Origin of the sequence: Leisingera sp. UBA4491, assembly GCF_002388965.1 — a bacterium.
Classification (GTDB): Bacteria; Pseudomonadota; Alphaproteobacteria; order Rhodobacterales; family Rhodobacteraceae; genus Leisingera; species Leisingera aquaemixtae.
This window is the reverse complement of the sequence record NZ_DGNN01000026.1, coordinates 1-55,490: the sequence shown is the minus strand read 5'-3', so window position 1 is coordinate 55,490 and position 55,490 is coordinate 1. Positions and strand designations below refer to the sequence as shown.

Here is a 55,490-nt window from a genome sequence, read left to right as displayed (position 1 = left end):
CTCCTACTCCGACGCCTATGTCGTGATGTGCCGCACCGGCGAGGACGGGCCCAAGGGCATCTCCACTGTGGTGGTCGAGGACGGCAACCCCGGCCTCTCCTTCGGCGCGCTGGAGGACAAGATGGGCTGGAAGGCGCAGCCCACCTCGCAGGTGCAGTTCGACGACTGCGCGATCCCGGCGGACAACCTGATCGGCGAGGAAGGCAAGGGCTTTTCCTACGCCATGGCAGGCCTCGACGGCGGCCGCCTGAACATCTCGGCGGGTGCCCTGGGCGGCGCCCAGGCAGCGCTGGACCAGACCGTGCAATACATGTCCGAGCGCAAGGCCTTCGGCAAATCCATCAACCAGTTCCAGGCGCTGCAGTTCCGGCTGGCTGAATATGAAACCCGCCTGCAGGCCGCCCGAACCTTCCTGCGCCAGGCGGCGTGGAAGCTGGACAACGGCGCCCATGACGCCACCAAGTTCTGCGCCATGGCCAAGCTGATGGTGACCGACACCGCCTTTGACGTGGCCAACGGCTGCCTGCAGCTGCACGGCGGCTACGGCTACCTCGCCGACTACGGCGTCGAGAAGATCGTGCGTGACCTGCGGGTCCACCAGATCCTGGAAGGCACCAACGAGATCATGCGCCTGATCGTCGCGCGCCAGCTGATTGCAGAGTAACCTGCAATCAGCACACTGCCCGCGGCAAGACATACTGACGGAGCACGCCCGATGAGTGATATCCATATCCGCAAGTCCGGCCAGGCCGGCCGCATCACCTTCACCCGCCCCAAGGCGCTGAACGCGATGAGCTACGAGATGTGCATGGCGATCGACGCCGCTATGCGCGATTGGGCTGAGGATGATGCCGTCAAGCTGGTGGTGATCGACGCCGAAGGCGAAAAGGCCTTCTGTGCGGGCGGCGACATTGCCGAGCTCTATGACACCGGCACCAAGGGCGACTACTCCTATGGCCGCACTTTCTGGCGCGATGAATACCGGCTGAACGCGCGCATCTTCGAGTACAAGAAGCCGGTGATCAGCTTCATGCAGGGCTTCACCATGGGCGGCGGCGTCGGCATCGGCTGCCACGGCACCCACCGGGTGGTCGGCGAAAGCAGCCAGATCGCCATGCCGGAGGTCGGCATCGGCCTGGTGCCGGATGTGGGCGGCTCCCTGATGCTGGCCCTGGCGCCGGATCACCTCGGCGAATACCTCGGCATGACGGCGGCGCGGATGGGCGCGGACGACGCCATCCTCGCAGGCTTTGCCGACTACTTCATTCCGCAGGACGGCTGGCCCGCACTGATTGCCGCGCTGGAGGAAACCGGCACCGCCAAACGGGTCGAGGACGCCGCCAAGCCCGCCCCCGAAGGCAAGCTGCGCGGCATCCGCGCGGACGCGGCCAGGCATTTCGGCAAGGACAGCCTCGAAGCCATCCGCCAAAGCCTTGAGGCAGACAGCAGCGGCTTCGCGGCGGCGGCGCTGAAGTCCCTGAACCGCAATTCGCCGCTGTCGATGGCCTGCACGCTGGAAATGCTGCGCCGCCTGCGCGCCGATGGCCCCGCCATCCGCCGCGCGCTGGACCTGGAATACCGCTATACCTACCGGGCGATGGAAAAGGGCGATTTCCTGGAAGGCATCCGGGCCCAGATCATTGACAAGGACCGCAATCCGCAGTGGCAATACGCCAGCCAGGCAGTTCCCGCCTCCGCGGTTGAGGAGATGCTGGCGCCGCTCGGCGCGCAGGCGCTGACATTTGAGGAGGAAAACGCATGAAGATCGGATTTATCGGACTTGGCAACATGGGCGGCCCGATGGCCGCGAACCTGGCCAAGGCCGGCCACGAGGTGACCGGTTTTGACATGGCCGATGTCAGCATCGAGGGCGTGCAGATGGCCGCCTCCGGCCCCGAGGCCGCGGCAGGCGCCGATGCCGTGATCACCATGCTGCCCAACGGCGCCATCCTGCGCCTTGTCGCGGCTGAGGTGATCCCGGCAATGGCCAAGGGCGCGACCCTCATCGACTGCTCCACCGTCGACGTGGACTCCGCCCGCGCGGTTGCCGAACAGGCTGCGGACGCGGGCCTGATGTTCGTGGACGCGCCGGTCTCCGGCGGCATCGGCGGCGCCGCGGGCGGCACGCTCACCTTCATGGCCGGCGGCTCGGCAGAGGCGTTTGCGGCAGCAGAGCCGCTGTTCGGCATCATGGGCCAGAAGGCCGTGCATTGCGGCGAAGCCGGCGCCGGCCAGGCCGCCAAGATCTGCAACAACATGATCCTCGGCGTCACCATGATCGCCACCTGCGAGGCCTTTGCCCTGGCCGACAAGCTGGGCCTCGACCGGCAGAAGATGTTCGACGTCGTCTCCACCTCCTCCGGCTACAGCTGGACCATGAACGCCTATTGCCCTGCCCCCGGCGTTGGCCCGCAGTCGCCCGCGGACAACAACTACCAGCCCGGTTTCGCGTCGGAACTGATGCTCAAGGATCTGGGTCTCAGCCAGCAGGCTGCCGAAAGTGCCGATGCCGACACGCCGATGGGCGAACTGGCCATGGCGCTCTACAAGAAGTTCGTTGAGGAAGAAGACGGCAAGGGCATGGACTTCTCTGCCATGCTGCCCCGGTTCGAAAAGCGCGGCCGCGAAGGCTGAGGCCCGCGCGCATTCCGGCGCATCCGGCACAACCACAGCACCGCTTCAGGCCGGCCCCGCACAGGGCCGGCCTGATGCTTTTCCGCGCCCCGCGAAAACCCGTAGAGTTTTATTAAACATCCGGATTTAGACGCCGCCGCGCCACAGTTCTGTCTAACTTCTCCACCATTCCGGTAAGCGACCGTAAAACCCCGCGCACCCGGAGGCAGACTGGACGCCATGGCAACCGCAACGGAACTGAGCATCGACACCACTGCCAGCGCTTTGCAGATGGCAGAGGAAATCTTCGGCGACGGCGTCACGGTGACCGGCGCCGCCTACAGCGGCGATGCGCTGTCCTCGGGCATCTACTCCGGCGCGGACACCACTACCCCGGGAGTGGCGCCTGCGGATTCCGGGGTGATCCTGTCAACCGGCCACGCCCGCGACTTCACCAACAGCGACGGCAGCACGAACACCAACCAGCGAACCGATACTACCACCAACACCAGCGGTGTGGACGGGGATGCGGATTTCAACACGCTGGCGGGCACCCAGACCTATGATGCCTCCATTCTCGAGGTCGAATTCATCCCCGACGGCGACACGCTGACCATCGATTTCGTGCTGTCTTCCGAGGAATACCCGGAGTTCGTGAATTCGCAGTACAACGACGTGATCGGCGTCTGGGTGAACGGGGTCGAGGCGAAGGTCTCCATCGGCGACGGCACCGCCTCGATCGGCAATATCAACGATGGCACCGAAAACATCTATGTCGACAATACCGGCGACAGCTTCAACACGGAGATGGACGGCTTCACCATCACCCTGACGTTTGTCGCACCGGTGACGGCGGGTGAAGTCAACACCCTGAAAATCGGCGTCGCGGATACCTCCGACATTGCCTATGACACCAACTTGCTGATTGCCGGCGGTTCGGTGCAGACCGCGATTGTTGCCGAAGACGATCAGGAAGACATCGCCATCGGCAAAACCAGGGTCATTGATGTCCTGGAGAACGACAGCACCGCCGCCGGCGGCACGCTGAGCATCACCCATATCAACGACTACGAGGTCTCAGCCGGCGACACCGTCACGCTGACCACTGGCCAGCAGATCACCCTGAACGCCGATGGCACCCTCACCGTGGTCACCGACGGCGACCTGGAAACGGTTTACTTCAACTACACCGCGGACAACGGCCAGGGCAATTCCGACACCGGCCTGGTGGAGATCAACCAGACCGTCCCCTGCTTCCTGCGCGGCACCCTGATCCGGGTGCCCGGCGGCGAGGTTCCGGTCGAGGATCTGCGCCCCGGCATGGAGGTCCTGACCCTGGACAACGGCCCGCAGGTGCTGCAGTGGACCGGCAGCCGCCGCACTGCCTGCACCGCCGCGACCGCCCCGATCCGCTTTGCCGCAGGCAGCTTCGGCAACAGCTGCGACCTCTATGTCTCGCCCCAGCACCGGATGGTTGTCTCCGGCCCGCTGGCCGAGCTGCTGTTCGGCGAACCCGAAGTGCTGGTCAAGGCCAAGGACCTGGTCAACGGCACCACCATCCGCCCGGCGCTGGAGCTGGCGCAGGCGGACTACTTCCACCTCTTGTTCGGCAGCCACCAGATTCTCTGGGCCAACGGCGCCCTCAGCGAAAGCTATCAGCCCGGTCCGGAAACCGCGGCCGGCTTTGACGCGGACACGCAGGCGGAAATCCGCGAGTTGTTCCCGGAACTGTGCGCAAAAAGCGGCCGCGGCTGCGGCGCCGCCGCGCGGCTGTCGCTGCGCGCCTTCGAAGCGCGGGTTATTGCCGCCGCGTAAGCGGCAACCGGCAGCCTGCCGCCACCCCTTTCCGTGCGCTCTTGGAATTGCCGCAGGGGCGGTTATGTGGTGGGCAGCGAAATGAGGATCCGCTTTAAATGGTACGCCGTCACATTGTTCCCTTCACCGTTCTTGCCGCTGCCTGCGCGCTGGCCATTCCGCTGGCGGCCGGCAATGGCCACGACAAGCCTGAGCAGGCCAGCTTCCAATGCCCGGCCGGTCTGACCAGACAAGCCGCGCAATGCGTGCCTCCGTCTCAGGCGAAAAAGTTCTACCGCCGCGGCGATCACATTCTGGATGACTACGTCTGGATCGGCGAGCCAGGCGGCTGGGCGCCGGATCCCTACGGCAGCTATGTCGAGGCTGGCGGCTATGTCTATCAGGTCAACCGCGAAACCCATAAGGTGCTGCGCCTGATCGGCGCCGGGGCGGTGCTGGACAATTAACCGCCAGCGCCGGTTTCCCCGCCCGGCCCGGCCATCGCCTCCAGCCTGCCGCGGGTGGCCTCATCGGCGGGGAACAGCATCTCGATACGCAGGTCCGACATCGCCAGATCGCCGGTGCCGCCGAACTGGGTGATGGTGGAAAAGAACGACAGCACCTGCCCGCCCATCCGGTAGCGCGCCGGGATCACCGCGGGCAGGACCCCGTCGTCCGCGCCCCCAGGCTCTGCCGCGCGGCGCTGCAGCCGCGCGATCGCCTGCTCCAGAACCGGGTCGGCACCGAAACTGGCCAGCTCGGTCCGCAGCCGCGCCAGGCTGTGCCGCTCGACCTCCTCCAGATTGTCCAGCGCCGCCCTGAGCGCGGCATTGCCCAGCAGCGCCTCGATCAGGCTGCTGCCCCGGGTGATGCACGCGCTGCCCAGCATCAGCGCCGCGGCGCGGTTCATGTCCACCAGATGCCAGTGCCGGTCAATCAGCATGGCGGGATAGGGCTCATGCCGCTCCAGCATCCGCTCCGCCGCCTGACGCAACGGCGCCAGCTCCGCATCGTTCAGATCCCGCCGCACATGGGCAGGCGCCAGCCCCGCCGCCGTCAGCAGCTGGTTGCGGGCCGCCGCCGGCACCTGCAGCTCCTCGCTCAGCCGCAGCACCATGCCGCGGCTGGGCTGCGCGCGCCCGGTCTCCAGAAACGACAGATGCCGCGGCGACACCCCGGCGCTCAGCGCCAGCTCCATCTGGCTCAGCCGCCGGATCTGCCGCCATTTCTTCAAAACCCCGCCAAAGCCTGCCATCGCCGCTGCCTCCTGCCTGCGCCTACTCTACCGCAGCCGCGCACAAAAACACTTCCCTCCAAGGTAATTGTTTTCTCTCCCTGCCTGCCCGCAGTCTAGGGCCGGTTCACAACAGGGAGGTTCCGATGACCCATTCCGCTTCCGTCCGCTGGCTCAAAACCGCCGCGGTACTGTCCGCCGCCTTCGGTCTGGCCTTGGTGCTGGCGCTGGCAACGCCGCTTGCACACGGCCTCGGCTTCTTTCTGGATCTGGCCTTTCTGCCGCTGGACGGCGGGCAGCGGCCGCAGCCCGGTCCGGCCGCCCTGATGACCGCTATCAGCGGCGGCCTGATGTGCGGTTTCAGCGTGCTGATCTATCTGGTGACACATCATATCTACAGCACCGGCCCCGCGCTCGGCCGCCGGCTGCTGATTCCGGCGCTGCTGGCCTGGTATATCCCCGACAGCCTCGGCTCCCTCGCCGCGGGCGCCTGGTTCAACGTAGTGATGAACTCGGCCTTCCTGGCCTTGTTCCTGGTGCCGCTGCTGCTGGCCCGCCCCGCCTCCGCCCAAACGGCATAAGAAAAGGGGCGGATCCGCCCCCTTTCATCTTTCCCAAAATACTCCGGGGTGAATTGGCCGCAAGGCCAAGAGGGGCAGCGCCCCTCTCCCTACTCCGCCGCCACCTTCCGCGCCGCCAGAATGTCCTTCAGATAGTGCCCGGTGTGGCTGCGCGGCTCATCGGCCACCGCTTCCGGCGTGCCCGCCGCGACAATCTCACCGCCGCCGTCGCCGCCTTCCGGGCCGATGTCGATGATCCAGTCCGCAGTCTTGATCACATCCAGATTGTGCTCAATCACCACCACCGAATTGCCCTGCTCCACCAGTTCGTGCAGCACCTCCAGCAGCTTCTTCACATCCTCGAAATGCAGTCCCGTGGTTGGCTCGTCCAGAATATACAGCGTCCGCCCGGTGGAGCGTTTCGACAGCTCTTTCGACAGCTTCACCCGCTGCGCTTCGCCGCCCGACAGCGTTGTCGCCTGCTGGCCCACCTTGATATAGCCAAGGCCCACCCGCATCAGCGCGTCCATCTTGTCACGGATCGCCGGCACCGCCTGGAAGAAACCCTGCGCGTCCTCCACCGTCATATCCAGCACATCGGCAATGCTCTTGCCCTTGAACTTGATCTCAAGCGTCTCGCGGTTGTAGCGCGCGCCCTTGCAGGTTTCGCAGGTCACATAGACGTCGGGCAAAAAGTGCATCTCGATCTTGATGACCCCGTCGCCCTGGCACGCCTCGCAGCGGCCGCCCTTGACGTTGAAGGAGAACCGGCCCGGCTTGTAGCCCCGCGCCTTGGCCTCCGGCAGGCCGGCAAACCAGTCGCGGATCGGGGTGAAGGCGCCGGTATAGGTCGCAGGGTTCGACCGCGGCGTGCGGCCGATCGGGCGCTGGTCGATGTCGATCACCTTGTCCAGATGCTCCAGCCCCTTGATGCTCTCGCAGGGGGCCGGCGTCTGGCGCGCGCCGTTCAGGCGCATGGAGGCGGTCTTGAACAGCGTCTCGATGGTCAGCGTCGACTTGCCGCCGCCCGACACACCTGTCACGCAAACGAACTTGCCCAGCGGGAACTCCGCCGTCACCTCTTTCAGGTTGTTGCCGGTGGCCTTCACCACCTTGATCTTCTTCTTGTTGCCCTTGCGCCGCTTGCCCGGCACCGGGATCTCCCGCGTGCCCGCCAGGTACTGGCCGGTAATCGACCCCGCGTCGGAGGCAATCTGCTGAGGCGTGCCTTGGCTCACAACTTCTCCGCCATGCACCCCGGCGCCGGGGCCGATGTCAAAGACGTAATCCGCCTGCCGGATCATGTCCTCGTCATGCTCCACCACGATCACCGTGTTGCCCTGGTCGCGCAGGTTCTTCAGCGTGCCGATCAGCCGGTCGTTGTCGCGCTGGTGCAGCCCGATCGACGGCTCATCCAGCACATAGAGAACGCCCGTCAGGCCAGAGCCGATCTGCGACGCCAGCCGGATCCGCTGGCTCTCGCCGCCGGACAACGTGCCGGAGGACCGCGACAGCGTCAGATACTCCAGCCCCACGTTGTTCAGGAACCCCAACCGCTCGCGGATCTCCTTGACGATGGCGCGGGCGATCTCCTGCTTCTGCTGGCTCAGGTGATTGGGCACATCCTCGATCCAGGCCAGCGCCTCGCGGATCGACAGCTGCACCACCTGCCCCACATGCACGCCCGCGATCTTCACCGCCAGCGCCTCGTCCCGCAGCCGGTAGCCCTCGCAGTGGTGGCAGTGGCGGTTGTTCTGGTAGCGCTCGAACTCCTCGCGGATCCAGTTGGAATCGGTCTCGCGGTAGCGCCGCTCCATGTTCGGAATGACACCCTCAAACGTCCGCTCCACCTGGTAGACCCGCCCGCCCTCATCATAGCGGAACTGGATCTCCTCCTCGCCGGAACCATAGAGGAACACTTTCTGCACCTTCTCGGGCAGGTCCTTCCAGACGGTGTTCTTGTCAAACTGATAGTGCTTGGCGATTGCTTCGATGGTCTGCAGGAAATAGGGCGACTTGCCCTTGCGCCAGGGCGCCAGCGCGCCGTCATAGACCTTCAGGCTCTGGTCCGGCACCACCAGCCGCTCGTCAAAGAACAGCTCCACCCCCAGGCCGTCGCAATGCGGGCAGGCCCCGAAGGGCGCGTTAAAGGAGAACAGCCGCGGCTCGATCTCCGGGATGGTGAAACCGCTGACCGGACAGGCGAAATTCTCGCTGAAGGTGATCCGCTCCGGATCGCCCTCCTTGGGCGCGGTTTCCAGAATGGCAATGCCATCAGCCAGGTCCAGCGCGGTGCGCAAGCTGTCCGCCAGCCGCGTCTCCATACCCTCGCGCACCACCAGACGGTCGACCACCACGTCGATGTCATGGCGGAACTTCTTGTCCAGCACCGGCGGCTCGTCGAGCTCATAGAACTCCCCGTTGACCTTCACCCGCTGGAAGCCCTGCTTGCGCAGCTCCAGGAATTCCTTCTTGTACTCGCCCTTGCGGTCGCGGACGATCGGCGCCAGCAGAAAGCCGCGGGTGCCTTCCTCCATCTCCATGATCCGGTCGACCATGTCCTGCACCTGCTGCGCCTCGATGGGCTTGCCGGTGGCCGGCGAATAGGGCGTGCCCGCGCGGGCAAACAGCAGACGCAGATAGTCATAGATTTCCGTCACCGTGCCGACGGTGGAGCGGGGGTTCTTCGAGGTTGTCTTCTGCTCGATCGAGATCGCGGGAGACAGGCCGCTGATGTGGTCCACATCCGGCTTTTCCATCATGTCGAGGAACTGGCGCGCATAGGCGCTCAAGCTTTCCACATAGCGGCGCTGGCCCTCGGCATAGATTGTGTCGAACGCCAGCGAGGATTTGCCGGAGCCGGACAGGCCGGTGATCACCACCAGCTCATCGCGCGGGATGTCCACGTCGATGCTTTTCAGATTGTGCTCGCGCGCACCGCGCACTTCGATGGATTTCAGCTCAGCCATAATGCCCCCGTACACGCGCCCGCCGACCCCTTGGCGGACGCCAGCCCTACAGATAGGGAATGCGATTGGAAACGCCAAGCCCCCATAAAGAACATATCACGAACAAGAGGAAGTTTGCTGACAGCAGCTGGCAGCAGCCGCACCGCCTGCGTTTGCCGGTCCGGATTTCCCCGAAATCCGGCGCGCCGCGCCCCGCGCGGCGCTAGGCCCAACGGGCGGCGGTCCCCCTTGGGGACCGGCGGCGGGCGGGAGCGCTTGCGTCAGGCCGTCCCGCGGCGCCGGGCGGCCAGCAGCAGATGCACCGCCGCGCCGCTCAGGAACAGCACCAGCAGCGCCGCCATCATGCCGCCGAACCCCGCCGCGGACAGCGACAGCACCATCAGCGGCGTGCCGATGGTGTTGCCCAAATTGCCCATCTGCGCCATCGCGCCGCTGGCCTGCGCCCGCGCCACGGCGGTTTCATTCAGCTGCGGCACCGCGGCAAAGGAGCCGCCCTGCACCAGCCCCATCGCGCCCGCCATCGCGATACAGGCCAGCGGCGCGCCGGGCATGGCCCACAGCCACAGCGCCGCCGCCGCGCAGGCCAGGAACCCCAGCTGCGCCAGCCGCACCCCGGGCAGAAACCGCAGCAGGAAGACGCCGAGCGTCATCGACACCGCGATGCTGGCCAGCGGCATCGTCCCCAGCACCAGCCCGCGCGCGGTGTCCGCGATATAGGGCGGGATCACCGTCAGCACCGCCACAAAGCAGCAAGTGTAAAACAGCCAGCCCGCGGCCGGCGCCGCAATCCAGGGCGAGCGGTAGATCGGCAGATGCAGGCCCGGCAGCTCCGCCAGCCGCGGCAGCGGCGCCCGCGGCGGCACCGGCACCGCGCGCAGGGCAAGGCCCAGCAGCACCGCCAGCCCCGCCATCACCGCCGCATGGGCAGCAAACAGCGCCAGCAGGCCCCAGGCCCGCACCAGCGGCAGGCCGAACCACGCCAGCACGGTAAAGGCCACGGCGAAAAACGTGCTCCACAGGGTCATCGCCAGACCCCGGCCGCGGTCGGAACTCAGCTGCGCAATCAGCACCGGACCGGCCACCACAATGCCCAGATGCGACAGCCCCTCAGCCACCCTCGTGGCCAGGAACAGCCCGAACGGCAGATGCAGCGCCTGCAAGGCCGACACCGCCGCCCCGGCCCCCAAGGCCCAGACCAGCGTGCGCCGGTAGCCGAAGGCCGCCGCATAGGGGCCCGCCACCGCGCCCAGCAGGATGCCCAGCATCCCGACCAGCGACACCGAGAAGCTGAGCGCCGTTCCCGCCTGCGGGTACAGCTCGCCCATGCGGCCGAAGATCACCGAAATCTTGCCGTATTGCGCCGCCGCCCCCAGCCCCGCCGCCCAGACCGCCAGGATCAGCCCCCAGCGGGAGGTTCCGCCATCCGTCAAACTGTCTGCCCTCTAATAGAAAAAGCAGGCACCCGCGCCTGCTTTTCCTGTCCTGCCCGCTAAACCCGGCCGCGGCAAGAGCTGCGGCGCGGGAATGCTGCGTCACATGTGGATGACGCGGCCATAGGCGTCGAGCACCGATTCATGCATCATCTCGCTCAGCGTCGGATGCGGGAAGACGGTGTTCATCAGGTCTTCCTCGGTGGTCTCCAGCTGGCGGCCGACCACATAGCCCTGGATCAGCTCGGTCACCTCGGCGCCGACCATATGCGCCCCCAGCAGCTCGCCGGTCTTGGCGTCAAAGATGGTCTTCACCATGCCCTCGGCCTCTCCCAGCGCAATCGCCTTGCCGTTGCCGATGAAGGGGAAGCGGCCGACCTTGATGTCATAGCCCAGCTCCTTCGCCTTCGCCTCGGTATAGCCGACGGAGGCGACCTGCGGCTGGCAGTAGGTGCAGCCTGCAATGCTTTCCGGCTTGACCGGATGCGCGTGTTTGCCCGCGATCAGCTCGGCCACCATAACGCCCTCGTGGGACGCCTTGTGCGCCAGCCAGGGCGCGCCGGCGATGTCGCCGATGGCATAAAGGCCGTCAACGCCGGTGCGGCAGAATTCGTCCGTGACCACATGGGTGCGGTCGACCTTGACGCCCAGCTCTTCCAGCCCCAGGCCCTCGACGTTGCCGACGATGCCCACGGCGGAGATCACGGTGTCAAAGTCGTGCTTCTCGACCTTGCCGCCCACCTCGATATGGGCGGTCACCTTGCCCTTGCCACGGTCCAGCTGCTTGACCATGGCTTTCTCCATGATCTTCATGCCCTGTTTGACAAAGGCCTTCTTGGCAAAGGCGGAGATTTCGGCGTCTTCCACCGGCAGCACCCGGTCCATTACTTCAACCACCGTCGTTTCGGCGCCGAGCGTGTTGTAGAAGCTTGCAAATTCAATGCCGATCGCGCCGGAGCCGATGACCAGCAGCTTCTTCGGCATCCGGACGGGGTCCAGCGCATGCTTGTAGGTCCAGACCAGATCGCCGTCCGCTTCCAGCCCCGGCAGTTCGCGGGCACGGGCGCCGGTGGCCAGCACGATGTTCTTGGCGGTCAGATCCTGCGTGCCCTTGTCGGTTTTGACCGAGACCTTTCCCTTGGCCGGAATGGACGCCTCGCCCATCACCACGTCGATCTTGTTCTTCTTCATCAGATGGCCGATGCCGGAAGACAGCTGCTTGGCCACCCCGCGCGAGCGTTTCACCACCGCGTCCAGGTCATAGCCGATGTTTTCCGCCTTCAGGCCGAAATCCTTGGCGCGCTCCATCAGGTGGAACACTTCCGAGGAGCGCAGCAGCGCCTTGGTCGGGATACAGCCCCAGTTCAGGCAGATGCCGCCCAGATGCTCGCGCTCGACCACACAGGTCTTCAGCCCCAGCTGCGCTGCGCGGATGGCGGCAACATAGCCCCCCGGCCCGGCGCCGATTACGATCACGTCATAGGATTGTGCGGCCATGCTGTCCCCTCGCCTTGAACAGGATCCATAAAACTAGTTTACCGTTAAACTATTTCTTTCTGCACTGCAATCATCCTCTTCTGCGGCATTGCGGCCCTGCGCGCTCCGGCAGGTTTCCGCTTGGCAGCGAGGCTGGTTCCGGGCCAGCATAAGCTGAAACATGCACAGCAATCCACAGCCGGGAGCGGAAGAATATGAAACGGACGGTTGCCGATCTTGCCAAGGCCCTTCTCAACGCCACCCTGATCCTGCTGGCGCTGTGTCTGTTTCTGGGGTGGAAGCTGATGGCCGCCGCCTCTGCCGTCACCGCCCATGCGGAGCAGATCGCCAGCCAGGTTGCCCCGCTGCACACCGCCGCAACCGGGCTTCGGGAGGATCTGGCCAGCCTGCGCGCCGCCCTTCAGGAAAGACCGGGGCAAGACGGACAGGGGCAGGACGGAGCAGGCCTGGACGGAGCAGACACCGCCTCAGCGGCCCGCCTCGGCCGTATCGAGGAGCGCCTGGACCAGCTGCAGACAAATCTGGCCGGGGTCCGGCAGCTGCCGCTGCAATCGGCGGAACAGGCCGGCCGCGCCGGCGCGGCGGAACTCGCCGGCCGCATCATCCGCGCCGTCCCGCTGCTGCAGGACGGCAGCGCCTGCCCGCCGCCGCCGGGCCAACCCGGCAGCTGACCCGGCATCAGCGCGCCGCGGCAAAGGCCTCCAGCAGCGCGCCGAACTCCTCCATCGAGGGGAACTGCGCAAAACTGTGCTCAGCCGCGACCCCGGCAAAGGGAAGCCGGGCAGCGGTCCAGGTTTCAACGAACGGCCGGAACCAGCTGATATCGCCGAACATCACCGGACGCACGTTCACAAACGCCTCGACGCCGGTGATGCGGGTGAACATCCAGGTCATGCATTCCGGGCAGCAGTAATGCGCCAGCTCCGGCCCCTTGGCGCCGCCAACGGCCGGCGCGCCCTGCACCACCCGGAAGGCCTCCGCCGGAAACATCGCGGTCAGGGAGAACGCGCTGGCGCTCATCTTCTGGCAGCCGCGGCAGTGGCAGGCCGCGGTCAGCACCGGCGCGGCGGAAACCTCAATCACGGTCGCGCCGCAGCGGCAGCTGCCGGTCATCGGAAATTCTGCTGTGGTCATGCGGCGGTCCTCAATGGCGTGTTCGAAATACAGAGCCCCTCCCTGCCGCAGGCCGCCCCTTGGCACAAGGGACCACGCAACAGAAAACGCCGCGCCCGTTTCCAGGCGCGGCGTTAAAATCTTCCAGCAGCGCCGGCGTCAGCCAGCCGCTTGCATCTGCCGCACGGTCTCGCCGTAGCCGCCCGACATGACATAGTCGCGCTCGGGCGCGGTGCTGGCGCGGTGCAGCGCCTCGTTGCGGTAGGGGAAGCGGCCGAACTGGCGGATCACCTCGCGATGGGCGCGGGCGTGCAGCAGGTTGGCGCGGCCGGTCTGCGGCATCCGCTCCATCATCAGCCGGATGCAGCGTTCCTGATCGCACAGGTTCTCCGAATGCATCAGCGGCAGATAGAAGAACTGCCGCGCCGGCTCGTCGATTTTCATGTCCCACTTCTTGTTGATGGCCACCTTGGCCGCCGACAGCGCCGCCGGGTCAGAGGCAAACGCCTTGCCCTTGCCGCGGAACATGTTGCGCGGAAACTGGTCCATCAGGATGACATAGGCCAGCGTCCCGCTCGGGTAGGTCAGCCAGAAGGAGAACTTGCCCTCGCAAGCCTCCTGCCAGGTTTTCTGAAACTTTGTGCGGATCTCCTGATCCAGCGCCTCATCCTGCAGATACCATCCCTTCTCCCCGACCTCGTCGAGCCAGAATGCAAGTATCTCTTTGGGACCAGCCATCGGTCTTAACTCCAAGTTTTTCCTGACCCTGATTTCAGGCCATTTTACGTTGCCATTACAAGTAACCTTGGGTCACAAATTGCGACAGGCAAGACCTGCGAGTGAAATAATCCTCACGAAAACGGCTGGTTAGCGCAATCACTTCTCCGCAGCGGCGGATTCCTGCTCCTCCAGCTCGGTGTCGATTGCGTATTCCTGGGCAAACTCGACCGCCACCGGCGTTGCCGTCGGCGACATAGCGGCATAGCTGCCGGTCTCCTCAACCGGGATCGAAGCGCGTTGGGTCGCACGGTACAGCGCATAGCCGGCCATCACGAACATCAGCGCGGCGATGAAGGTGAAAAAGCCCGGAGGCCCGAACACCGCATCCCCCATCAGCCAGCCGGTGATCAGCGGCCCGGCGATGGCGCCCAGCCCGTTGATGAAGATCAGCCCGCCCGAGGCCGCCGCCATGTCGTCATGCTCCAGGTAGTCGTTGGTATAGGCGATCAGCAGCGAATACAGCGGGTTCGACAGGCCGCCGATAAAGAAGGCCGCCACCAGCAGCATCTTGAAATCCGTGCCGAACAGGAAGCCCGCCACAGCGCCGCCGCCGCCCGCCAGGGCCGCGATCAGGATCAGGAAGCGGCGGTCCATACGGTCCGACAGCCAGCCCAGCGGATACTGCAGCAGCAGCGCGCCGACATAAAAGGCGGAGACAAAGATCGACAGCTGCGTCAGGGTCAGCCCGGCGGCAGAGCCGTACACCGCGCTCATCCCGAACTGGGCCGAGAACACCCCGCCCAGAAGGAACATGCCGACACAGCCCAGGGGCGAGGTCTCAAACAGCTTGCGCAGGGTCATCGGCTTGGTGGTGTCAAAGGCCGGGGTCGGCGAGATCGACAGCAAAATCGGCGCGAAAGAGATCGAAACCAGGATCGACGCGATGATGAAGGCCTCATACCCGGCCGGGTCGCCGACCTGGATCAGCCCCTGCGCCGTGATGATGCCGATGGTCTGCACGATCATGTACAGCGACAGCGCCTTGCCGCGGTTGGTGTTGTCGGCGGCGTTGTTCAGCCAGCTTTCGGCGGTCACATACACGCCCGAGAAGCAGAACCCGATGAGTATGCGCCCCAGCGCCCAGGCGATGGTGTTGGGCAGCAGCGGATAGAGGATCATCACCGCCGAGATAAAGGAGGCCAGCGCCGCAAAGACGCGCACGTGGCCGACCCGCCGGATCATCTCCGGCGCCAGCCGCGAGCCGCCCAGGAAGCCCACGAAATAGGCCGCCATCACCAGGGACATCTCGAACGAGGAGAACCCCTCCAGGTCGCCCCGGACCCCCAGCATGGTGCCCTGCAGGCCGTTGCCCACCATCAGCAGGCAAACGCCCAACAGCAGCGCCCAAGCGCTCGAAAGTACCTGAAGCATTCCGATGCCTCCTTTGAAAGCAAAGCAGCCCTCCACAAGGGACGGGCTGCCATCACATTTGAATGTTATGTCCGGGCGATCAAGGCTCGCGTGGCCGGTATCGCCGATTCTGATTTCGGTTTCATGACCCTGCGCGCGTGCTCAAGGGTCATCATTGCGGCGCTTGTCGGTGATTTCGCGCCTTTTCTCTACGGTGTATCCGCCTTTGCCGGGATCAAAAGCGACGCATCGCCATAGGAAAAGAACCGGTAGCCGCTGCGCACCGCATGGTCATAGATCCGCCGGATCTCCTCCTGCCCCATCAGGGCGGAGACCAGCATCAGCAGGGTCGATTTCGGCAGGTGGAAATTGGTCATCAGCGCGTCCGCCACCTGAAATTCGAACCCCGGGTAGATAAAGATGTCGGTGTCGCCTTCCCAGGCATGGATCTGCCCGTCTTTGGCGGCGCTCTCGATCAGCCGCAGCGCCGTGGTGCCGACCGGAATGACCCGGCCGCCCGCTGCTTTTGTCGCCGCGATGTCCGCCGCCGCGCCTTCGCTGACCTTGCCCCATTCCGCATGCATCCGGTGGGTGGTCACATCCTCCACCTTGACCGGCAGGAAGGTGCCCGCGCCGACATGCAGGGTGACATAGGAAATCTCAACCCCGCGCGCCTTCAGCGCCTCCAGCAGCGGCGTGTCGAAATGCAGCGACGCGGTCGGCGCTGCCACCGCGCCCGAATTCCTGGCCCAGACGGTCTGGTAATCGGTCTTGTCCTGCTCATCCGCGGCGCGCTTGGCGGCGATATAGGGCGGCAGCGGCATCGCGCCCGCCTCGGCCAGCGCGGCGTCGAAATCGGTGCCGCTGAGGTTGAAGCGCAGGTGGCCCTGACCGTCCTCGATGGCTTCCAGGGTCGCGCTCAGGTCATCGGAGAAGACGATCTCCTCGCCCTCGCGGATCTTTTTCAGCGGTTTCAGCAGCGCCGCCCAGCTGCCATCGGCGCGCGGCTCCAGCAGGGTTGCCTCGATCTTGGCCGCCACCGGCCCTTGCGCGCTGTCGCGGTGGCGCAGCCCGCTCAGGCGCGCCGGGATCACCTTGGTGTCGTTCAGCACCAGCCGGTCGCCGGGCTGCAGCCAGTCCACCAGATCGGTCACACGGCCGTCGTGCAGATTGCCGCCCGCAGCCACCAGCAGCCGGGCCGAGCTGCGCGGATTGGCAGGCCGGGTGGCAATCAGAGCGTCGGGCAGGTCAAAGTCGAAATCGCTGAGTTTCATGGCGCGCGCTATAGGATGTGCTGCAGGGAAAATCTATGGCGATTTTCACCCCCAGCCAGTTTACTTGTTGGCCCCTCGCGGGGTTTGGACCTGTTCCTCGCCCTCCTCCAGCACTTCGCCGTCGACAGAGAACGCCCTGTCGTCCCCCGGCACTTTCGGCGGCGGGCCGCGGAAGATCTCGCGCAGGAACCCCGGCGCCAGCCCGGCCAGCGGGTTGACCGAGACCGACGGGTCGTCCGCGGTGCCGCGCAGGGTGAAGGTAAAGCCGAACAGCCCCTCGCCGTCCCGGGGCGACAGCACCCGCCCGATGGCGTTGAGCAGATACACCGGCGAGATCACGCCGCGCATGTTCAGGCGGCTGCTGTTCAGATCGAAATTGCCGTCCAGAGACAGCCCCATCGACGGCCCCACGGCGCTGCTCTGGTGCAGAATCAGATGCGAGCCGCCCAGCCGGAACCGCGCGTCCATGCTGGTGAACAGGATGCCCTGCCCGGTCATTTCGTCCAGCAGCCCGACCAGGCTGATCGCATTCAGGATCGCAGCCATTGACGGCGCGTTGCGCACCCGGATGTTGCGCACGCTGACCCGCCCGTCGTACTCGCCTGGCTTGTCCGCGGGGACCAGCGTCATGTCGAAACTGCCGCCGCGGCCATGCTCGAAAATCCCGGCAGAGCGGAACACGCCGCCGGCATCATTGGCACGGATGCGCGCCGCAGTGCCGTTGTTCTGCGGCACCACGGTGCCCGCCACCGGCGTCTGCCCGTTCAGGCGGGCAGTGAACTCCCCGTTCATGCCGCCCTGGGTCGAGAACCGCCCCTGAAAGCCTTGCAGCCCGATGCTGTCGGTGACCTGCAGGTTCTGCAGGCGCAGGCTGATCGGAACCGGCCCGCCGCTGCTGCCGCCGCCGCCGCCGCTGCCGCTTCCGGAGGCTGCCGAAAACGGCGAGCGGCTCAGGTCCAGCCTGCCGCCGGTCACGTCTATGGCGGGCGGCGCGTTGCTGCCGCGCCCTCGGAAGGTCACCGCGCCCTGGAACCAGTCGCCCGCCCGCGCCGAGGAAAACACCGCCTGATCCAGCCCGCCGCCCTCGCGGGTGGTCACCCGGCCCGCGGCCGCCAGCCCGGGCGCTTCCAGTTCCAGCCGCTCCACCGTTGCGGTCCGTCCCAGCTCCGCCGACAGCGACAGCCTGCCGGACGCCGCCTCGCTTTTTTGCCAGCCGATTTCCGCAATCCTCAGCCCGACCCCCGCCAGGTCCGACTCCAGCTGCAGCTCAGGCGGCGCGCCGGGCTGCAAATCCACCGTGTAACGGCCCTGTCCCTTGCCAAAGACAGATCCGCGCGGCAGGCCCAGGTTAAAAGCCGACACCGCGTCTGCCGACAGTTCGATGGTGCCCTCGGCCCGGCTGCCCCGGGGGGCGTCCTTGCCGGTCTTTTGCGCCCAGCTGACGGTCACTGGCACGCCCGACAGGCTGCCGCTGCCGCTGATGCGCACCTCGCCCTGGTTGCCTTCGATCTTCAGCAGCGGCGCCGCCGCGGTATGGCCCGCCACCAGCTTGCTGGTCTCCACCGCCCGCGCCTCGCCGCTGTAGTGGTAGAGGATCTCCTCCGGCTGCACGCCCTTGCGCAGCGGCAGCGACAGCGTGCCCGTGGCCTCCACCTGCCCCGCCGCCAGATCGACCGGCAGCGACGCCTTGTCCATCACCTCAAGCGGCTCGCGGTTCAGCAGCGACAGCGCCGCCGTGACGGAGCCGCGCGCAGCAATCCGGGCAATGCCGGGGGTGCCGTCGCGCACCGTGGTGTCCGGGATGATGAAGGAGGTGCCCGTCACATCCACGTCCCCGCCCTGGTCCGGCGTGACCACCCCCTTGGAGGCGGTCACGACAAAGCGGTTGCCGTAGAGGCTGAGCTGACCCGCCGCCTGCCGCACCGGCGGCATGAACTTCTGAAACAGCACCTCAGCCTCTTCAAAGGCCAGATCCAGGCTGATGAAAGGCTTGCCGCTGCCGCGCCCGCGCATGTGAAAGCCCACGTCGCGCACCAGTCCCGCATGCAGGTTGTCGCTCACCCACTCGCGCGGCTTGGACGCCAGCGCCTCGGGCCACAGCTGCTTGATCCGGTCCGCCCCGACCTGATCGACCCGCCCGTTCAGGTCGTAGTCCCAGCCCTCAGGCCCGGCCCCGATCTCACCGTCCAGATGGATCCGGCTGGCTCCGTCGCGCACCAGCATCTCGCCCAGCCGCAGCCGGAAGGGCTTCAGCCGCAGATCGAAATCCGCGTCCACCGCCGGGAATTTCACCGGCGTCTCGAACAGGCGGCGCGGGTTCAGCTCCAGATCGGCAAAGCGCAGCTGGCCGGTCAGCCCGGTCAGCTGCCCGTTCTGGATCCCAGCCAGGCTGGCCTGCCCCTGCATCACCCCGGAGCCCCAGCCGCTTTGCACGCTGAGTTCGGCGAATTCCAGCATCTGGGCCGCCGGGTCATAGGTGAAATAGCTGCGCGCGCCGGTGATCGGCACCGGCCGGGTCTGCGCCTCCGGCTGGATCACCCCTTCGCCGATCCGCAGGCTGGCCTGCACCGGCTCCAGCGTGCCGTCGCTGCGCACCCCGCCGCGCAAGGAGCCGGAAATCGGCGCCCGCAGCACCCCCAGCCAGCCAAGCGCCGGGCTCTGCAGCGCGATGTCCTCGCTGGCGATGTCCGAGACGAGAACCCCGAACTCCGCCTCCGGGCTGCCGATCTCCGAGATATAGCTGGCCTCGACCGTGCCCACGTCGCCGCGCCCGCTCAGCACCGAAAACACCGCCGAGGCCGATACCGCGCTGCCGCTTTTCTGCAGCCGGATCTGGCCGCCGTCCAGGGTCCAGGCGCGGCCCAGGCGGTCATCGGTGTAAGACAGCGTCAGCTCGCTGGTCTCCACCCCCCGCAGCGCCGCCAGCACGGGTTTGTCCAGCTGGCTGTCCCATTGCTTGATCAGCTGCACCAGATTGCCCGCCTGCCGTGCCGGCAGCCCGCCGCTGGCAAAGCTCAGCGCCAGGGTGCCGTCCGGATTGCGCCGCAAAACCGCGAACAAACCGCTGAGCGAGATCTGCTTGGGCTGGATCCTGCCGCGCAGCAGCGGCCGCATCGCCAGGCTGGCCTGGGCATCCGCCAGCTGGGCAAACACCGCGCCGTCCGGATGGCGCAGCACCACGTCCTTGAGGCTGACCCGCGGCCGCCAGCCCTTGCTGACGACCACATGGATGGCGCCGAATTCAATCTGCAGCCCGTTCAGATGCCGCTCGATCCGGGTCTCCACCCGCTGGCGCAGCCAGTCCGGCGCATCCAGCCGGGTGCCGAGGCCGAAATAGATGGCGCCGGCCGCCAGAAAGCTCAGCAGCGCCAGCAGCCAGACCGCACCGCGCAGCAGCCGCCAGCGCCAGCGCCGCCGCGCCGGCGCCGCCAGACTGGCGTCCGGGCCCGGGCCAGGCCCGCGCACGGGCACGGCCTCGGCCGCAGCGCGGTTATTCTCGCCGGCAGGTTTGATCTCAGCTTTCCCTTTGCTGCTCATGGGTTATGGTTGCCGCGCAGTGAGTTGCGCAAATTACCGGAGACAGGCCAATGCCCGACGTTTCAGATCCCGCCCCTTCCTTTACCCTGCCCCGCAGCGGCGGCGGAGAGGTCACTTTGTCCAGCCTCAAGGGCGCGCCCGTGGTGCTGTTTTTCTACCCCCGCGATGATACTCCCGGCTGCACCAAAGAATCCATCGCCTTTTCAGAGGCTTTGCAGGCCTTCGCCGATGCCGGCGCGCAGGTTTTCGGGATCTCCAAGGATACCGTCGCCAAGCACGACAAATTCACCGCCAAACACGGGCTGACGGCACCGCTTTTGTCCGATGCGGACGGCACGGTGTGCGAGGATTACGGCGTCTGGAAAGAGAAGAGCATGTACGGCAAGAAGTTCTGGGGGATCGAACGCTCCACCTTCCTGATTGATGCCGATGGCCGCATCGCGCAGGTCTGGCGCAAGGTCAAGGTCGACGGCCACGCGGACGAGGTGCTGGCAGCCGTCCGGGCGCTGTAAGGCGCTCCGGCGCGCAGGCAAGGCAGCGTGCAGGCAAGGCGGGGCGCTCCCGCCAGCTCTGCCCGCGCCCTGCCGGGCGCAGGCCTTGCTGTTGGGCCCGGCGCCGCCCCTGCGGGCGGCGCGCACCGCGCGGGACGCGCGGTGCCCGGCCCAAGGCCGCCAGGGAGATCAGCCCGCTGATCGCCCGCGGGCGCGGGAGCCCTCCCGTTTCCGCTCTGGACTCCGCCGCCCAAATCAGGTGAACCCGGGCCAGCCGCTGCAACAGGAGACCCGCATGACCGATCAGCCCCAAACGCTCGCCGAACGCGCCGCCGAGGTGCTGACCACCGCGGACGGGCGGCAGAAGACCGCGCTGTCGCGCCGCCACGCCGCGGCGTGGTTTGCCTCCCGCGCCGGCACCGGCCCGGAGATCGCCATCGGCACCGCCTCCCCGCCGACGCACCCGGCCCGGCCCGACAAGCCGGAGCTGCTGCACCCCCGCGACGTGCCCAAGCGCAAGCCGGGATCGGAGGCAGGCCGCATCGCGCTGCTGCACGCCGTCGCCCATATCGAGCTGAACGCCGTCGACCTGCACTGGGACATCATTGCCCGCTTCTCTCACGTGCCGATGCCGATGGGCTTTTTTGATGACTGGGTCAAGGCTGCGGATGAGGAATCCAAGCATTTCAACCTGATGTGCGACTGCCTTGAAGCCCTGGGCAGCCATTACGGCGCCCTGCCGGCCCACGCCGGCATGTGGCGCGCGGCGGAGGACACGGCAGAGGACCTGATGGGCCGCCTGGCGGTGGTGCCGATGGTGCTGGAGGCGCGCGGGCTGGATGTCACCCCCGGCATGATCGAAATCTTCCGCAAGGCGCAGCTCACCCAGGCCGTTGAAGCGCTGGAGGTGATCTATGCCGAGGAGGTCGGCCATGTCGCCTATGGCTCCAAATGGTTCAACTTCCTGTGCGGCCGGGACAACCTCGACCCCAAGGAGGTGTTTCACGCGCTGGTGCGGAAGTATTTCCACGGCGCCCTGAAGCCGCCGTTCAACGAGGAAAAGCGCGCCGATGCCGGCCTGCCGCCGGATTTCTACTGGCCGCTGGCCGATCAGGCGCGGGACCTGCCGGGCAGCTGAGGCCAAGGGCCGGCCGCGCGGGCCGCAGCCATCTTTACCAAACCGCCGCAGCCGCCTAGACTGGGACATCTGGACAGCCGGGTGATCCCATGTTCGAAAACGACTTCCCATTGCTGAGCACGGCCAGCCTCTCGGCCCTGATCCTGCACACGGCACGGTCCGGCCCGGTGACGCTGGACCGCTGCGAACAGGCGCTGGACGCCCTGTTCCGCCAGGCCAACGAAACCCCCGGCCTGCCCCCCGAAGACCTGCGCGAACGGCTGGCCGCCCGCCTGTCGGAGCTGGAGATCGCAGGCATCCTGGTCCCGGGCGAGCCGCTGCCGGGGGAGGATCCCAGCTGGCGGCTGACCAGCCGCGGCCATCAGGCGCTCATGCGGCATCCCGAAGGGCTTGATCAGACCGACCTCGCCCAATACCCCGAGTTCGCCGCCCACCTGCGCGCAACCGCCCATAAGCCCTGCGGCATGGACCCGCGCGCGCAAAGCTATGACGAGGGTTACCGCGCCGGCATGGACGGCCAGCCCTTCACCGGCAATCCCTATGCCTTCGACACCGCCGACCACCAGGCCTGGGAAAGCGGCTGGACCGAAGCGCAGGAGGAACGGCAGAAAAGCCAGCCGGGCTGACCGGCCCCCCGTCTGCCCGGCACGTCCGCCGGCCGGGCCGGGGCATACCCCCGCAAACTCGGCAGATTTCCGCCTATCTGCCCGCCCTGCCGGCACGATCCGGGCCCGATGGGTCAACAGGCTTGCCCAATCGGCCCGCCCTGTCTATTCACTTCGCCCAAGGCACCGGATCCGCCCTGCGGCACCGGCGCACTTCGGGACAGGGACGGAACAGGGAACGGACTTTGCGCACACGGCTCGCGATCAGAATTCACGCCTTTCTGGAACGCCGCTTCCCCGAGCGGCGGGTGTTCCTCAAATCCGACACCGACACGCGTTTCATCCGGCTGCGGTCGGAGACCCAGCTGGCCGCGGTGGCCGGCATCACCCTGCTGGTCTCCTGGACCATTGTTGCCACCGCCATCGTGCTGATGGACAGCATCGGCGCCGGCAATTTCCGCGAGCTGGCCAAACGCGACCAGCAGACCTACCGCGAACGCCTGAATGCAATCTCCGACGAGCGCGACGCCCGCGCCGAGGAAGCCCTGGCGGCGCAGGAGCGGTTCAACGCCGTGCTGGCCCAGATCTCGATGATGCAATCCGAGCTGCTGGCCTCGGAGACCCGCCGGCGCGAGCTGGAAACCGGCATCGAGGTGATCCAGACCACCCTGCGCGACACCATGAGCGACCGCGACGGCGCCCGCCGGGCCCTGGCAGAACTTCAGGAAGAAACCCAGGACGAAAACGCCGCCCCGGCGGTCATGGCCAGCGCCGTGGAGCAGATGGACATGCTGGCGGGGGCCCTGACCGATACCGCGGCGGAGCGCGACCGGATCATGGCCGACGCCCGGGACGCCGTCGGCCAGCGCCAGGAGCTGGAACTGGAACTGCAGCTGATGGAAGAACGCAACGGCCAGATCTTCCGCCAGCTGGAAGAGGCGGTCGCGGTGTCGATTACTCCGCTGGATAAGATGTTCCGCAGCGCCGGCATGCCGCCCGACCGGATTCTTGAGCAGGTCCGGCGCGGCTACGACGGCCAGGGCGGCCCGCTTGCGCCCTTGGCGATGTCGACCCGGGGCGAGGAACCCGCCCCGGAAGAGCTGCGCGCCAACAGGATCCTTGCCCGGCTGGATCAGCTGAATCTGTACCGTCTGGCCGCGGAAAAGGCGCCGTTTGCCACCCCGGTCAATCTGGGCCATGTGCGCCAAAGCTCCGGATTCGGCTACCGCCGCGACCCCAAGACCGGCGGCCGCCGCCTGCATAAGGGCTTTGATTTTGCAGGCAGCACCGGCACCGACATCTTTGCCACCGCCGACGGCGTGGTGACCCACGCGGGCTGGCAATCCGGCTACGGCAAGCTGGTCACCATCCGCCACGCGTTCGGCATCGAGACAAGATACGCCCATAATTCGAAACTCCGCGTTACGGCCGGCCAAAGGGTCTCGCGCGGGGATCACATTGCTGATATGGGTAACACCGGACGGTCCACCGGGACCCACCTCCACTACGAGGTGCGGGTCAACGGGCAACCTGTAAACCCCATGATCTACATCAAGGCTGCGAGAAATGTTTTCTAAGAGCAAAATCAACGAGCCCGGGCCGAAGCAGGCCGACGCAACCCCGGCTGCCCCTGCCTCTGCCGCTCCGGCTGCGCCGGCGCCCAGCGACTACAAGACCAGCGCGCCCAAGGCCAAGCCCGCCGCGTCGCTGCTGAGCTCGGACCTGCACATCACCGGCAACGTCAAGACCACCGGCGACATCCAGGTCGAAGGCACCGTCGAGGGCGACATCCGCGCGCATCTGCTGACCGTTGGCGAGACCGCCACCATCAAGGGTGAGATCACCGCCGATGACGTTGTCATCAACGGCCGCATCGTCGGCCGCGTGCGCGGCCTCAAGGTGCGCCTGACCTCCACCGCACGGGTCGAAGGCGACATCATCCACAAGACCATCGCGATTGAAAGCGGCGCCCATTTCGAAGGCTCCGTGCAGCGCCAGGACGACCCGCTGAACCCGGGCGGCCGCAAATCCGCCCCGGCCGCAGCCCCGGCTGCTCCGTCGGCAGCCGTTCAAGCCGCGACTGCTGCGCACAAGGCCGAAGGCTGAACTGCCGGTCGGCAGGCTTTCAACACTGCCGGGCCACACAGACACGAAAGCTGCGCCGCAAGCCTCCGCTTGCGGCGTTTCTTTTTTGCTTTGCGGGGGAACACTCGTAAAAGCTGCAAAAACGTTACAGTAACGTGACGGTAAAGATTTCCTTGCCTTGAACATTACTCCCCTTCTAGGGCAATAGACCTTTGAATTGAGTTGCCCAACAGGGTTTCAACCAAAGTATTGTCAAGTCCAAGGAGCTGTACCCAATGGCTACGTTTACCGTGAATGATTCCAGCAACAGCTGGGATGTCGGGGATCTTCAAACCTTCCGGGTCCTCAACCCGACACCGGGGACAGTCAACAGCAACCTTGTGGAAATCAACGGCACCACATACAGCGGCGCCAGTTTTTCGGCCAGAGTTACAGGCAGTTTCAGTGCATTTGGCACATCCGTCTATGGAACGATCACAAGCATCACATTCCAGATCAACGGATCAACAGTCTATACCGCCAGCGGTCTGGACGTGTCCTTCACCAAATATTCCAATAGCTACTCAACTTCCTCCTTCGAGGAGGAGGCCACAAAGGGCAACGACCTCTTCAGCATCAACTCGACCCGCAGCAGCACCTGGAAGCTGGGGGATGGCAATGACACAATCAATGCGGGAAGCGGCTGGGACTACATTTACGGTGGCAGCGGAACAGACAGGCTGATTGTCGATGGCGCCTTCTCCAACGCCAGCTTCTCCTCCAGCTTCAGCCGCATCATCCTTGACGGACCGGACGGCCGCGACACCCTGAACTCCATTGAGTTTGTCCAATTCAGCGACCGCACTGTCAGCCTGACGGCCGGGACCTCATATGCCAACACGCTCAATGGAGATAACAGAACGGCAACATCCCACGATGTCCTGCTCGGCGGCAGCGGCAACGATAGCATTAACGGATTCTCCGGACACGACCTGCTTCTGGGGGAAGACGGCAACGACAAGATTTCCGGCCACAGCGGCAGTGACACGCTGCGCGGCGGAAACGGCAACGACACGCTGCTGGGCGGTCTCGACGCCGACAGCCTGTTCGGCGACGGCGGCAACGACAACCTGGCTGGCGGCGACGCGAAGGACACGCTGAGCGGAGAGAGCGGAGACGACACGCTGAATGGCGACGGCGGCAATGACGTGCTCAGCGGCCAAAGCGGCAACGATCTCCTTGACGGCGGCAAGGGCAGAGACAAGCTTCTGGGCGGCACTGGCATCGACACATTGAAGGGCGGCAACGGCGCCGACACCCTGGCCGGCGGCGGCGGCGATGACACCCTGTCCGGCGGCACCGGCGGCGACCGCCTCAGCGGCGGCAGCGGGCGCGATGTGCTGCTGGGCCACAAGGGCGACGACCTGCTGACCGGCGGCGGCCGTGCTGACACCTTCGTATTCCACAAGGGCCACGGCAACGACACCATCACCGACTTCACCGCAGGCCAGGATCACATCCAGATCGGCCGCGGCGCCTCCCGCCTGGGCCAGCTGGATTTTGAGGCACAGGGGGACGATGTGCTGGTCTCTTTCGCCGATGTGACCATCCTGGTGGAGGACATCAGCCTGGCGCAGCTGCAGGACGCGGACAACTTCCTGTTCTGATCTGCCGGTCCGCTGGAAAAAAGCAAGGCGCGCCCGCTGCGGCGCGCCTTTTGTCATTTCAGCATCCACGTGCCGTCCGGCCAGAACGCGTGGAAGGCAAAGGCAAACATCACGTCATGCGGCAGATCGCGCCCCTGGCTGTCGCGCACCCGGACAGAGCCGATATCGCGCCCGCCGGCAATCGTGCCCGTATCCAGCGCCGAGGCCTGGCCCGTCCGCCAACTCAGCACCACACCGGCCTCGCGGATCCCGCCTTCGCGCGCCAGCCGCGCCAGCGGCCAGGCCCGGCTGCCGACCCGCACCACCCGCTCCATCGGTGCCAGCCCGTGCGGCGGCGGGGTGCCATCATACAGGAACGGCCAGTCCGACCTGTCGTAATTCACATAAGGGTTCTGCCCGTACCGCCGGTTCCAGCCCGGCTGTGCCATCACCAGCCCGTCCGGGTTGCGGGCGGTGAACTCCTGCCAGCTTTCCACCCAGCTCGGCAGCGTCTTCAGCCGGGTGCCGGTCATCCGCCCGACGATGCCGGTGCCGGTCGCCTGCTGCCACCAGCTTTGGGTTTCGCGGTCATACATCACCAGATCCGAGTGGCGCAGCTTGCCGGTGACCCCAAAGCGCAGCACCCCGGCACCGGTGCGCCGGTCGAATGTCACCGCCGAATTGCACAGCGGGCAATAGGTCACCGCCACCGGCACCCCTGCCACCACATCGTTCACGATCTCATGCCAGGTCAGATAGCGCAGCGGATAAGCCCGCGGCGTGGCGCCCGCCAGCTCCAGCGTGATCACCGGCTCGCGCGGCTTGATCCTCCGGTCCTTTGCGGCCTCTGTGAACTGCGGCGTATCCAGCGCCGGGATACCATCCTTGGGTACCCCTCCCGAGCGGATTTCCTGCCAATCCTTAACCAGCGACCGGCTGAAGTCGGTCTTCGGCCATTCCCTCTGCCAGACCTGCGGATCGGCTGCTGCAGTCAATGGCAACAGCAGCCCGAAACACAACAACAACCTCCTCAGCATGACCAGCACCTCCCGGTCCCAGTAAACGGCGGCAGAGAGGCGCGGAACAGGGGCGGGCACGGGCTTGTGACCGCCTGTCATCACCCAGCATATAAAAGGCCCGCCCCCGGAGTGCCGGGCGCGGGCCATCGTCTTTCAGAAAGCCGGAAGGCTTTATTCGGTCACGCTCACCTTGGCCATGGTGTCGGGCTGGCCGATCACCGCGCCATTGGGGCCGGCGCCACGCTTGATCGCATCGACCACATCCATGCCCTCGGTCACCTTGCCGACAACCGTGTACTGGCCGTCCAGGAACGGGCCCGGGGCAAACATGATGAAGAACTGCGAATTGGCGCTGTCCGGGCTCTGCGACCGGGCCATGCCGACCACGCCGCGGTCATAGGTGATGTCGGAGAACTCAGCCGCCAGATCCGGGCGGTCAGAGCCGCCCTGCCCGGCCCGGCGCATGTCGCCGCCGGCCTTGCCGAACTCAACATCGCCGGTCTGCGCCATGAAGCCCTCGATCACGCGGTGGAACACCACGCCGTCATACTGGCCCGCTTCGGCCAGCGCGGTGATCTGCTCCACATGCTTGGGCGCCACATCCTCGAACAGGTCGATCTTGATGGTGCCGTTGGCTTCGCCCGCGACCTGGATTTCCAGACCAGAAGCAAAGGCAGGCCCTGCCGCCAGCAGGGCCACCAGCGAAAGCGCCTTATGCATCCGCAGCCACCTTGACAGAGATCATCCGGTCCGGGTTCGCAGGCGGCTCGCCGCGTGTGATCGCATCCACGTGCTCCATGCCGTCGATGACACGGCCATAAACGGTGTACTGACCATTCAGGAAGTGGTTGTCCTTGAAGTTGATGAAGAACTGCGAGTTTGCGCTGTCCGGGTTGGCCGAACGGGCCGCGCCCAGGGTGCCGCGGTCATGCGGCAGCTTGGAGAACTCGGCCGGAACATTCGGCAGGCTGGAGCCGCCGGTGCCCGCCATGCGCAAGTTGAAGCCGTCTTCCATGTCGCCATTGGCCACATCACCGGTCTGCGCCATGAAGCCGTCGATCACCCGGTGGAAGCAGACGTTGTCATACTCGCCGGCACGGGCCAGTTCCTTCATCCGCTCGGAATGCTTCGGCGCCACGTCGGGCAGCAGCTCGATCACCACATTGCCGTCTTTCAGCTCGATGATGATGGTGTTTTCGGGATCTTTGATCTCGGCCATGTGGCCCTCCTGTCGTCGAAATTTGCAACGATAGTTAAGGGCAGCGCCCGGAAATGCCAAGGGAGCATTGACTGATGCGCAAAAACCCCCGAAACAGCCCGCGGATTTGACTGCACTTTCACCATAAGGGGTCTCTTGAGATGGGCTGGAAAACACTCGACGACATGGATCTGAACGGCAAGCGCGTGCTGGTGCGTGTGGACATCAACGTGCCGATCGTCGAAGGCGTGGTGACCGACTCCACCCGCATCCGCCGTATCGCCCCCACCGTGCGCGACATTCTGGCGGCGGGCGGCAAGCCGATCTTGCTGGCCCACTTCGGCCGCCCCGGCGGCGAGCGCCGCGAGAACCTGTCCCTGAACCAGCTGGTGCCGACACTGGAGCGCGCCTTTGACACCCGCGTGCTGTTTGCCGCCGATTGCGTCGGCGCCGGCGCCGAGGCCGCTGCCGACGCGCTGCAGCCGGGTGAGGTCCTCCTGCTGGAAAACACCCGCTTCCACGCCGCGGAAACCAAGAACGACCCCGATCTGGCGGCCGGCATGGCGCGGCTGGGCGAGGTTTACTGCAACGACGCCTTCTCCGCCGCCCACCGCGCCCACAGCTCCACCGAGGCAATCGCCCGCCTGCTGCCCGCCTGTGCGGGCCGCCTGATGCAGGCAGAGCTGCAGGCGCTGGAAAGCGCCCTGGGCAAGCCGAAGCGCCCGGTGACCGCAGTGGTCGGCGGCGCCAAGGTCTCCACCAAGCTGGAACTCTTGGGCAACCTGATCGAAAAGGTCGACCACCTGGTGATCGGCGGCGGCATGGCCAACACCTTCCTGGTGGCCAAGGGGCTGCCGGTCGGCATTTCGCTGGCCGAACGCATCATGAAGGACACCGCAGCCGAGATCCTCGCCAAGGCCGAGGCCGCGGGCTGCGAGATCATCCTGCCCACCGACGTCGTGGTCGCCAAGAAATTCGAATCCAACGCGCCGCATGAAATCCTGCCCGCCGATCAATGCCCCGAGGACGGCATGATCCTGGACGCAGGCCCGGAAAGCCTCGCCCGCATCATCGAGGTCTTCTCGAAAAGCAAGACGCTGATCTGGAACGGCCCCCTCGGCGCGTTTGAGCTGGAACCGTTCGACGCCGCCACCAACGCCGCCGCGCTGAAAGCCGCAGCGATGACCCGCTCCGGCCAGCTGATCTCGGTTGCCGGCGGCGGCGACACCGTTGCGGCGCTGAACGCCTCCGGCGCGGCGGGCGACTTCACCTACATCTCCACCGCCGGCGGCGCCTTCCTGGAATGGATGGAAGGCAAGACCCTGCCCGGCGTCGCGGCGCTCGAGCAGTAAACTCCAAGCTGCAAACACTCATAGGCCCGGCTGCAAAGCTGGGCCTTTTTCTTGTCCGGCGGCGGACCTATGCGCCGCGGAACCGCGCCAGGATCGCGGTCACATCCAGCCCCGCCACCGATCCCGGCAGCGATCCGCGCTCCCCGGCAATCCGGCTGGTGACATAACCCTCCGCCACCGCAGCAGGCGCCGCGTCCATCAGGCAGGCCGCCGTCATCAGCGTGGCCAGGCTTTCGGCGAACCAGCGCGCCTCCGCCTCATCCGGCAGCCCGGGCCAGCGCGCCCGGTGCGCCGCCAGCCCCGCGTCATAGCGCCGGTCGCCGCCCCTGGCCCCGTCCAGCAGCGCGTTCAGCGCCGACGCGGCCCGCGGCTCCCTGGCCAGCGTGCGCAGGATATCGAGGCAGATCACATTGCCCGACCCTTCCCAGATCCCGTTCAAGGGCGCCTCGCGATACAGCATCGGCATCGGCGTCTCCTCGACATAGCCCATGCCGCCCAGCACCTCCATCGCCTCGCCGATCACCGGGATGCAGCGCTTGTTGCCCAGGTATTTTGCCAGGGCCACCCCGATCCGCGCCAGTGCCCGGCTGTCCGGATCCGGCCGGTCAAACGCCGCCGCCATCGCCATGCCCGCGGCCAGCGCGCCCTCGGCCTCCAGCACCAGATCGGCCAGCACCGCGCGCATCAGCGGCTGGCCGATCAGCGTCTTCTGAAACGCCGCGCGCTCCTCGGCCCACCAGAAGGCCTCCGCCAGCGCCGCCCGCATCAGCCCGGCAGGCGCCAGCGCGGTGTCCAGCCTTGTGTGATGCACCATCTCGATGATGGTGCGCACGCCCGCGCCCTCTTCGCCCACCCGGTAGGCCAGCGCCTCCGCATATTCGATCTCGGAACTGGCGTTGGCGCGATTGCCCAGCTTGTCCTTCAGCCGCTGCAGCCGGATGCCGTTGCGCTCCTCCTCCAGCCAGCGCGGCACCAGAAAGCACGTCAGCCCGCCCTCCGCATAGGCCAGCGTCAGGAACCCGTCCGACATCGGCGCGGAGCAGAACCACTTGTGCCCGGTCAGCCGGTAATGCGCCCCGTCCCGCACCGCCCGGGTGGTATTGGCCCGCACGTCAGAGCCGCCCTGCTTCTCGGTCATCGCCATGCCCAGCGTCGCGCCGCGCTTGTGCGCGACGGGCCGCACCGCCGGGTCATACTCCGCGCTCAGCAGTTTCGGCTGCCACAGCGCCACCAGATCCGGCGCATGGCGCAGCGCGGGAACGGCGGCATAAGTCATCGTCATCGGGCAGCACACGCCCGGCTCCACCTGGTTCAGCATATAGACATGCGCCGCATGGGTGACATGGCCGCCCGGCGCGCCGTCCCAGGCGGCATGGGCATAGCCCAGCCGCTGCGCCGCCGCCATCACCTGATGATAGCCCGCATTGAACCGCACCTCGTCCAGCCGGCGTCCGGAGCGGCTGAACAGCTCCAGCCGCGGCGGATCGCGCCGCGCCTCCGCAGCGGCCTCCAGCAGCGTTTCGCTGCCGTACTCCGCCCCCGCGCGGGCCAGCGCATCCGTGCGGCCGCCGTGATGCGCCGCATAAGACCGCAGCGCCGCGTCCTCAGCCCACAGATCGCGCCCGCCGCGCGGCTGCGGCTGGTTCTGCACCTCATGAGTTCCCAAATCGCCGCGCCCGGCGCAGGCTGCCCTGTCTTGCATCGCTGATCCTCCCTGGCCCCAGCCTGCGCAAGCCGCCGCGCCGTGGCCAGCACAGCGCCGCGTCACCGCCGGTCTGCCGTTGCGGCAGCGCCGGGGCCAAAGCGCAAAAAATTCCCCCAGTGGACAGTTTTGGGATTCACAAGCCGATTCGGTTGTGGCATACATAAGACAGACGCCGGGAAACGGCGCAAAATCAAAACACTACAGCAGTAACATACAGGCACTCCCAACGTGACCCGAAGCCCCCGGCCGTCTTTTGGCGCCATCGCCTTCTTTGCCATCGCCTTCGCGCTCAGCGCGTATTTCACTTTTGCGGCGGTGCAAGGCGACTTCGGTCTATTCCGGAGGGTCGAGATCCAGGCCGAAGCAGAAGAACTGCGGCTGGATCTCGGCCGTCTCCACTCCCACATCGGCGACATGGAAAACCTGACCCGGCGGCTCTCCGACGATTACCTCGATCTCGACCTGCTGGATGAGCAGGCCCGCTCGGTGCTGGGCCTGGTCCGTGCCGACGAGATCGTGATCCGCTGACCCCCGCCTTGACGCCCCCGGCGTAACGCGTCCGCCAGCCCGTCAGCCCCGCGCCCCCGCAACCGCCTCTCAGACAATCAGCAGCCCCGGAATACCGGCAATGCCCCCGCCGCGCGGTGGGCCGAACCGCCCGCCTGCCGCCGCGCCGCTGCAAAAGGGCCTTCCCCTTGCGGGCGCAAGCGGCCATGATGCGGCACCTGCCGCGGCCCCGCCGGCGTGGCATTTTTGTGCGCTTTCGGCGGTTTTTTACGCGGCGGAAACCCCGCGGCAGAATAACACTATTCAGCCGCGTCAAAACCGGTTATGAATTTGTTTAATGCTAAACTATCTAGCCTGCAGGGGGAGCCGACCACCATGGCCGCTAGAAAAACCACAAAGAAACCAAACGTTTCTGCCGAAGAACTCACCCACTACTACCGCGAGATGCTGCTGATCCGCCGATTCGAAGAGAAATCGGGCCAGCTCTACGGCATGGGTCTTATCGGGGGCTTTTGCCACCTCTACATCGGCCAGGAAGCCGTTGTCGTGGGCCTCGAGGCCGCCGCCGAGGAAGGCGACAAACGCATCACCTCCTACCGCGACCACGGCCATATGCTGGCCTGCGGCATGGACCCCGACGGCGTCATGGCTGAGCTGACGGGCCGCGAAGGCGGCTACTCCAAGGGCAAGGGCGGCTCGATGCACATGTTCTCGAAAGAGAAGCATTTCTATGGCGGCCACGGCATCGTCGGCGCCCAGGTGCCGCTGGGCGCGGGCCTCGCCTTTGCCGACAAGTACAAGGGCAACGGCCGCGTCACCTTCACCTATTTCGGTGATGGCGCCGCCAACCAGGGCCAGGTCTACGAGACCTTCAACATGGCCGCCCTGTGGAAACTGCCGGTGATCTTTGTGATCGAGAACAACCAGTACGCCATGGGCACCTCGCAGCAGCGCTCCACCTCCAGCGCGGAGATCTGGGAACGCGGCAAGGCCTTCGGCATCCCGGGCGAAGCGGTGGACGGCATGAACGTCCTCTCCGTCAAGGAAGCCGGCGAACGCGCCGTGGCCCACTGCCGCAGCGGCGACGGCCCCTATATCCTTGAGGTCAAGACCTACCGCTACCGCGGCCACTCGATGTCGGACCCGGCCAAGTACCGCACCCGCGAAGAGGTCCAGAAGATGCGCGAGGAGCGCGACCCGATCGAGCAGGTCCGCGACATGCTCTTGACCGGCAAGCACGCCACCGAGGAAGACCTCAAGGCGATCGACAAGGAAATCAAGGACATCGTTTCCAAGTCCGCCGACTTCGCCAAGGAAAGCCCGGAACCCGCCCTGGACGAGCTCTGGACCGACATCTACGCGGATGAAGTGCCGCAGGAAAACGCCTGAGAGGGAAGAACAAGACATGGCAACTGAAATTCTGATGCCCGCCCTGTCGCCGACCATGGAGGAAGGCACCCTGGCCAAATGGCTGGTCAAGGAGGGCGATACCGTAAGCTCCGGCGACATCCTGGCGGAAATCGAAACCGACAAGGCGACGATGGAGTTTGAAGCCGTCGACGAAGGCACCGTCGGCAAGATCCTGATCGGTGAAGGCACCGAAGGCGTCAAGGTGAACACCCCCATCGCGGTGCTGCTGGAAGACGGCGAAAGCTATGACGCCTCCGCAGCCCCTGCCCCGGCTGCTGAAGCCCCGGCACCCGCAGCTGAGGCGCCCGCAGCCCCCGCTGCTGCCGCCGCGCCTGCACCGGTCGAAAGCCGTGTGCTGGAACCCGACTACCCGGAAGGCACTGAGATGGTGCAGACCACCGTGCGCGAAGCGCTACGCGACGCCATGGCCGAGGAAATGCGCCGCGACGAGGACGTGTTCCTGATGGGCGAGGAAGTCGCCGAGTATCAGGGCGCCTACAAGGTCTCCCAGGGCCTGCTGGACGAATTCGGCTCCAAGCGGGTGATCGACACCCCGATCACCGAGCACGGCTTTGCCGGCATCGCCACCGGCGCCGCCTTCGGCGGCCTGCGCCCGATTGTCGAGTTCATGACCTTCAACTTCGCCATGCAGGCGATTGACCACATCATCAACTCGGCAGCCAAGACGCTCTATATGTCCGGCGGCCAGATGGGCGCCCCGATGGTGTTCCGCGGCCCCAATGGTGCGGCCGCCCGCGTCGGTGCCCAGCACTCGCAGGACTACGCCGCCTGGTACATGCAGATCCCCGGCCTCAAGGTGGTGATGCCCTACTCCGCCGCCGACGCCAAGGGTCTGATGAAGACCGCGATCCGCGATCCCAACCCGGTGATCTTCCTGGAGAACGAAATCCTCTACGGCCGCGCCTTCGACGTGCCGAAACTGGATGATTTCACCATCCCCTTCGGCAAGGCCCGGATCTGGCGCGAAGGCTCCGACGCCACCATCGTCTCCTTCGGCATCGGCATGCAGTACGCGCTGGAAGCCGCCGAGAAGCTGGCCCAGGACGGCATCAGCGCCGAGGTCATCGACCTGCGCACGCTGCGCCCGATGGACCTGCCCACGGTGATTGAATCGGTCAAGAAGACCAACCGCCTGGTCACGGTCGAGGAAGGCTGGCCGCAGGGTTCCGTCGGCAGCTACATCGCCTCCGAGGTGATGCAGCAGGCGTTCGACTATCTGGACGCGCCGGTCATCACCTGCACCGGCAAGGACGTGCCCATGCCCTATGCCGCCAACCTGGAACGCCACGCGCTGATCACCACGGATGAGGTGGTGGAAGCCGTGAAGCAAGTGACCTACCGCTAAGGACGAAGATGGAAATCAGGGGCCGCGATCCCGAAACCGAATGCTACCGCGTCACGCTGACCGTCGACGGGCGCACAGTCACCGCACTGGTTCCCGAACGGCTGGCAGCAGACACACGGCTGATCGGCTCGCGGCCCTCCCATCAGGAGGCCTACGTCTGGATGGCCGAATACAAAGACAAGATCGAAGCCGCGATCACCCAGCTTGCCCGCGGCACCGGGCGCCCCAAGGCGCCCTATGACCAAATTGTTCTGATTGAGGAGCGCTGACATGCCCACCGAAATCCTGATGCCCGCGCTTTCTCCCACCATGGAGGAAGGCACCCTTGCCAAATGGCTGGTCAAGGAGGGCGACACCGTCTCCTCCGGCGACCTGATCGCCGAGATCGAAACCGACAAGGCCACCATGGAATTTGAAGCCGTGGACGAAGGCGTGATCGGCAAGATCCTGATCGCCGAAGGCTCCGAGGGCGTGAAGGTCAACACCCCCATCGCGGTGCTGCTGGAAGACGGCGAAAGCGCCGACGACATCCAGTCCTCCGGCGGCGGCGCATCCGCCCCGGCCAAGGAAGAGGCGCCGGCTGAAGCCAAGTCCGAAGCCAAAGCCGAGGCCCCCAAGGAAGAGGCCAAAGCTGCCCCCGCCGCCCCGCAGGGCGCGGACGGCAACCGCATCTTCGCCTCGCCGCTGGCCCGCCGCATCGCCGCGGACAAGGGCCTGGACCTAGCCCAGATCAAGGGCTCCGGCCCCAAGGGCCGCATCGTCAAGGCCGACGTTATGGATGCGAAACCGCAGGCCGCAGCCGCCGCAGCACCCAAGGCAGAGGCCGCCGCTGCCGCTCCTGCCGCTGCCGCCGCCCCTGCCGGCCCCTCCGCCGACATGGTCGCCCGCATGTACGAGGGCCGCGAGTTCGAAGAGGTCAAGCTCGACGGCATGCGCAAGACCATCGCCGCCCGCCTTACCGAGGCCAAGCAAACCATCCCGCATTTCTACCTGCGCCGCGACATCCAGCTCGACGCGCTGTTGAAATTCCGGGGCGAGCTGAACAAGCAGCTCGAAGGCCGCGGCGTCAAGCTCTCGGTCAACGACTTCATCATCAAGGCGGTGGCGCTGGCGCTGCAAGCGGTGCCGGACGCCAACGCGGTCTGGGCTGGCGACCGGGTGCTCAAGATGAAAGCCTCCGACGTGGCGGTTGCCGTCGCCATCGAGGGCGGGTTGTTCACCCCCGTGCTGCAGGACGCCGACGTGAAATCGCTCTCCGCCCTGTCCGCGCAGATGAAGGACCTCGCCAAGCGCGCCCGCGACCGCAAGCTGGCACCGCATGAATACCAGGGCGGCAGCTTCGCAATCTCCAACCTTGGCATGTTCGGCATCGACAATTTCGACGCCATCGTGAACCCGCCGCACGCGGGCATTCTGGCGGTCGGCTCCGGCGTCAAGAAACCGGTTGTCGGCGCTGACGGCGAACTGAAGGTCGCCACGGTAATGAGCGTCACCATGTCGGTCGACCACCGCGTCATCGACGGCGCCCTCGGCGCGGACCTCTTGAAGGCGATCGTCGGCAACTTGGAAAACCCGATGGTGATGCTGGCCTAAGAGGCTGCCTCCTTTAGACAAAAACAAAGCCCCGGTCCACGACCGGGGCTTTGCATTTGTAATGCTGCTACCGGCCTCAATCGGCCGCTTCAAGCCCTTCGCGGCCCTTGCGCAGCAGTCCTGCCGCTGCATCTGCACCGGACAGCTTTCAAGCACAGCAAACCTGTGGCGGCTTCAGGAAATACGTGAACTGCATTCTATTTTTCGGCGTAAGCAGATGATTTGGTTCGATTGGCAGATCTCAATCCGCAATTCATGCCCCAATTCTGCTGTGTTTATGCCACCGTGATCCCATACTGCGCGTTCATAGCACCCTAATGTGTTTTCAAGACCGCCAAATGCTGCCGGCATGGCAATCTAACTTGGTTCGGCCGCATCCATTCGAAAGAGGCTATAGTCATGCCTGCGATTGATATTGTTCGGCTTGATGAAGACCCGCATGAAAGTGCCTATAACGTCCGACCCGACACATCCTCTCGCGGGGTAGATCTGGAAGGCGCCCGTATCACGGCAACCTACGCCGATGGCACCACGGAAACCCTGACGTGGCAGGCCTTGGATCCCTATACCAATGGCGGGGCGGCAGGCGCAGACATCGATATGTTCTTCGGCTACAGCTGGCACGAGCTATCGACGACGAAACTGCTGACCTCGCTTGAGATCGATCTTGCACCGGCCAGCTCGGTGTTTGATACGACCTTTGCCATGGACGATGATCCTCTCGGGGGGTCCACGCCAACCTCCAAGAACGGCTTTCCGTTCAAAGTTGCTCCCGAATATGAAGACCTGTCCGGGACTATCACGGCGACATATACCGGGATTGTGAATTTGTCCGGAAGCGAGGCTGCCGGAGACCTCTATACCACAATGATCCTCGACTTCTCAGGTCTGCCGGAAGGCGGTTTGCTCGGGGATCTGGTCTGGAATTCGGACATCGACACGATGACGGGTCCGTTTGAGCCGGATCTGGTTGCAAAAAGCGATGTCTTCCAAATCTCAGGCGATGGCTCCGAGATCCTGAACGTTCTGGAAAACGACCTCCACAGCGACGGCAGCAGCCTGACGATCACCCATATTGCGGGCCAGGCTGTTTCCTCCGGTCAGTCCGTAACGCTGAGCAGCGGTGAAGTCGTGACCCTGAATGCGGACGGCACGCTCTCGATCACAAATGACAGCACTGTGTCTGAAACCAGCACGTTTTCCTATACGGTTGTGGATGATCGAGGAAACAGCGATGTCGGATCGGTAAAGGTCGAAACCGTTACAGGTGCTCCGCCGTGTTTCGTGGCAGGCACACAGATCGATACAAGGTACGGCTCAGTCGCTGTCGAAGACCTGGAAGTGGGAGCCGAGGTCATGACCCGGGATCACGGTCTGCAGCCACTGCGCTGGATCGGGTACAGCACCCGCCACGCAACAGGCCGCCATGCACCGGTGGTCTTTGCTGCTCATGCGCTTGGCGATCATGGCCCAATCGCCGTGTCGCAAAACCACCGGGTGCTGATTTCTTCTGAGCTGGCAGAGCTGCTATTTGGACAGTCCGAAGTCTTGGTCAAGGCGAAGCATCTTGTGAACGGCACAACAATCCAAGTGCGGGCAGATGGCCAGCCGGTGACCTATGTCCACTTGCTGTTTGATGAGCATGAAATTCTCTGCGGCAACGGTCTTGCAAGTGAGAGCTATCATCCGGGAGCTGAAACTCTAGGGTCCTTTGATGCTGAAACGCGGGAGGAGGTTCTGGAGCTTTTCGGGGATTTCGAACGCTACGGCCCGACAGCGCGCCTCGCGCTGAAGTCTCATGAAGGCCAATTACTGCTCTCTCATTTGCCGAAATCAGCAAATCAGGATTCTGATTTCCGCCCATTAAATGGCTGAGGAGCGATAGCTGCGCTGCAGTGTTGCAACGTGTGGGCTGATGCGCCTCAGCGACTTTTCATAGCCTGCTCTTGCGCTTAGCTGCGGTACGCTAGGGTCTCGGGCCGCACCTGCGGAAAACGGCAGCAAACCCCCGCTTCGTGGACATTGAGACAGGCGGGCTACACGTCCCCCAAGAACCATCGAAACTTAGAAAGGGAACGCCCCCGCCCCCTTTCATCTTTCCCCAAATACTCACCTGCGCAACCGCCGCCGCCAGCACCACGCCAGCGGCGGCGCGCAGATCAGTACTGATACCCGGGGGTCGAGGCCGACAGCGCCTGCTCCGCCTCATCCATCTCCGCAGCAATTCCGTCAAACAGCGGCGTCGAGAGATAGCGCTCGCCGGTATCCGGCAGCATCGCCAGAAGGACTGCCCCCTCCGGCGCCCGCACCGCCACCTTGACCGCCGCCGCCAGGCTGCCGCCGCCTGAAATCCCGGTCAGAATGCCCTCTTCCGCCGCCAGCCGCTTCGACCAGGCAATGCTCTCCTCACCGCTCACAGGCTCCAGCGCATCGAAATAGCCCTCGTCCAGCGCCTCCTGCAGCACCAGCGGGATGAAATCCGGGGTCCAGCCCTGGATTGGATGCGGGTTGAAGGCCGGATGGGTCGCCGCAGGCTCGCCCTCATCGTTACGCGCCTGCGCCTCACCGGACTGCACCAGCGCCGCGTTGGACGGCTCGCTCAGGGTGATCTTCAGATCGGGCCGCGCGCCCTTCAGCACCCGCCCGAGACCCGCAACCGTGCCGCCGGTGCCATAGCCCAGCACCACGTGATCCAGCCGCTCGCCCGCGAAATCCCCCAGGATCTCCCGCGCGGTGGTGCTCTCATGAATGTCGGCGTTGTCCTTGGTCTCGAACTGATGCGCCAGGAACCAGCCGTTGGCCTCCGCCAGCTCCTTGGCCTTCACCACCATGCCCACCGCCTTGTCCTCCTTGCGGGTCAGCACCACCTTGGCACCCAGCATCCGCATCAGCCGCCGCCGCTCGACGGAGAACCCGTCGTGCATGGTGATCACCAGCGGATACCCCTTGGCGGCACAGACCATGGCGAGGCCGATGCCGGTGTTGCCGCTGGTCGCCTCCACCACTGTCTGGCCGGGCTTCAGCCGCCCCTCCCGCTCCGCCGCCTCGATGATGTTCAGCGCCAGCCGGTCCTTCACCGACCCCGCCGGGTTGAACGCCTCGAATTTCACGTAGATGGTCACATGATCCGGCGCGATGCGGTTCAGCCGGATCGCGGGCGTGTTCCCCACCGTCTCCAGGATCGAGCCATAGAGCCGCCCGCGGCCTTCGGTCGTGTAAATCATGGTCTGTCCCCCAAATAGAAACTGCAGAAAAGAAGCTGTTGCCCCGGACTATGCGCCCCGGCGCAACCGGGTTCAAGCCAGCCCGCCGAGGTTGCCGTCAAATAAGACCGCCCTCCGCCCGTCGCGCCGGTTTGCGGAACCGCAGGCTGCCCCGCCCCCGGGCAAAGGATCAACAGCCTCCCGCAACCCTCTATACAGAAACATTATTTCCTGCCGGAGAAGGCAGTAAAAAAGGGCGCATTCCGCGCCCCTTTCATCTTCCAAAAATACTCAAATTGCGGCGCGGCCTGCGGCGCTCCCCTCAGTCGGAACCGTTCGGAAACCGCTGGTCCATGCTGACCGAGGGCTGGTCGCAGCCCGCCTCGCCGACGATGCGCGCCGGAATGCCCGCCACGGTCTTGCACGGCGGCACCTCCGACAGCACCACCGACCCGGCAGCAATGCGGCTGCAATGGCCGACCTTAATGTTGCCCAGCACCTTGGCGCCGGCGCCGATCAGCACCCCGTCGCCGATCTTCGGATGCCGGTCCTCTTCCTCCTTGCCGGTGCCGCCCAGCGTCACCGAATGCAGCATCGACACATTGTCGCCCACCACCGCGGTCTCGCCGATGACGATGGAATGGGCATGGTCGATCATGATCCCCTTGCCGATCACCGCCGCCGGATGGATATCGACGCCGAAGATCTCGGAAATCCGCATCTGGAAGAAATACGCCAGATCCCAGTCGCCCTGCTGCCACAGCCAATGGCCGATCCGGTAGGCCTGCACCGCCTGATACCCCTTGAAATAGAGGATCGGCTGCAGCAACCGGTGGCAGGCCGGATCGCGCTCATAAACCGCCATCAGGTCGGCGCGCGAGGCTTCCACGATGCCGGGGTCGGCCTCATAGGCGGCATCGACGATCTCCCGCAGGATGGTCATCGACATCTCGTTCGAGCACAGCTTGGCGGAAATCCGGTAGGACAGCGCCTTCTGCAGCGATTTATGGTGCAGGATACAGGCATGGATCAGCCCGCCCATCAGCGGCTGCGAGTCGACAGCGTCCTGGGCTTCCTTGGTGATCCGGTCCCAGACGGGATCCAGCGAGGCGACGGCGTGCTGCGTTTTGAACATGGCGATGCATCCTTTCTCCGCTCAAGATAGCCATCTAAGGGCTTTTTCGGCAAACGCAAACCCGTGATGGGGTACATTTTCGTTATCGATGGAACGCCGCCGCAGGCAGGCGGCGCCACGCCCAACGGCTGGCCGGGCAGGTTTCCTGCCGGGTTCAGCGGGCGGGAGGCTCCCCTTCCGCGTCTAGCACCCCCGCCAGTTCCCGCAGCACCAGCCGGGTGCAGCTGAGATACGCCGCGTCATCCAGAAACGGTTCCTCTGCCAGCGCGAACCGCCGGGCCGCCGCATTCAGCGAGCCGTCGCCCCAGCGCGGATGCAGGCGCCTGAGCATCCGGCAATGCGCCGCCGCCTCTGCCGCGCCGCCGAAAATGCGGCGGCACAGGCGCAGGCGGCCGCTCTCCGGCACCGCCAGCAGCGCCCGCGCCACCGCAGAGACATCGCCGGGCAGCACCGGGCGGATCATTCCAGAACGGCCCGCACCGCGGGCCCGGCGCCATACCGCGCCGACCGCTGCGCCACCTCCAGCACATCGCCCGCCTGCACCCCGTCCGCCGCCTGCGCCGCTGCCGGATAGGCCCAGCCCGGCGCGGCCACCGTCTCCTCCCGCAGCACCGCGGTCCCGCGCATCACCCGGATGCGGTAGGATTCCGTCTCTTCGCCCAGCGGCACCTCGTCCAGCTCCCAGCTGTCGCCCTCGATCCGGGTGCGGCGCACCCAGACGGCGGCAATGTCTTCGCCCAGCGCGCCGCTCAGCCGCAGATGCACCGGCGCATAAGGCCGCAGGCCAATGCCCTCAAAGCTCTCCTGCCGGTGCACATATGACGGATCCTCCAGCGCCCGGCGCGCAGGCCCGATCCGGTAATGCCGCACCCGGCGGCGCTGTTCCGGCGCCAGCTCCAGCTGCACCGGCGTGCCGTCCAGCAGCACGACGTAAGACCCGGCAGGCCAGACCTCCGGCATCACGGCATCGGTCCCCTGCTGGCCGCGCAAGCGCCCGCGCAGCAGGTAGGTCTGCGGCGCAATCAGCTCTGCCGCGCGGAACTGGAACAGTTCCCAGCTGCCGGGCGTGCCATCGCCGATGGCGGCCGCATTGGCGCCGTTCAGCACCGCCTCAACGGTGCGGCTTTCCAGCGAACCGGAGATCAGCTTCACCTGCAGATCCGCCCCCAGATCCCAGCGCCCGGCGCCTGCGGCCAACAGCGGTGTCTCCGTGACCCCGATCACCTGCCGCGCCGCAATCACCTGCTCCAGCGCGTAATTTTCATCCGCCTCCGAGCCATAGACCGCCACACTGCCGGGCCAGGCCCGCGCCGTCAGCGCCAGATGCGGCGCGTGCGGCACCTCATCGCCGCGCATCAACGGCAGGTCCAGGAACAGGGGCAGCACCGGCCCCGGCGCTGCAAAGGCGTTGACCCCCGGCAACTCCTCCGCCACCGCGGCCAGGTCATAGGTACCGGGCTCGATCCGCACCGCCTCCGCCAGCTGCGCCTCAGCCTGCTCCAGCCGGTCGATGCGGTAGAGCTGTTCACCCCCCTCCAGCGGCAGCGAGACCACATCCCCCGCGCCCAGATGCAGCATCGAGGGCGGCAGCTGGAACCGCAGCGTATCGCGCGAGATCCGCGCCTCGGCCAGCCAGCGCCCGGCCACCTGGCGCGCCTCGGCCCCGGTCAGCGCCAGCGGCAGCTCGGTCTGGCTGACGGAATGGGTGGCCTCATCGGGCAAGACCGCCTCCACCGACCCGGCGGCATGGTCGCCGCCCCATTCGGTAAACCGCAGCCGCACCCGCCCCGCCAGCTCCGCTTCACTGGCGCGGGAGAGCTCCAGCGTGCCCTCCAGCTCGCCGCTTTCGGCCAGATGCTCCAGCGCCAGCGCCTCGGCCCCGCTGCCGCTGCGCATCCGGAACTGCAGCGTCCCGCCGCGCTCCACCGCGTCGAACCCGAAGCGCAGCATCAAGGGCTGCAGCACCGCGCGCGCATCGCTCACATCCGGGTTCACATAGCCATGCACCACGCCGTAAAGCCGCGAGACGTCAAAATCCTCCAGCCCCGCGCAGCGGCACACCTCCGCCACCACCGAGGCCAGCGTGCGCTGCCCGGCCCGCCCGTTCAGCCAATGGCCGCGCAGGTAGTTTTCGCCGTCGGTCCAGATGTCCGCCCGGCTGGGAAAGGCCGGAAACGGCCGCGCGTCCCAGGCCCAGACATAGGCGTTGGACATATCCAGCATGCGATCGCCGTATTCCTCGGAAACCGGATTGTTGGCGTCCTCGCCCCAATAGCCAAGGATCGCGCGCAGGTAGTGGATCTGCATCAGATCGTCGCGCAACCCGTTGGAATATTTAGGCAGTTTGGATTCAGAGCTTTTCGGATCCAGGAACTTGTTCGGCTGGTTGGTGCCCTTGTCGATGGCGGCGCAGCCCAGTTCGGTGAACCAGATGGGTTTGCTCTGCGGCACCCAGGCGGTGGGCGCGGCCTGGCGCACCCCTCCGACCCGCTCGTGATGCTCCTGCATCCACCAGTTGCGGATATCCTTGTAGCGCCAGATCCAAGGTTCATCATGCGCGCCGTCAGTGATCGGCGTGCGGATCTGCGCCGCTGCAGCCTCGGGCGAGTGGTAATACCAGTCAAACCCCTCGCCGCCCTCCACATTGCTGCGCAGGTAGCCGAGGTCATAGACCGCGGGCACGCCGGAGCGCGCGTCCAGGTGATCCTCGCCTTCGCGCCAGTCGCTGAGCGGCATGTAGTTGTCGATGCCGATGAAGTCGATGGTGTCATCCGCCCACAGCGGGTCGAGATGGAAATACCGGTCGCCCTCCGGCGACTGATAGCCCCAGTATTCCGACCAGTCGGCGGCATAGCCGATTTTGGTCTCCGCCCCCAGCAGCAGCCGCACCTCTGCCGCCAGGGCGCGCAGGGCTGCCACCGCCGGAAAGCCCGCGGCACCGCGGATCTGCGTCAGCGCCCGCATTTCGGAGCTGATGCAAAAGGCTTCCACCCCGCCCGCCGCTGCGCACAGCGCGGCATTGTGCAGGATGAAGCGGCTGAGGCTCCATTCCTGCGGCCCGTTGTAGGCAACCGTGCCGTCCCCCACGGTGAAATCCGCCGCCGTGACGGTGCCAAAGAACGCCGCCACTTCAGCCTCCGCCGCCGCGGTGCCATCGGGCGAGCCGGGCTGCCCCGGCGCGGCGGACAGTGTGATCCGCCCCCGCCACGGCAGATGCGGCTGGCTGGCGCCGCCGGTCCAGGGATCGGGCAATTCGTTGCCCTCGGCCTGGTCCATCAGGATGAAGGGGTAAAACATCACCCTGAGGCCCCGATCCTGCAGCTCCCGGATCGCCTCGATCACCGAGGCGTCGGCGGGGGTGCCGCCATACACCGGCTTGCCCTCCTGCGTCAGCACCTGCGCCGCCGTCCCGCGGGTCAGGCCGCTGACGCTCCAGGGCAGACTGCCCTCAGCCTCCTTATGCTCCACCTTGGGTGTCAGGGTGCAGCTGCCGCAGCGCAGGTCATCGCCGAACCACGACACGATCAGCGAGGCCGCGCCGCAGGACGGCAGCTCCGCCTCCAGCGCGGTCAGCGAGGTCTTGAGGTCGCTCATCCCCGAGGGCGTATGCTCATTGGCCGCCTTCGCATCGCCCGGCCCGCCGGAATACTGCACCGTCTCGGCGGCCAGCGCGTATTCGCCGGTGCCCGGCATCAGCGCCACGCCTTGCACCAGCTGGCCCAGATCCTGCGCATAGGTGCCGCTGTCCACCTGCTCCGGCCGCAGCACATCAAAGGAAAACTGCGGCACCCGGTTGCCGAAGCGCGACAGCTCCAGGTTCTCGAACACCACATAGGCCGTACCGCGGTAGGCAGGCACCTGGCCCGCGCCCTCGACCGCCTCCATCACCGGGTCGGGCAGCTGGTCTTTTGTGCCCCGGTAGACGGTCATGTTCAGATCCTTGGGCGCCACCTCCTCCCCATCGGCCCAGATGCGGGAGACATGGGCGATTTCCCCCTCGCAGAGCGCAATCGCCAGCGACACCGAATAGCTGTAGCTGGTGACCTGCGGCTGGCTGGGCCGGCCCTTGCCGCCGCCGCCGCTGGTGGTGGAGGTTTCCAGGAACCGCGAGGACCAGATCACCTGCCCGCCCAGCCGCATCCGGCCATAGACCTGCGCGACAGGGCTGCCCTCGCTGGACTGGGTCAGGCGGAAGCGGTCGACCTTGCCGGTCTCCACCGGGGCCGAGCCTGAGCCCAGCAGGCGTTCGTCGATCATGCGGCCCAGTGTGGCGCCCACCGCCCGGCCGACCACCGCGGACGAGAGGCCCGCGACAGTGCCGCCGATTGCGCCGCCAACCGCCGCGCCTGCGGCAGAGAGAAGAATGGTTGCCATCAGTTCAGCTCCTTCGGGAAGTGAAACCGCGCCACGATGCGGCGCTGCCAGGGCGGGCTCAGCGGGCTTTCGACAACCCCGTGGCCGGCGTATGCGTGGATGAAGGCGGGGCCTGAATTGACAACTTCCGCCTGGCCGATAGGCCGGGCAGTGCCCGTCCGCCCCCCCGGGCGGGCACTTCGTTTCCGCCCGCGGCCAGGCATTGCCCTCGTCTCATTGCTGCCAGCCTGAGACTGCACCCCCAGATGCTTGGCCACCGATCCTTCGCGCATGCGGAACAGGATCACGTCGCCGGGGGCAGCGTCTCGCAACGGCTTTGCCGTCAGATGCCGCGCCGCCGCCTGCCACAGCGCCTCGGTGCCCTGCGGCTCGGACCAGTCCATCGTGTAGGCGGGCGGAAGCTCCGGCTCGGCCCCGCACAGCTCGCGCCACAGGCCCCGGATCAGGCCCAGGCAATCGCAGCCCGCCCCCTTGCAGGAGGCCTGATGTACATAGGGCGTGCCGATCCAGCCGCGGGCAGCCTGCACCACCCGGCTCATCGCCTGCTGCCCCCGGTGTTCACGCCCGACTGGCGCGGCACCGCCATCACCCAGTCCTCCCCCGGAATGTCGGGGAAACCCTGAAAGTTCAGCAGGTTGTTGAACTTCAGGCGGCAGCTCTCCAGCCGCTTGTCGCAGCCCGCCTCCAGCCGGACCGTATCACCAGGCTGCACCGCAGCGCGGATGGGTTCCCACAGGCCGATTTTCCGGCCGTCAGCCGTGGACTGGTCGGCCTTGACCGCCGCCCACAGCCCCTCAGCCGTGCCGCTGAGGACCGTCAGCCGCCCGCCGGTGAACCAGTCCGGCTCAAACCCCGGCAAAGCGTCCCAGCGGAACACCTCGTTGCGCTCCACCTCTGCGGCGGCCAGCTCCGCGGCATAGCCGGGCGTCCCGAGGTCAAACCCGCAGGCGGCATCGCCCAGCACCGCGGTGCAGGGTTTCTGATAGATCCGCCCCAGCGGCTGATTCAGCGCCTCCGTCAGCCCGCGCAGTTCCGCCTGAAAGGCGCCGCCGGCCCGGCGGATCTCGCCAATCGAGCTGCGGAACTGCAGCCAGCGCATCGAGACATCCTGCCAGTTCACCAGCCAGCAGCGCACCTCGGCGCCGTCGAAGCGGCCCGCCTCGATGTCCGCCTCGCGCACTGCGGCATCGCTCAGCACCCCCAGCGCCTCGGTGTTGTCGACCGACAGGCCGGTGGCCTGGCTCACCGCCCGCGCCGTCAGGCCGCTGCCGGGCTGAAACGCCAGCCCGTCAAAGCGCAGCACGCAGTCATGGTCGGTAAAGCCCAGCACCGCACCGTCGCGCCGCGCCAGCGCCCAGCAGCGGCACAGGGTGGTGATGCCGGACTGCACATGGGCCCGGAAGACTTCGGACAGCCCGCTCATACCCGCACCTCCACCACCGGCACCGCCGGCGCCTCGCCCGCCTGGAACGAGGCGACGCTGGTCTGGATGCTGCCGGTGTCGAACCGCACCGGCACGTCGAACTCGAACCCCGCCCGGATGCTCAGGCCCTTCTCCGGCGGATGCGCCAGGGTGATCAGGCCGGTGGCGGTGTCCAGCTCGTAATCGACGCTCTCGCGCAGCTCGTCCTGGCCGATCCCGACCCGCACCGTGCCCGCCACCGGTTTGGCAATCGGGCGCTGGTAGGTGAAGGCGCCGGAGCGGTAGGTCTTGGCCAGCTGAAAGGTCACCGTGGCGCCGTCGCCGGTCGCAACCACCTGATCGTCAAAGGCAACGTCCGCGCTGGCACTGGCGGATTTGTAATCGCTCCAGTCTTTCCAGCGGAAGCCGTAGAGCTGGCCCTGGCGGGCCTCGAAAAAGGCGATCAGCGTCTCGATATCCTCCAGCGCGCGCAGGCCCAGCCCCGCGTCATAGCGGCGGCGGGAGTGCGCCCAGGGGGTGTTGCGCTCCTCGAACCCGTTGGCCAGCGTCACCACATCGGTGCGCCGCTCCGGGCCGCCGACGGAGCCGAAGCTGAGCGAGGCGGGAAAGCGGACTTCGTGGAAATTCATTGTGTTACCCTCCATCCTTAACGGTTGCGTCCGCCGCGGCTGAGCGCGCGCGACAGCTGCGCGGCGATCTGGCTGCGGCTGCGTTCAAAGCCTTTGACGTCCGGGGTGGTCACATTCATCACCACGCTGACCGAACCGCCGCCCTGGCTGCGCACGCCCAGCGAGCCGTCAGCGCCGCGGGTGAGCGGCAGGATCGCCTCCGGCCCGGCCTCGCCCATCAGCCCGGTGGCGCCGCGCATCGGGAATGCTGTGGGGCTGGTGACAACACCGCCCTTGGCAAAGGGCATCACCTTGCCCTGGCTGAAGGCCGCACCATTGGCGAAGGGCAGAATGTTTCCGATCAGGGAGGTCAGCCCCTCGGTCATCATGCCGCTGAGATGATTGGTCACCGGCTTCATCGCCGCGTTGTAGGTAGTTCGGATCATTGAGCGCGCGAGGGTGTCCATCGCCTCCGACAGGCTGTCGCCGTCAAAGGCCAGCCCCTCAAAAGCGCGCCGTAAGCCCTTGGAAAGACTTCGGTCCAGGATCTGCGCATCGCGCCCGGTTTCGGAGAACCCCTCCTTGACCCGCCCCAGCACTTCTGCAAAGGCCGCGGCCATTCCAGAGGCACCGTCCAGCGCTTCGCCCAAAGCTTCGCCCTGCAGTTCCAGTTCCGCCATCGACGATGAGTCAGTCATCTTTTGTCTCCTTGTTTGCCGGGCTGGGCGCGTCCGGGAAATCGTGCATCAAGGCCGCCAGCCGGTGGCGGCTGAGCGGCTGCGGTGCCGCAGCCTCGCCCAGCATCAGCCGCAGTTCCGCCGGCGTCAGCTGCCAGAAGTCGCGCGGCAGCAGCTTCAGCCCCGCCATCCCGGCGCGCATCAGCGCGGGCCAGTCCAGTCCGCTCATGGCTCTTCCGGCACGGCAAAGCTGCGCACCAACAGCTCCGCCGCCACCCGCGCCGCCTGCATCGGGCCGCCGGTGATGGTGGCGGCAGCGAGGTCTTCGCGGCTGAGATCATGGCCGCCGCCCTGCAGGCCGGCCGCCAGGAGCGCCAGCACATCGCGGGCAGAAAACCGGCCCTGTTCGAACCGCTGCACCAGATCGACCAGCGTGCCTTCCTCCAGCGCGGCCTCCAGCCCCGCCAGCGCGCCCAGCGTCAGCTTCAGCACGTAAGGGTTTCCATTCACGAGCAATTCCGCCTCGCCAGCGTGGGGGTTCATCATCGCTTAGACCGCCGAGAAGCTGAGCTGGCCGGCGCTGGCGAGCGACAGCTCATAAGTCGCCTCGCCGTTGTGGCTGCCCGCGTATTCAAGTGCTGTGACCTGGAACGGCCCCTGCACGATGCCGAAATCGGGGATGATCACCTGGAACTCCGGCGTGAGGCCTTCGAAGAACAGCTGCCGGGCGCGCTCATCCGTTGCCTCGTCCCGGAAGATGCCGGAGCCGGAGATGCTGGCGGAGCGCACACCGGCGCCTGCCAGCAATTCGCGCCAGCCGCCCTGGCTTTCGAGGCTGGTCACATCTACGCTTTCGGCGTTGAAGCTGATACGGGTGGCGCGCAGGCCGGCGATGGTTTCAAACAGGTCAGCGCCGTTCATGTCCACTTTGACCAACAGGTCCTTGCCGTTTTGAACTGTCATGGGGGTTCTCCATGTATTTCAATTGGTTTCATCAGGTTTCTGAGGTTCAGACGTCATCCACCCGCGCCCTGAAGCGCAGGGTGATCTGCCTGCCGCCGGTGGTCAGCCGCTCGGCCTTGGCGCGGTCGAACCAGAGGCCGGTCAGCTGGCCGCGCGGCAGCGGCACGGAGGCGCCGACCAGCGCGTCGCAGACGGCTGCGGCGGCAGCCTTGGCGCCGGCAAACCCGGCAGTGTCAGTGGTGACGGTGACGAAGAACCGGTGCTCCGCCCCGCCTGCGGTCTTGTCGGAGCGGTCCAGCACCTCCTCCGATCCCAGCGCCACATAGGTCTGCGGCAAGGGGCCTGCGGGGATCGCGTCATAGATCGCATTGCCGACCAGCGCGGAGAGGCCCGCGTCGCCGGTCAGGTGGGTGTAGACGGCGGATTGCAGCCCGCCTGCGATGGCATAGGTCATCCGCTCACCTCCTCAACCGCGAAACAGGTGAGGTAGCGGGCGTCCGGGGCGCTTTCTGCAACCGCATCAATGCGGTAGAGGCGTTCATTGTCGCGGAAGCGCTGGTCCGGGCGCGGACGGGATGCAAAACCCTCCGGCGATGCGCGCAGGGTGATCCGGTATTTCTGCAAAGATACGCTGTCACCGGCCAGGCGGCCCGAGAGGGATTTCACCTCGGCCCAGAGGGTGCCAAGCGCAACCCAAGTCTCGGTGTATCCGCCGGCGCCGTCGGGGGCGCGCTGGGGGTCTTCCAGCACCAGCTTGCGGGTGAGGTTCGGGGGCTGTTTCATGCCAATCCTCCCAATGTCAGCCGCAGGCTGCGGTAGCGTTCGATTAGGCTGGTGACGCCGAAGGGCATGCAGCCGCCATGCAGGCCGGTGTCGGCCCGGTATTCGTAATAATGCGCCGCCAAGAGCATCACCGCCTGGCCCAAATCGGCAGGCAAGCCGCCCCAGTCCGCGGCCATGCCGGCCTGCAGGGTGATCCGCGCCAGACCGCCGGCCGGGATGGCGGGCAGCAGGCTGCCGGCCGGGCACAAACGCAGGCGCTGGCTGTCACGCTCCAGCTGGTAAGCGGAAGGGTTCAGAACCGTCTCAGCTCCTGCGGCGTCACGGATCATCACCTCTGTCACCGCCCGCACCGGGGCGATCGGCAGCACCATCCGGGCGCGGTCGCGCCAGTGGCGGATCTCCAGCTCAAAATCCCGGGTAATCAGTGCCTTGCCGGTCCTTCCTTCCACCGCGGCCAGGGCGGCGCGCAGGAAGCCAAACAGCACCTCGTCCTGCAGGCTGTCCTCGCCAAAGCCGGTGCCCAGACGCAGATGCGCCTTGAAGGGGGCCAGCGGCAGGGCGGCCTCGGGCACGGGGGTCACTTCGCTCAGCATCATCATCTCACTCCTGCGGGCCTCCCCCTGAGCCGGCCCTGATCTGCTGTCCGTTTTTGAAGGTTCGGCCGGCACGCACCGTTCCCTGCCGCTCGGACGGAGGGGGAGCAGCTAGACGGCAAGGAAATATGGGGTGCGTGCCAGCCGGCGGACCGGGCTGCCGGTCCGCCATCAGCGCTGAGCGGTTAGCTCAGGCCGAATTTCATCAGCTTGATCGCGGCAAAGTCGCTGACATCGCCGCCGACGCGCTTGGTCGCGTAGAACAGCACATGCGGCTTAGCGCTGAAGGGGTCGCGCAACACGCGCAGGTCCGGGCGCTCGGCAATGGTATAGCCGGCGCGGAAGTCGCCGAAGGCGATAGAGTAGCTGTTGGAGGCCGGGTCTGGCATGTCCTCGGCGATCAGCACCGGGTAGCCCATGAGGCGCGCAGGCTCGCCTGCGGCCAGGCCGTCAGACCACAGGAAGCGGCCATCAGCGTCCTTCAGTTTCCGCAGCATTCCCGCGGTCTTGGAGTTCAGAATGAAGGTGGCATTGGCGCGGTATTCGGCCCCCAGCGCATAGACCAGGTCGATGATCGCGTCGCCATTGCCGACATCGCCGTCGACGCCGGAAACCCTGTAGCCGATCTCGCCCCAGGTCCAGGTGCCGTTTTCGGTCACCGGGTAGTTGAGGAAGCCGGTGGGCTTGTCGATACCGTCGCCGTTGATAAAGGCGTCGGCCTCGGAGCGCGCGAATTTGTCGGCGATGCGGGTGGCCAGCCAGCCCTCGATATCAAAGGCGCTGTCATCGAGCAGCCGCTGCGACGCCTTGGGCAGCGCGCTGAGTTCATGCAGCGGGATGGTGATGCGGTCGATGGAGCCGGTGGAGGTCTCCGCCGCGGGGCCGGTTTCATTGGCCCAGCCGGCCCCCATTTCGCTGTGGTCGATCAGCACGTCATAAGAGGACGCCTCCACATGCACCACGGAGGCCACGGCGCGGATCGAGGCGGAGGCGTTCAGCACCGATTTCACGGTTTCCGACGTCTGCGGATCGACCAGATAGCCGCCATCGCTGGCCACGGCGGTGGACATCGCCTTGCCTTCCAGCTCAAGCCCGCGCAGGCCGTCGTCGTCGCCGCAGCGCAGGTAGGCGTTGAACGCCTTCTGATGCGGCGCGCCCGCGTCCTGGCTGGCTGCCAGATGGGGGCGGTTCTGAGAGATTGTCTTACGGTCCAGCATGTTCACTCGCTCTTCTGCCTGTTTCAGTCTTGATTGCATGTCGTCCTGAAACCCCTTGAATTCATGAAGAAAGCCGGTCACGGCCTGTTTCACTTCATGCGCCAGGGGCGCTGCGTCCCCGGTGTTTGCCGGGAGGTCTTGGTTGCTCATGTCGGGTGTCCTGTTTTGAGGTCGCGGGTGATCTGGCGCAGGCCATCGGCCAGGGCGCGCAGCGCTTCGGCTTCGGCATCTGCGGCGGCGGATTTGGCCGCCACACGGGCGGCGGGCAGCATCGGGAAGGTGACCAGCGACACCTCCCACAGCTCCACCTGGGTCAGGCGGCGGCTGCCGTCCTGGGCCCGGGTGGCCTTCTGGGTGCGGTAGCCGATGGAGAGGCCATCAATCGCGCCCGCCGCGATCAGCGCGGCGGCCTCGGCGCCCTTGGGGGTGGCGGTCAGGATGCGGCCCTTGACGTAAAGCCCACGCTTGTCCTCGCGCACCTCGTCCCAGACGCCGATTGGCTGGTGCGGGTCGTGCTGCCACAGCATCTTGACCGTGCGGCCCTGATCCCGGAGCGCCTTAAGCGATGCCGCATAGGCGCCGCGCTCGACCACGTCGCCGCCTTGATCGGTCTGGCCGAACAGGCTGGCGTAGCCTTCGATTCCGGTGGCGTCCTTCAGCGAGAGATCCTCGCCGAAGCGTGCGAATTTATGTTCCAGCTGGGGAGTTCCCTGCATCATCTGAGCCTCGCAAGTCATTGGTGTTACGGCAATTGCACCGTCAGGAAGGATTGGAAGGCCTGCGCCAGGATCACCGCGGCGACGCCGTAGACGGTGAGCCAGAGGCGTTTCTCCAGCCGCTCCATCATCTGTTCGATCCGGTCGAGGCGGCGGTTCACCGCCTCATGCTGGATCTGGGCCACCCGCTCATGGGCGGACAGGCGCAATCCCGGTGAACAATCAAATGCGTGCATCGGGTGCTCAGTCATCCTGTCCGCCCTCCGTCTGCGGCGCGGCCGGGGCTTCTGTGGGCAACCCCAGCAGCTGCCGCTTTTCCTCATTGCTGAGGAAATCCGCGGAAGTGATACGCCGCCACTGCGCCTCGCGCTCGGCTGCCAGGGCGGGCAGCTGGTCGAGGTCGGGCTTCAAGCATAGCTCTTCGCCGGTCCAGCCCGCCAGCCAGTCGGCCAATGCGGCAGTGGCCTTGGCCACCAGCGGCAGCACGGTCAGCCGGTAGAAGGCGCGGTTGGCCTCCTGGTAGTTGGCGTAAGTTGCGTCGCCGGGGATGCCGAGCAGCATCGGCGGCACCCCGAAGGCCAGCGCGATTTCGCGGGCGGCGGTGTCCTTGGTCTTCTGGAACTCCATGTCCGACGGCGAGAAGCCCATCGGTTTCCAGTCCAGCCCGCCCTCCAGCACCATCGGGCGGCCGGCATTCTGCGCACCCTGAAAGTTTGATTGAATCTCTTCACTTAGATGGCGGAACTGATCGTCGGACATCTGGCCCTGGCCGTCGGAGCCGGTCCAGACCAGCGCGCCTGAGGGGCGGGCCGCGTTGTCCAGCAGCGCCTTCGACCAGCGGGAGGCGGCATTGTGGACGTCAATCGCCATCGCCGCCGATTGCAGAGGGGACAGGCCGTAGTGGTCGTCCTGCGGGTGAAAGCTCTTGATATGGCAGATCGACGGCTGGCCGGGCTCGTTGGCGAAGCGGTGCTTGCGCCCGCCGGCCACATAGTCAAAGCCCGCGGGCCAGCCATCCGGACCGGGCACGACGTTCATCCGGTCGGAGCGCAGCACATGCAGTTCTGCGGGCGTTGCGTCCTCTGCCGCGACCATCTCGATATAGGCGTTGCCGGACAGCAGCAGGTGGCCATAGAGCGCCTCCAGCAGTTCCGCCTGGGTCTGGGCCGGGTTGGGACGCGCCAGCAGCGCCAGCCAGGGGTGGGTGTCATAGCGCTGGCGGCTGTCCTGCAGCACCAGCGGCACGGCGGCGGCGGCCTCGGCAATCAGGCGGATCACCCGGTGGGCGACCGGATTGCCGGCAAAGCCGCTGCGGGTCAGGGACACGGTGTCGCGCGGGCTCCAGGCGGTGCGGCCGGAACCGTGCCAGGACACCACGCGGGCGGTTTGGCTGGCCTTCTGCTCCAGGCCGGGCTGTGGGGGTTCGGGCTTGTTGCGCCGCAGCAGGTCAAAGACCATGGTCCGCTCCTCAGGTTGTTCATCTCCGGCGCCGGACCCCTTGGGGCTGGTGCGCCTTTGCTGAGGATCATTAGGGACAGAAAGAGCTGAAGATCCGGCAAGCGGAGCGTACGGCGGGTACGCAACACCCTGCGTCAAGACACTGTAATTATTCACTTATGATGAATTTCACCCGGTGTTGCGAAGTGCTTAGGGCGGCGCCCGGCCCGACGGGGAGGAAGCGAAGCGCCCGCTCCGTGGGGGGCGGGACGGGCGCTGCCCGGCCTGGCGGCCGGGCGGTCAGTTTTGAGAAGAGGCTATAAGACCCGCACCTGCGGCCTCCTAAGGTTTGCAGCGGGCTGGATGATCAGCTCATGCAGCGCCCAGACCAGCGCATCGACCCGGTCGGGCGAGCCGCTGCCGCGGTAGCCCTGCGGGGTCATCTGGCACATCTGGTCCTCCAGCTCTCCAAGCCCCGGCAGGTGGCGCACCCGGCCCTGCTCATAAAGCGCCGCGACGGGTTCCGCGCGGGCAGATTTGCCCTTCTTCGCGTGCAGGGCGCGGAAGGGCACCAGCGGGTCGGCCTGGCGCAGCACGGTTTCGACCAGGGCACCGCCCTGGTTCACCTCTGCCACCACCCGTTCGGCGTCAAACCTGTCGCGGGCGGCGATCACCGCTTGCGCCCAGGCCAGGGGACCGACCCCCTGCACCGTGCAATCGGCCAGCACATAGGCCTGCCAGTCCTGCGGCGGGCCGTGGGTGACGGCCCCCGCCACCACGATGCCGCAGGCGTCGGAGTCCTTGCCCGCGCTGACCGCCGGGTCGACGGCGACCACCACCCGGTCGAGCGGCGGCGCGTCGGCCACCTGCGCCGCGGCCAGCGCTGCGGTGGTCCAGAGCGCGCCCTGGATGTCCGACAGCATCACCCCGTCCAGTTCCTGCCGGCCAAGGCGGGTGCCTGCATAGCGCGCCCGCACCTCCTCCAGAAAGGACGGCGCAAGGTTGGCGCGGTTGGCTTCGGTCGCGGCGTGGGTCTGGACGGTGCTGGGTGAGGCCAAGAGCCGCTTCAGCACCGGCGCGTTGCGCGGCGTGGTGGTGACGCAGACGCGGGGGTCCTGGCCCAGCCGCAGGGCAAACTGCAGCATGTCCCAGCTCTCCTGCCCCTTCTTCCACTTGGCCAGTTCATCCGCCCAGGCGGCGTCGAACTGGGGGCCGCGGAGCGCCTCGGGGTCATGGGCGGAGAACGCCTGCGCCTCGGCCCCGTTGGGCCAGATCAGCTTGCGCTCCGAGGCTTTCCACTTGGGCCGCCGGTCGGGCGGCGCGCAGGCCAGGATGCCGCTGTCGCCATGGATCATCACGTCGCGCACCTGGTCATAGGTTTCCGCCACCAGCGCGATGCGGCGGGCGGTGCCGGGGTCGTGCGGGCGCGCACCTTCGGCCAGCGAGCGGACCCATTCGGCCCCTGCCCTTGTTTTCCCTGCGCCACGGCCGCCCAGGATCACCCAGGCGCGCCAATCCCCCGGCGGCGGGCGCTGGTGGTCCAGCGCCCAGATGTCAAAGAGATGCGGCAGCGCGCAGAGGGTTTTCCGGTCCAGCTCATCCAAGAAGCAGTTCAGCAGCCAGGGCGGCACGCAGGCGAGAAAGTCCGCATTCGACAGCAGCGCGCGCCGCGCCGAGATCGAGTTCGTGCTCTGATTTGAGCATGCGGGCGAATTCGGTGCTTTGTTCTGCAATGACTTTCTCCACTTTCTGGCAATCGCGGATCAGGCCCTCGAGCCTGCTGATCTGCGCCCTTGCGCCGGTGGCCTCATCGCCGCCGGTGGTTTCAAGCTGCTCCCGAAGCTCCTCCGCCGCGTTGCGCAGGCGGTGTATGCTCTCCTGCAGCGAGCGCAGGAGATCGGCGGTGTAATGCACCTGCCGCTGCAGGACGGCGGCGCCGTCCTGGTCGTGTGTGTTGTCTGTCATGGGTTGCTCTGCCTCATGCGTTTCTTGTCCGCACGAGAGAAAGACAGGACGGCCGCCGGTGGAGGGAATCCGGGGCCGTCCATGTTTCTTCCAGCTGCCTTACAACCTATACGCGATATTGCTGGAAAAGTCAATAGTTATGGGGGGGGGG

The 55,490-nt window shown here is 66.3% G+C and carries 53 protein-coding genes (1 of these 53 running past the window's edge); 20 read left to right on the top strand and 33 right to left on the bottom strand.

Features of this window, described 5'->3' with window-relative positions; translation table 11 throughout:
* From B2P87_RS13840 to B2P87_RS13820, 5 genes are all read left to right on the top strand, one after another.
* A protein-coding gene (locus tag B2P87_RS13840; protein WP_141890403.1) for an acyl-CoA dehydrogenase family protein crosses the window boundary here: on the top strand, positions 1-664 show its 3' portion. 476 nt of this gene lie to the left of the window's left edge; only the last 664 of its 1,140 coding nucleotides appear in the window; its start codon lies beyond the left edge, outside the window; the stop codon is at positions 662-664.
* 51 nt (positions 665-715) lie between these two features.
* Complete coding sequence (locus B2P87_RS13835; RefSeq protein WP_141890404.1) at positions 716-1,762, top strand: enoyl-CoA hydratase/isomerase family protein; 1,047 nt, start codon at positions 716-718, stop codon at positions 1,760-1,762.
* Positions 1,759-2,634, top strand: a complete 876-nt coding sequence (gene mmsB / locus B2P87_RS13830; RefSeq protein ID WP_141890405.1) for a 3-hydroxyisobutyrate dehydrogenase — start codon at positions 1,759-1,761, stop codon at positions 2,632-2,634. The genes B2P87_RS13835 and mmsB overlap by 4 nt, the downstream gene beginning before the upstream one ends.
* A 219-nt stretch (positions 2,635-2,853) precedes the next feature.
* A complete protein-coding gene (locus tag B2P87_RS13825) occupies positions 2,854-4,428 on the top strand; it encodes a choice-of-anchor L domain-containing protein (protein WP_141890406.1) in 1,575 nt (524 codons plus the stop codon).
* Positions 4,429-4,526: 98 nt separating this feature from the next.
* Positions 4,527-4,874: a hypothetical protein gene (locus tag B2P87_RS13820; RefSeq protein ID WP_082649556.1), complete on the top strand. Its 348-nt coding sequence runs from the start codon at positions 4,527-4,529 to the stop codon at positions 4,872-4,874.
* Here B2P87_RS13820 and B2P87_RS13815 read toward each other — a convergent pair.
* A complete protein-coding gene (locus tag B2P87_RS13815) occupies positions 4,871-5,662 on the bottom strand; it encodes a helix-turn-helix domain-containing protein (protein WP_141890407.1) in 792 nt (263 codons plus the stop codon). The genes B2P87_RS13820 and B2P87_RS13815 overlap by 4 nt on opposite strands.
* Positions 5,663-5,787: 125 nt before the next feature.
* On the opposite strand from B2P87_RS13815, the gene B2P87_RS13810 reads away from it, so the two are divergent.
* A complete protein-coding gene (locus tag B2P87_RS13810; protein WP_141890408.1) occupies positions 5,788-6,222 on the top strand; it encodes an excinuclease ABC subunit A in 435 nt (144 codons plus the stop codon).
* An 89-nt stretch (positions 6,223-6,311) separates the two neighbouring features.
* On the opposite strand, the gene uvrA is transcribed toward B2P87_RS13810, so the two are convergent.
* The 3 genes from uvrA to lpdA form a co-directional block, all read right to left on the bottom strand.
* On the bottom strand, positions 6,312-9,170 hold the full coding sequence (gene uvrA / locus B2P87_RS13805) for an excinuclease ABC subunit UvrA (RefSeq protein ID WP_141890409.1): 2,859 nt from the start codon (positions 9,168-9,170) through the stop codon (positions 6,312-6,314).
* A 260-nt stretch (positions 9,171-9,430) separates the two neighbouring features.
* Positions 9,431-10,600, bottom strand: coding sequence for an MFS transporter (locus tag B2P87_RS13800; RefSeq protein ID WP_244940811.1), 1,170 nt, complete (start codon positions 10,598-10,600; stop codon positions 9,431-9,433).
* Between the two features lie 102 nt (positions 10,601-10,702).
* Positions 10,703-12,097 carry a dihydrolipoyl dehydrogenase gene (gene lpdA, locus B2P87_RS13795; protein ID WP_141890410.1) on the bottom strand — a complete coding sequence of 465 codons (1,395 nt, stop codon included), beginning with the start codon at positions 12,095-12,097 and terminating at the stop codon, positions 10,703-10,705.
* A 194-nt stretch (positions 12,098-12,291) separates the two neighbouring features.
* Between lpdA and B2P87_RS13790 the strand changes: the two genes are divergently transcribed.
* On the top strand, positions 12,292-12,768 hold the full coding sequence (locus tag B2P87_RS13790; protein WP_141890411.1) for a hypothetical protein: 477 nt from the start codon (positions 12,292-12,294) through the stop codon (positions 12,766-12,768).
* Positions 12,769-12,775: 7 nt separating this feature from the next.
* On the opposite strand, the gene B2P87_RS13785 is transcribed toward B2P87_RS13790, so the two are convergent.
* From B2P87_RS13785 to B2P87_RS13765, 5 genes are all read right to left on the bottom strand, one after another.
* On the bottom strand, positions 12,776-13,231 hold the full coding sequence (locus B2P87_RS13785; protein ID WP_141890412.1) for a GFA family protein: 456 nt from the start codon (positions 13,229-13,231) through the stop codon (positions 12,776-12,778).
* Positions 13,232-13,369: 138 nt separating this feature from the next.
* Positions 13,370-13,948, bottom strand: a complete 579-nt coding sequence (locus B2P87_RS13780; RefSeq protein WP_058287007.1) for a DUF924 family protein — start codon at positions 13,946-13,948, stop codon at positions 13,370-13,372.
* A 138-nt stretch (positions 13,949-14,086) separates the two neighbouring features.
* Entirely contained in the window at positions 14,087-15,361 is a 1,275-nt protein-coding gene (locus B2P87_RS13775; RefSeq protein ID WP_058287008.1) for an MFS transporter, read from the bottom strand.
* Between the two features lie 188 nt (positions 15,362-15,549).
* Positions 15,550-16,614 (bottom strand): tRNA preQ1(34) S-adenosylmethionine ribosyltransferase-isomerase QueA, encoded by a 1,065-nt coding sequence (gene queA / locus B2P87_RS13770; RefSeq protein ID WP_141890413.1) that lies wholly within the window; start codon positions 16,612-16,614, stop codon positions 15,550-15,552.
* Between the two features lie 60 nt (positions 16,615-16,674).
* A complete protein-coding gene (locus B2P87_RS13765) occupies positions 16,675-20,151 on the bottom strand; it encodes a DUF3971 domain-containing protein (RefSeq protein ID WP_141890414.1) in 3,477 nt (1,158 codons plus the stop codon).
* A 50-nt stretch (positions 20,152-20,201) separates the two neighbouring features.
* On the opposite strand from B2P87_RS13765, the gene B2P87_RS13760 reads away from it, so the two are divergent.
* The 6 genes from B2P87_RS13760 (at position 20,202) to B2P87_RS13735 (ending at position 26,116) form a co-directional block, all read left to right on the top strand.
* The gene (locus B2P87_RS13760; protein WP_141890415.1) at positions 20,202-20,663 is read left to right on the top strand and encodes a peroxiredoxin; all 462 of its coding nucleotides are present in this window, start codon (positions 20,202-20,204) and stop codon (positions 20,661-20,663) included.
* A 274-nt stretch (positions 20,664-20,937) separates the two neighbouring features.
* Entirely contained in the window at positions 20,938-21,780 is an 843-nt protein-coding gene (locus tag B2P87_RS13755) for a ferritin-like domain-containing protein (RefSeq protein WP_141890416.1), read from the top strand.
* 89 nt (positions 21,781-21,869) lie between these two features.
* Positions 21,870-22,406 (top strand): ribosome modulation factor, encoded by a 537-nt coding sequence (locus tag B2P87_RS13750; protein WP_141890417.1) that lies wholly within the window; start codon positions 21,870-21,872, stop codon positions 22,404-22,406.
* A 224-nt stretch (positions 22,407-22,630) separates the two neighbouring features.
* A complete protein-coding gene (locus B2P87_RS13745; protein ID WP_058287013.1) occupies positions 22,631-23,962 on the top strand; it encodes a M23 family metallopeptidase in 1,332 nt (443 codons plus the stop codon).
* Positions 23,952-24,491, top strand: coding sequence for a bactofilin family protein (locus tag B2P87_RS13740; protein WP_141890418.1), 540 nt, complete (start codon positions 23,952-23,954; stop codon positions 24,489-24,491). Before B2P87_RS13745 ends, B2P87_RS13740 begins: the two co-directional genes overlap by 11 nt.
* A 254-nt stretch (positions 24,492-24,745) precedes the next feature.
* A complete protein-coding gene (locus tag B2P87_RS13735) occupies positions 24,746-26,116 on the top strand; it encodes a calcium-binding protein (RefSeq protein ID WP_141890419.1) in 1,371 nt (456 codons plus the stop codon).
* A 53-nt stretch (positions 26,117-26,169) separates the two neighbouring features.
* On the opposite strand, the gene B2P87_RS13730 is transcribed toward B2P87_RS13735, so the two are convergent.
* From B2P87_RS13730 to B2P87_RS13720, 3 genes are all read right to left on the bottom strand, one after another.
* A complete protein-coding gene (locus tag B2P87_RS13730; protein WP_141892075.1) occupies positions 26,170-27,132 on the bottom strand; it encodes a DUF3179 domain-containing protein in 963 nt (320 codons plus the stop codon).
* A gap of 153 nt (positions 27,133-27,285) precedes the next feature.
* Entirely contained in the window at positions 27,286-27,834 is a 549-nt protein-coding gene (locus B2P87_RS13725; RefSeq protein ID WP_058287016.1) for a peptidylprolyl isomerase, read from the bottom strand.
* Complete coding sequence (locus B2P87_RS13720) at positions 27,827-28,333, bottom strand: peptidylprolyl isomerase (RefSeq protein ID WP_058287017.1); 507 nt, start codon at positions 28,331-28,333, stop codon at positions 27,827-27,829. Before B2P87_RS13720 ends, B2P87_RS13725 begins: the two co-directional genes overlap by 8 nt.
* Positions 28,334-28,473: 140 nt before the next feature.
* Between B2P87_RS13720 and B2P87_RS13715 the strand changes: the two genes are divergently transcribed.
* The gene (locus B2P87_RS13715; RefSeq protein WP_141890420.1) at positions 28,474-29,664 is read left to right on the top strand and encodes a phosphoglycerate kinase; all 1,191 of its coding nucleotides are present in this window, start codon (positions 28,474-28,476) and stop codon (positions 29,662-29,664) included.
* A 67-nt stretch (positions 29,665-29,731) separates the two neighbouring features.
* Here B2P87_RS13715 and B2P87_RS13710 read toward each other — a convergent pair whose 3' ends face one another.
* The gene (locus tag B2P87_RS13710) at positions 29,732-31,366 is read right to left on the bottom strand and encodes an acyl-CoA dehydrogenase family protein (protein WP_141890421.1); all 1,635 of its coding nucleotides are present in this window, start codon (positions 31,364-31,366) and stop codon (positions 29,732-29,734) included.
* A 231-nt stretch (positions 31,367-31,597) separates the two neighbouring features.
* Between B2P87_RS13710 and B2P87_RS13705 the strand changes: the two genes are divergently transcribed.
* The 6 genes from B2P87_RS13705 to B2P87_RS13680 all read left to right on the top strand — a co-directional run bounded on the left by B2P87_RS13705 (position 31,598) and on the right by B2P87_RS13680 (position 38,120).
* A complete protein-coding gene (locus B2P87_RS13705) occupies positions 31,598-31,897 on the top strand; it encodes an FtsB family cell division protein (RefSeq protein WP_058287020.1) in 300 nt (99 codons plus the stop codon).
* 354 nt (positions 31,898-32,251) lie between these two features.
* Entirely contained in the window at positions 32,252-33,265 is a 1,014-nt protein-coding gene (gene pdhA / locus B2P87_RS13700; protein ID WP_141890422.1) for a pyruvate dehydrogenase (acetyl-transferring) E1 component subunit alpha, read from the top strand.
* 16 nt (positions 33,266-33,281) lie between these two features.
* Positions 33,282-34,652, top strand: coding sequence for a pyruvate dehydrogenase complex E1 component subunit beta (locus B2P87_RS13695; protein ID WP_141890423.1), 1,371 nt, complete (start codon positions 33,282-33,284; stop codon positions 34,650-34,652).
* An 8-nt stretch (positions 34,653-34,660) separates the two neighbouring features.
* Positions 34,661-34,921 (top strand): hypothetical protein, encoded by a 261-nt coding sequence (locus B2P87_RS13690; RefSeq protein ID WP_058287023.1) that lies wholly within the window; start codon positions 34,661-34,663, stop codon positions 34,919-34,921.
* Position 34,922: 1 nt separating this feature from the next.
* Positions 34,923-36,245 (top strand): pyruvate dehydrogenase complex dihydrolipoamide acetyltransferase, encoded by a 1,323-nt coding sequence (locus B2P87_RS13685; protein ID WP_141890424.1) that lies wholly within the window; start codon positions 34,923-34,925, stop codon positions 36,243-36,245.
* A 399-nt stretch (positions 36,246-36,644) separates the two neighbouring features.
* Entirely contained in the window at positions 36,645-38,120 is a 1,476-nt protein-coding gene (locus B2P87_RS13680; protein ID WP_141890425.1) for a Hint domain-containing protein, read from the top strand.
* A 284-nt stretch (positions 38,121-38,404) separates the two neighbouring features.
* On the opposite strand, the gene B2P87_RS13675 is transcribed toward B2P87_RS13680, so the two are convergent.
* From B2P87_RS13675 to B2P87_RS13580, 20 genes are all read right to left on the bottom strand, one after another.
* Positions 38,405-39,469, bottom strand: coding sequence for a PLP-dependent cysteine synthase family protein (locus tag B2P87_RS13675; protein WP_141890426.1), 1,065 nt, complete (start codon positions 39,467-39,469; stop codon positions 38,405-38,407).
* 301 nt (positions 39,470-39,770) lie between these two features.
* Positions 39,771-40,583 (bottom strand): serine O-acetyltransferase, encoded by an 813-nt coding sequence (cysE, locus tag B2P87_RS13670; RefSeq protein WP_058287027.1) that lies wholly within the window; start codon positions 40,581-40,583, stop codon positions 39,771-39,773.
* A gap of 154 nt (positions 40,584-40,737) precedes the next feature.
* The gene (locus B2P87_RS13665) at positions 40,738-41,046 is read right to left on the bottom strand and encodes a hypothetical protein (RefSeq protein WP_141890427.1); all 309 of its coding nucleotides are present in this window, start codon (positions 41,044-41,046) and stop codon (positions 40,738-40,740) included.
* Complete coding sequence (locus B2P87_RS13660) at positions 41,043-44,957, bottom strand: baseplate multidomain protein megatron (protein ID WP_141890428.1); 3,915 nt, start codon at positions 44,955-44,957, stop codon at positions 41,043-41,045. Before B2P87_RS13660 ends, B2P87_RS13665 begins: the two co-directional genes overlap by 4 nt.
* A complete protein-coding gene (locus B2P87_RS13655; protein ID WP_058287030.1) occupies positions 44,957-45,496 on the bottom strand; it encodes an NlpC/P60 family protein in 540 nt (179 codons plus the stop codon). The genes B2P87_RS13660 and B2P87_RS13655 overlap by 1 nt, the downstream gene beginning before the upstream one ends.
* Positions 45,493-46,380, bottom strand: a complete 888-nt coding sequence (locus tag B2P87_RS13650; protein ID WP_141890429.1) for a DUF2163 domain-containing protein — start codon at positions 46,378-46,380, stop codon at positions 45,493-45,495. Before B2P87_RS13650 ends, B2P87_RS13655 begins: the two co-directional genes overlap by 4 nt.
* Positions 46,377-47,009 (bottom strand): DUF2460 domain-containing protein, encoded by a 633-nt coding sequence (locus B2P87_RS13645; RefSeq protein WP_141890430.1) that lies wholly within the window; start codon positions 47,007-47,009, stop codon positions 46,377-46,379. Before B2P87_RS13645 ends, B2P87_RS13650 begins: the two co-directional genes overlap by 4 nt.
* Positions 47,010-47,026: 17 nt before the next feature.
* A complete protein-coding gene (locus B2P87_RS13640; protein ID WP_141890431.1) occupies positions 47,027-47,686 on the bottom strand; it encodes a phage tail tape measure protein in 660 nt (219 codons plus the stop codon).
* The gene (locus B2P87_RS13635; RefSeq protein WP_141890432.1) at positions 47,679-47,894 is read right to left on the bottom strand and encodes a rcc01693 family protein; all 216 of its coding nucleotides are present in this window, start codon (positions 47,892-47,894) and stop codon (positions 47,679-47,681) included. Before B2P87_RS13635 ends, B2P87_RS13640 begins: the two co-directional genes overlap by 8 nt.
* Entirely contained in the window at positions 47,891-48,211 is a 321-nt protein-coding gene (locus tag B2P87_RS13630; protein ID WP_141890433.1) for a gene transfer agent family protein, read from the bottom strand. Before B2P87_RS13630 ends, B2P87_RS13635 begins: the two co-directional genes overlap by 4 nt.
* A 3-nt stretch (positions 48,212-48,214) precedes the next feature.
* The gene (locus B2P87_RS13625) at positions 48,215-48,628 is read right to left on the bottom strand and encodes a phage major tail protein, TP901-1 family (RefSeq protein ID WP_141890434.1); all 414 of its coding nucleotides are present in this window, start codon (positions 48,626-48,628) and stop codon (positions 48,215-48,217) included.
* Positions 48,629-48,674: 46 nt separating this feature from the next.
* The gene (locus B2P87_RS13620) at positions 48,675-49,082 is read right to left on the bottom strand and encodes a DUF3168 domain-containing protein (RefSeq protein WP_141890435.1); all 408 of its coding nucleotides are present in this window, start codon (positions 49,080-49,082) and stop codon (positions 48,675-48,677) included.
* Positions 49,079-49,411, bottom strand: coding sequence for a head-tail adaptor protein (locus B2P87_RS13615; RefSeq protein WP_141890436.1), 333 nt, complete (start codon positions 49,409-49,411; stop codon positions 49,079-49,081). Before B2P87_RS13615 ends, B2P87_RS13620 begins: the two co-directional genes overlap by 4 nt.
* A complete protein-coding gene (locus B2P87_RS13610; RefSeq protein WP_141890437.1) occupies positions 49,408-50,007 on the bottom strand; it encodes a head-tail connector protein in 600 nt (199 codons plus the stop codon). The genes B2P87_RS13615 and B2P87_RS13610 overlap by 4 nt, the downstream gene beginning before the upstream one ends.
* A 182-nt stretch (positions 50,008-50,189) precedes the next feature.
* Complete coding sequence (locus B2P87_RS13605) at positions 50,190-51,371, bottom strand: phage major capsid protein (RefSeq protein WP_141890438.1); 1,182 nt, start codon at positions 51,369-51,371, stop codon at positions 50,190-50,192.
* Positions 51,368-51,937, bottom strand: coding sequence for an HK97 family phage prohead protease (locus B2P87_RS13600; RefSeq protein WP_244940812.1), 570 nt, complete (start codon positions 51,935-51,937; stop codon positions 51,368-51,370). The genes B2P87_RS13605 and B2P87_RS13600 overlap by 4 nt, the downstream gene beginning before the upstream one ends.
* A 26-nt stretch (positions 51,938-51,963) precedes the next feature.
* On the bottom strand, positions 51,964-52,188 hold the full coding sequence (locus B2P87_RS13595) for a GTA head formation protein, RCAP_rcc01685 family (RefSeq protein ID WP_024090123.1): 225 nt from the start codon (positions 52,186-52,188) through the stop codon (positions 51,964-51,966).
* Complete coding sequence (locus B2P87_RS13590) at positions 52,181-53,395, bottom strand: phage portal protein (RefSeq protein WP_141890440.1); 1,215 nt, start codon at positions 53,393-53,395, stop codon at positions 52,181-52,183. Before B2P87_RS13590 ends, B2P87_RS13595 begins: the two co-directional genes overlap by 8 nt.
* 296 nt (positions 53,396-53,691) lie before the next feature.
* Positions 53,692-54,978: a DNA-packaging protein gene (locus B2P87_RS13585; protein WP_141890441.1), complete on the bottom strand. Its 1,287-nt coding sequence runs from the start codon at positions 54,976-54,978 to the stop codon at positions 53,692-53,694.
* A complete protein-coding gene (locus B2P87_RS13580; protein WP_141890442.1) occupies positions 54,971-55,339 on the bottom strand; it encodes a hypothetical protein in 369 nt (122 codons plus the stop codon). Before B2P87_RS13580 ends, B2P87_RS13585 begins: the two co-directional genes overlap by 8 nt.
* Positions 55,340-55,490: the final 151 nt, after the last annotated feature.

What these genes read in the sequence shown, in the direction of transcription:
- B2P87_RS13835 (WP_141890404.1), top strand. Translation starts at nt 716, where the DNA reads ATGAGTGATATCCATATCCGCAAGTCCGGCCAGGCCGGCCGCATCACC.
- mmsB (WP_141890405.1), top strand. Translation starts at nt 1,759, where the DNA reads ATGAAGATCGGATTTATCGGACTTGGCAACATGGGCGGCCCGATGGCC.
- B2P87_RS13825 (WP_141890406.1), top strand. Translation starts at nt 2,854, where the DNA reads ATGGCAACCGCAACGGAACTGAGCATCGACACCACTGCCAGCGCTTTG.
- B2P87_RS13820 (WP_082649556.1), top strand. Translation starts at nt 4,527, where the DNA reads ATGGTACGCCGTCACATTGTTCCCTTCACCGTTCTTGCCGCTGCCTGC.
- B2P87_RS13815 (WP_141890407.1), bottom strand. Translation starts at nt 5,662, where the DNA reads ATGGCAGGCTTTGGCGGGGTTTTGAAGAAATGGCGGCAGATCCGGCGG.
- B2P87_RS13810 (WP_141890408.1), top strand. Translation starts at nt 5,788, where the DNA reads ATGACCCATTCCGCTTCCGTCCGCTGGCTCAAAACCGCCGCGGTACTG.
- uvrA (WP_141890409.1), bottom strand. Translation starts at nt 9,170, where the DNA reads ATGGCTGAGCTGAAATCCATCGAAGTGCGCGGTGCGCGCGAGCACAAT.
- lpdA (WP_141890410.1), bottom strand. Translation starts at nt 12,097, where the DNA reads ATGGCCGCACAATCCTATGACGTGATCGTAATCGGCGCCGGGCCGGGG.
- B2P87_RS13790 (WP_141890411.1), top strand. Translation starts at nt 12,292, where the DNA reads ATGAAACGGACGGTTGCCGATCTTGCCAAGGCCCTTCTCAACGCCACC.
- B2P87_RS13785 (WP_141890412.1), bottom strand. Translation starts at nt 13,231, where the DNA reads ATGACCACAGCAGAATTTCCGATGACCGGCAGCTGCCGCTGCGGCGCG.
- B2P87_RS13780 (WP_058287007.1), bottom strand. Translation starts at nt 13,948, where the DNA reads ATGGCTGGTCCCAAAGAGATACTTGCATTCTGGCTCGACGAGGTCGGG.
- B2P87_RS13775 (WP_058287008.1), bottom strand. Translation starts at nt 15,361, where the DNA reads ATGCTTCAGGTACTTTCGAGCGCTTGGGCGCTGCTGTTGGGCGTTTGC.
- queA (WP_141890413.1), bottom strand. Translation starts at nt 16,614, where the DNA reads ATGAAACTCAGCGATTTCGACTTTGACCTGCCCGACGCTCTGATTGCC.
- B2P87_RS13765 (WP_141890414.1), bottom strand. Translation starts at nt 20,151, where the DNA reads ATGAGCAGCAAAGGGAAAGCTGAGATCAAACCTGCCGGCGAGAATAAC.
- B2P87_RS13760 (WP_141890415.1), top strand. Translation starts at nt 20,202, where the DNA reads ATGCCCGACGTTTCAGATCCCGCCCCTTCCTTTACCCTGCCCCGCAGC.
- B2P87_RS13755 (WP_141890416.1), top strand. Translation starts at nt 20,938, where the DNA reads ATGACCGATCAGCCCCAAACGCTCGCCGAACGCGCCGCCGAGGTGCTG.
- B2P87_RS13750 (WP_141890417.1), top strand. Translation starts at nt 21,870, where the DNA reads ATGTTCGAAAACGACTTCCCATTGCTGAGCACGGCCAGCCTCTCGGCC.
- B2P87_RS13740 (WP_141890418.1), top strand. Translation starts at nt 23,952, where the DNA reads ATGTTTTCTAAGAGCAAAATCAACGAGCCCGGGCCGAAGCAGGCCGAC.
- B2P87_RS13735 (WP_141890419.1), top strand. Translation starts at nt 24,746, where the DNA reads ATGGCTACGTTTACCGTGAATGATTCCAGCAACAGCTGGGATGTCGGG.
- B2P87_RS13730 (WP_141892075.1), bottom strand. Translation starts at nt 27,132, where the DNA reads ATGCTGAGGAGGTTGTTGTTGTGTTTCGGGCTGCTGTTGCCATTGACT.
- B2P87_RS13725 (WP_058287016.1), bottom strand. Translation starts at nt 27,834, where the DNA reads ATGCATAAGGCGCTTTCGCTGGTGGCCCTGCTGGCGGCAGGGCCTGCC.
- B2P87_RS13720 (WP_058287017.1), bottom strand. Translation starts at nt 28,333, where the DNA reads ATGGCCGAGATCAAAGATCCCGAAAACACCATCATCATCGAGCTGAAA.
- B2P87_RS13715 (WP_141890420.1), top strand. Translation starts at nt 28,474, where the DNA reads ATGGGCTGGAAAACACTCGACGACATGGATCTGAACGGCAAGCGCGTG.
- B2P87_RS13710 (WP_141890421.1), bottom strand. Translation starts at nt 31,366, where the DNA reads ATGCAAGACAGGGCAGCCTGCGCCGGGCGCGGCGATTTGGGAACTCAT.
- pdhA (WP_141890422.1), top strand. Translation starts at nt 32,252, where the DNA reads ATGGCCGCTAGAAAAACCACAAAGAAACCAAACGTTTCTGCCGAAGAA.
- B2P87_RS13695 (WP_141890423.1), top strand. Translation starts at nt 33,282, where the DNA reads ATGGCAACTGAAATTCTGATGCCCGCCCTGTCGCCGACCATGGAGGAA.
- B2P87_RS13690 (WP_058287023.1), top strand. Translation starts at nt 34,661, where the DNA reads ATGGAAATCAGGGGCCGCGATCCCGAAACCGAATGCTACCGCGTCACG.
- B2P87_RS13685 (WP_141890424.1), top strand. Translation starts at nt 34,923, where the DNA reads ATGCCCACCGAAATCCTGATGCCCGCGCTTTCTCCCACCATGGAGGAA.
- B2P87_RS13680 (WP_141890425.1), top strand. Translation starts at nt 36,645, where the DNA reads ATGCCTGCGATTGATATTGTTCGGCTTGATGAAGACCCGCATGAAAGT.
- B2P87_RS13675 (WP_141890426.1), bottom strand. Translation starts at nt 39,469, where the DNA reads ATGATTTACACGACCGAAGGCCGCGGGCGGCTCTATGGCTCGATCCTG.
- cysE (WP_058287027.1), bottom strand. Translation starts at nt 40,583, where the DNA reads ATGTTCAAAACGCAGCACGCCGTCGCCTCGCTGGATCCCGTCTGGGAC.
- B2P87_RS13665 (WP_141890427.1), bottom strand. Translation starts at nt 41,046, where the DNA reads ATGATCCGCCCGGTGCTGCCCGGCGATGTCTCTGCGGTGGCGCGGGCG.
- B2P87_RS13660 (WP_141890428.1), bottom strand. Translation starts at nt 44,957, where the DNA reads ATGGCAACCATTCTTCTCTCTGCCGCAGGCGCGGCGGTTGGCGGCGCA.
- B2P87_RS13655 (WP_058287030.1), bottom strand. Translation starts at nt 45,496, where the DNA reads ATGAGCCGGGTGGTGCAGGCTGCCCGCGGCTGGATCGGCACGCCCTAT.
- B2P87_RS13650 (WP_141890429.1), bottom strand. Translation starts at nt 46,380, where the DNA reads ATGAGCGGGCTGTCCGAAGTCTTCCGGGCCCATGTGCAGTCCGGCATC.
- B2P87_RS13645 (WP_141890430.1), bottom strand. Translation starts at nt 47,009, where the DNA reads ATGAATTTCCACGAAGTCCGCTTTCCCGCCTCGCTCAGCTTCGGCTCC.
- B2P87_RS13640 (WP_141890431.1), bottom strand. Translation starts at nt 47,686, where the DNA reads ATGACTGACTCATCGTCGATGGCGGAACTGGAACTGCAGGGCGAAGCT.
- B2P87_RS13635 (WP_141890432.1), bottom strand. Translation starts at nt 47,894, where the DNA reads ATGAGCGGACTGGACTGGCCCGCGCTGATGCGCGCCGGGATGGCGGGG.
- B2P87_RS13630 (WP_141890433.1), bottom strand. Translation starts at nt 48,211, where the DNA reads ATGATGAACCCCCACGCTGGCGAGGCGGAATTGCTCGTGAATGGAAAC.
- B2P87_RS13625 (WP_141890434.1), bottom strand. Translation starts at nt 48,628, where the DNA reads ATGACAGTTCAAAACGGCAAGGACCTGTTGGTCAAAGTGGACATGAAC.
- B2P87_RS13620 (WP_141890435.1), bottom strand. Translation starts at nt 49,082, where the DNA reads ATGACCTATGCCATCGCAGGCGGGCTGCAATCCGCCGTCTACACCCAC.
- B2P87_RS13615 (WP_141890436.1), bottom strand. Translation starts at nt 49,411, where the DNA reads ATGAAACAGCCCCCGAACCTCACCCGCAAGCTGGTGCTGGAAGACCCC.
- B2P87_RS13610 (WP_141890437.1), bottom strand. Translation starts at nt 50,007, where the DNA reads ATGATGCTGAGCGAAGTGACCCCCGTGCCCGAGGCCGCCCTGCCGCTG.
- B2P87_RS13605 (WP_141890438.1), bottom strand. Translation starts at nt 51,371, where the DNA reads ATGAGCAACCAAGACCTCCCGGCAAACACCGGGGACGCAGCGCCCCTG.
- B2P87_RS13600 (WP_244940812.1), bottom strand. Translation starts at nt 51,937, where the DNA reads ATGCAGGGAACTCCCCAGCTGGAACATAAATTCGCACGCTTCGGCGAG.
- B2P87_RS13595 (WP_024090123.1), bottom strand. Translation starts at nt 52,188, where the DNA reads ATGACTGAGCACCCGATGCACGCATTTGATTGTTCACCGGGATTGCGC.
- B2P87_RS13590 (WP_141890440.1), bottom strand. Translation starts at nt 53,395, where the DNA reads ATGGTCTTTGACCTGCTGCGGCGCAACAAGCCCGAACCCCCACAGCCC.
- B2P87_RS13580 (WP_141890442.1), bottom strand. Translation starts at nt 55,339, where the DNA reads ATGACAGACAACACACACGACCAGGACGGCGCCGCCGTCCTGCAGCGG.